General features: G+C 73.6%; 40 protein-coding genes and 1 tRNA gene (2 of these 41 only partly in view). 23 read left to right on the plus strand and 18 right to left on the minus strand.

From position 1 onward, the window contains the following. The 5 genes from WMF43_RS43790 to WMF43_RS43810 form a co-directional block, all read left to right on the plus strand. Window positions 1–892 carry the 3' portion of a hypothetical protein gene (locus WMF43_RS43790; protein ID WP_437674218.1) on the plus strand. 377 nt of this gene lie to the left of the window's left edge, so only the last 892 of its 1,269 coding nucleotides appear in the window; the start codon falls outside the window, past its left edge; its stop codon occupies window positions 890–892. Between the two features lie 325 nt (window positions 893–1,217). Continuing rightward, a complete protein-coding gene (locus tag WMF43_RS43795) occupies window positions 1,218–2,504 on the plus strand; it encodes a hypothetical protein (RefSeq protein WP_437674220.1) in 1,287 nt (428 codons plus the stop codon). Between the two features lie 39 nt (window positions 2,505–2,543). Next, window positions 2,544–2,614, plus strand: a tRNA-Gln gene (locus tag WMF43_RS43800). Window positions 2,615–2,918: 304 nt separating this feature from the next. After that, window positions 2,919–3,617 (plus strand): sigma-70 family RNA polymerase sigma factor, encoded by a 699-nt coding sequence (locus tag WMF43_RS43805; RefSeq protein WP_437674222.1) that lies wholly within the window; start codon window positions 2,919–2,921, stop codon window positions 3,615–3,617. Next, window positions 3,614–4,060: a hypothetical protein gene (locus tag WMF43_RS43810; protein ID WP_437674223.1), complete on the plus strand. Its 447-nt coding sequence runs from the start codon at window positions 3,614–3,616 to the stop codon at window positions 4,058–4,060. Before WMF43_RS43805 ends, WMF43_RS43810 begins: the two co-directional genes overlap by 4 nt. 279 nt (window positions 4,061–4,339) lie before the next feature. Here WMF43_RS43810 and WMF43_RS43815 read toward each other — a convergent pair whose 3' ends face one another. Both WMF43_RS43815 and WMF43_RS43820 read right to left on the minus strand, forming a co-directional pair. After that, complete coding sequence (locus tag WMF43_RS43815; protein WP_437674225.1) at window positions 4,340–5,113, minus strand: Stp1/IreP family PP2C-type Ser/Thr phosphatase; 774 nt, start codon at window positions 5,111–5,113, stop codon at window positions 4,340–4,342. A gap of 181 nt (window positions 5,114–5,294) precedes the next feature. After that, on the minus strand, window positions 5,295–6,539 hold the full coding sequence (locus WMF43_RS43820; protein WP_437674227.1) for a S1C family serine protease: 1,245 nt from the start codon (window positions 6,537–6,539) through the stop codon (window positions 5,295–5,297). Window positions 6,540–6,860: 321 nt separating this feature from the next. Between WMF43_RS43820 and WMF43_RS43825 the strand changes: the two genes are divergently transcribed. The 5 genes from WMF43_RS43825 (at window position 6,861) to WMF43_RS43845 (ending at window position 16,244) form a co-directional block, all read left to right on the plus strand. Further along, window positions 6,861–7,439 (plus strand): RNA polymerase sigma factor, encoded by a 579-nt coding sequence (locus WMF43_RS43825; protein ID WP_437674229.1) that lies wholly within the window; start codon window positions 6,861–6,863, stop codon window positions 7,437–7,439. A gap of 5 nt (window positions 7,440–7,444) precedes the next feature. Next, window positions 7,445–12,061: a FecR domain-containing protein gene (locus WMF43_RS43830; RefSeq protein ID WP_437674231.1), complete on the plus strand. Its 4,617-nt coding sequence runs from the start codon at window positions 7,445–7,447 to the stop codon at window positions 12,059–12,061. Window positions 12,062–12,236: 175 nt separating this feature from the next. After that, on the plus strand, window positions 12,237–14,711 hold the full coding sequence (locus tag WMF43_RS43835) for an AAA family ATPase (RefSeq protein ID WP_437674233.1): 2,475 nt from the start codon (window positions 12,237–12,239) through the stop codon (window positions 14,709–14,711). Window positions 14,712–14,880: 169 nt separating this feature from the next. Next, complete coding sequence (locus tag WMF43_RS43840) at window positions 14,881–15,327, plus strand: hypothetical protein (RefSeq protein ID WP_437674235.1); 447 nt, start codon at window positions 14,881–14,883, stop codon at window positions 15,325–15,327. Next, on the plus strand, window positions 15,324–16,244 hold the full coding sequence (locus WMF43_RS43845; protein WP_437674237.1) for a 3-hydroxyacyl-CoA dehydrogenase family protein: 921 nt from the start codon (window positions 15,324–15,326) through the stop codon (window positions 16,242–16,244). The genes WMF43_RS43840 and WMF43_RS43845 overlap by 4 nt, the downstream gene beginning before the upstream one ends. A 69-nt stretch (window positions 16,245–16,313) precedes the next feature. On the opposite strand, the gene WMF43_RS43850 is transcribed toward WMF43_RS43845, so the two are convergent. The 4 genes from WMF43_RS43850 to WMF43_RS43865 all read right to left on the minus strand — a co-directional run bounded on the left by WMF43_RS43850 (window position 16,314) and on the right by WMF43_RS43865 (window position 21,872). Further along, window positions 16,314–16,796, minus strand: coding sequence for a tetratricopeptide repeat protein (locus WMF43_RS43850; protein ID WP_437674239.1), 483 nt, complete (start codon window positions 16,794–16,796; stop codon window positions 16,314–16,316). A gap of 247 nt (window positions 16,797–17,043) precedes the next feature. Beyond that, window positions 17,044–17,817, minus strand: a complete 774-nt coding sequence (locus WMF43_RS43855; protein WP_437674241.1) for a hypothetical protein — start codon at window positions 17,815–17,817, stop codon at window positions 17,044–17,046. Continuing rightward, window positions 17,814–18,809, minus strand: a complete 996-nt coding sequence (locus WMF43_RS43860; protein ID WP_437674243.1) for an RluA family pseudouridine synthase — start codon at window positions 18,807–18,809, stop codon at window positions 17,814–17,816. The genes WMF43_RS43855 and WMF43_RS43860 overlap by 4 nt, the downstream gene beginning before the upstream one ends. Window positions 18,810–18,812: 3 nt before the next feature. Next, window positions 18,813–21,872: a PEP/pyruvate-binding domain-containing protein gene (locus WMF43_RS43865; RefSeq protein WP_437674244.1), complete on the minus strand. Its 3,060-nt coding sequence runs from the start codon at window positions 21,870–21,872 to the stop codon at window positions 18,813–18,815. A 710-nt stretch (window positions 21,873–22,582) separates the two neighbouring features. On the opposite strand from WMF43_RS43865, the gene WMF43_RS43870 reads away from it, so the two are divergent. Then, window positions 22,583–23,278: a hypothetical protein gene (locus WMF43_RS43870; RefSeq protein ID WP_437674246.1), complete on the plus strand. Its 696-nt coding sequence runs from the start codon at window positions 22,583–22,585 to the stop codon at window positions 23,276–23,278. A gap of 451 nt (window positions 23,279–23,729) precedes the next feature. Continuing rightward, the gene (locus WMF43_RS43875) at window positions 23,730–24,152 is read left to right on the plus strand and encodes a SitI3 family protein (RefSeq protein WP_437674248.1); all 423 of its coding nucleotides are present in this window, start codon (window positions 23,730–23,732) and stop codon (window positions 24,150–24,152) included. 201 nt (window positions 24,153–24,353) lie between these two features. Here WMF43_RS43875 and WMF43_RS43880 read toward each other — a convergent pair whose 3' ends face one another. Continuing rightward, window positions 24,354–25,298 carry an alpha/beta hydrolase gene (locus WMF43_RS43880; protein WP_437674250.1) on the minus strand — a complete coding sequence of 315 codons (945 nt, stop codon included), beginning with the start codon at window positions 25,296–25,298 and terminating at the stop codon, window positions 24,354–24,356. Between the two features lie 517 nt (window positions 25,299–25,815). On the opposite strand from WMF43_RS43880, the gene WMF43_RS43885 reads away from it, so the two are divergent. Continuing rightward, entirely contained in the window at window positions 25,816–27,420 is a 1,605-nt protein-coding gene (locus WMF43_RS43885; protein WP_437674252.1) for an amino acid permease, read from the plus strand. A gap of 28 nt (window positions 27,421–27,448) precedes the next feature. Here the strand turns inward: WMF43_RS43885 and WMF43_RS43890 are convergent, their stop codons facing one another. Both WMF43_RS43890 and WMF43_RS43895 read right to left on the minus strand, forming a co-directional pair. After that, window positions 27,449–29,020: a carotenoid oxygenase family protein gene (locus tag WMF43_RS43890; protein ID WP_437674254.1), complete on the minus strand. Its 1,572-nt coding sequence runs from the start codon at window positions 29,018–29,020 to the stop codon at window positions 27,449–27,451. Between the two features lie 95 nt (window positions 29,021–29,115). Further along, on the minus strand, window positions 29,116–30,708 hold the full coding sequence (locus tag WMF43_RS43895) for an AgmX/PglI C-terminal domain-containing protein (RefSeq protein WP_437674256.1): 1,593 nt from the start codon (window positions 30,706–30,708) through the stop codon (window positions 29,116–29,118). 557 nt (window positions 30,709–31,265) lie between these two features. Here WMF43_RS43895 and WMF43_RS43900 point away from each other — a divergent pair. The 3 genes from WMF43_RS43900 to WMF43_RS43910 all read left to right on the plus strand — a co-directional run bounded on the left by WMF43_RS43900 (window position 31,266) and on the right by WMF43_RS43910 (window position 34,610). After that, a complete protein-coding gene (locus tag WMF43_RS43900; protein ID WP_437674258.1) occupies window positions 31,266–33,284 on the plus strand; it encodes a TonB family protein in 2,019 nt (672 codons plus the stop codon). Between the two features lie 68 nt (window positions 33,285–33,352). Next, a complete protein-coding gene (locus WMF43_RS43905; protein WP_437674260.1) occupies window positions 33,353–33,862 on the plus strand; it encodes a TlpA family protein disulfide reductase in 510 nt (169 codons plus the stop codon). Between the two features lie 112 nt (window positions 33,863–33,974). After that, complete coding sequence (locus tag WMF43_RS43910; protein ID WP_437674262.1) at window positions 33,975–34,610, plus strand: AMIN-like domain-containing (lipo)protein; 636 nt, start codon at window positions 33,975–33,977, stop codon at window positions 34,608–34,610. Window positions 34,611–34,615: 5 nt separating this feature from the next. Here the strand turns inward: WMF43_RS43910 and WMF43_RS43915 are convergent, their stop codons facing one another. Both WMF43_RS43915 and mutM read right to left on the minus strand, forming a co-directional pair. Then, window positions 34,616–35,833 (minus strand): LysM peptidoglycan-binding domain-containing protein, encoded by a 1,218-nt coding sequence (locus WMF43_RS43915; protein WP_437674264.1) that lies wholly within the window; start codon window positions 35,831–35,833, stop codon window positions 34,616–34,618. 95 nt (window positions 35,834–35,928) lie between these two features. Next, entirely contained in the window at window positions 35,929–36,783 is an 855-nt protein-coding gene (gene mutM, locus WMF43_RS43920) for a bifunctional DNA-formamidopyrimidine glycosylase/DNA-(apurinic or apyrimidinic site) lyase (protein WP_437674265.1), read from the minus strand. Between the two features lie 73 nt (window positions 36,784–36,856). On the opposite strand from mutM, the gene recD2 reads away from it, so the two are divergent. Continuing rightward, window positions 36,857–39,328 carry an SF1B family DNA helicase RecD2 gene (gene recD2 / locus WMF43_RS43925; protein WP_437674267.1) on the plus strand — a complete coding sequence of 824 codons (2,472 nt, stop codon included), beginning with the start codon at window positions 36,857–36,859 and terminating at the stop codon, window positions 39,326–39,328. Between the two features lie 382 nt (window positions 39,329–39,710). Then, window positions 39,711–40,844, plus strand: a complete 1,134-nt coding sequence (locus WMF43_RS43930) for a tetratricopeptide repeat protein (protein ID WP_437674269.1) — start codon at window positions 39,711–39,713, stop codon at window positions 40,842–40,844. Window positions 40,845–41,078: 234 nt separating this feature from the next. Here WMF43_RS43930 and WMF43_RS43935 read toward each other — a convergent pair whose 3' ends face one another. The 4 genes from WMF43_RS43935 to WMF43_RS43950 form a co-directional block, all read right to left on the minus strand. Beyond that, window positions 41,079–41,921, minus strand: a complete 843-nt coding sequence (locus tag WMF43_RS43935) for an HAD-IIB family hydrolase (RefSeq protein ID WP_437674270.1) — start codon at window positions 41,919–41,921, stop codon at window positions 41,079–41,081. Window positions 41,922–41,997: 76 nt separating this feature from the next. Next, window positions 41,998–42,255, minus strand: a complete 258-nt coding sequence (gene rpmA / locus WMF43_RS43940) for a 50S ribosomal protein L27 (protein ID WP_104985796.1) — start codon at window positions 42,253–42,255, stop codon at window positions 41,998–42,000. A gap of 14 nt (window positions 42,256–42,269) precedes the next feature. Next, a complete protein-coding gene (gene rplU, locus WMF43_RS43945; protein WP_437674273.1) occupies window positions 42,270–42,578 on the minus strand; it encodes a 50S ribosomal protein L21 in 309 nt (102 codons plus the stop codon). Window positions 42,579–42,902: 324 nt separating this feature from the next. After that, on the minus strand, window positions 42,903–45,515 hold the full coding sequence (locus WMF43_RS43950) for an ATP-dependent Clp protease ATP-binding subunit (RefSeq protein ID WP_437674274.1): 2,613 nt from the start codon (window positions 45,513–45,515) through the stop codon (window positions 42,903–42,905). Between the two features lie 79 nt (window positions 45,516–45,594). Here WMF43_RS43950 and grxC point away from each other — a divergent pair, with 79 nt between their 5' ends. The 5 genes from grxC (at window position 45,595) to WMF43_RS43975 (ending at window position 53,030) form a co-directional block, all read left to right on the plus strand. Further along, window positions 45,595–45,888, plus strand: a complete 294-nt coding sequence (gene grxC / locus WMF43_RS43955; protein WP_437674276.1) for a glutaredoxin 3 — start codon at window positions 45,595–45,597, stop codon at window positions 45,886–45,888. A gap of 186 nt (window positions 45,889–46,074) precedes the next feature. Then, on the plus strand, window positions 46,075–47,751 hold the full coding sequence (locus tag WMF43_RS43960) for a serine/threonine-protein kinase (protein ID WP_437674278.1): 1,677 nt from the start codon (window positions 46,075–46,077) through the stop codon (window positions 47,749–47,751). Window positions 47,752–47,758: 7 nt separating this feature from the next. Continuing rightward, window positions 47,759–49,009 carry a tetratricopeptide repeat protein gene (locus WMF43_RS43965; protein ID WP_437674280.1) on the plus strand — a complete coding sequence of 417 codons (1,251 nt, stop codon included), beginning with the start codon at window positions 47,759–47,761 and terminating at the stop codon, window positions 49,007–49,009. Window positions 49,010–49,250: 241 nt separating this feature from the next. After that, window positions 49,251–51,218, plus strand: a complete 1,968-nt coding sequence (gene acs / locus WMF43_RS43970) for an acetate--CoA ligase (RefSeq protein ID WP_437674282.1) — start codon at window positions 49,251–49,253, stop codon at window positions 51,216–51,218. A gap of 258 nt (window positions 51,219–51,476) precedes the next feature. Continuing rightward, the gene (locus tag WMF43_RS43975; RefSeq protein ID WP_437674284.1) at window positions 51,477–53,030 is read left to right on the plus strand and encodes a protein kinase domain-containing protein; all 1,554 of its coding nucleotides are present in this window, start codon (window positions 51,477–51,479) and stop codon (window positions 53,028–53,030) included. A 56-nt stretch (window positions 53,031–53,086) separates the two neighbouring features. On the opposite strand, the gene WMF43_RS43980 is transcribed toward WMF43_RS43975, so the two are convergent. The 3 genes in view from WMF43_RS43980 to WMF43_RS43990 are tightly spaced (at most 47 nt apart) and all read right to left on the minus strand, a layout consistent with a single transcriptional unit that may run on beyond the window. After that, window positions 53,087–54,784: an ATP-binding protein gene (locus WMF43_RS43980; protein ID WP_437674286.1), complete on the minus strand. Its 1,698-nt coding sequence runs from the start codon at window positions 54,782–54,784 to the stop codon at window positions 53,087–53,089. Next, window positions 54,781–55,893: a (Fe-S)-binding protein gene (locus WMF43_RS43985; protein ID WP_437674288.1), complete on the minus strand. Its 1,113-nt coding sequence runs from the start codon at window positions 55,891–55,893 to the stop codon at window positions 54,781–54,783. The genes WMF43_RS43980 and WMF43_RS43985 overlap by 4 nt, the downstream gene beginning before the upstream one ends. 47 nt (window positions 55,894–55,940) lie before the next feature. Further along, window positions 55,941–57,671: the 3' portion of a GAF domain-containing protein gene (locus WMF43_RS43990; protein WP_437674290.1), read on the minus strand. 357 nt of this gene lie beyond the right edge of the window; 1,731 of the gene's 2,088 nt are visible here — the last part of the coding sequence; its start codon lies off the right edge, out of view; its stop codon occupies window positions 55,941–55,943.

A 57,671-nucleotide genomic window follows, 5' to 3' on the forward strand; every position in this document is an offset into this window, starting at 1 on the left:
CTTCGGCGTGCTCGCCGGGTTCGGCGAGGTGACCGATCCGACCGGCTGGGACGTGAGCGCCGTGATCGAGGCCGAGGTCGCGACCCAGAACGGGCTCGCCACGTTGATCGGCTTCAGCGAGGCCAGCGCGACCGGCGATGCGCCCATCGGCAGCCTGCGTCTGTCCACCTCGTTCGCGCGGCTCGATTTCCACGGCGAGGGCAGCTCGGCGTACCCGCCGCTGATCCTCTACGCCGGCGGCGCGATCGGCCGCACGCAGTTCAACTACCTCGCCCCGGGCCCCGCGCGGCGCGACGAGAGCCTGCCGCCGACGTACGTGCCGCGCGAGCTCATCGCCTTGCCCTGGAGCGTCGGCGCGGCGGCGGTCTACATCGGCGAGGGCGGATCGAAGCTCGCGCCGACCCTCGAGGGGCAGATCGCGTTCGAGTCGCGCTGGACCGCATCGACGGACACGCTCTCGTGGTGCGCGCGCGCGGGCGACGTCGCGACGGGCGTCGATCCGATCAACCAGGCGCCCACCTACACCCCTGCGGAGCGCTGCCGGCAGGAGGTGCTCGGCAGGCCGATCAACAGCCAGGAGCTCACGATCACGGCGCACGCCGGGCTCGTCGACAAGGTGGCGAACGCCACGTTCCGCGCCGCGGCCGGCGCGCGGGTCGCGGTCGCGCTCAACGACGACGCGCCCGCCGACGTCCGCATCGATCTGCGCGCCCCGGTCTACGTCACGCTGGCGCGCGCGCCGGCTGGCACGAACTACCGCGGCCTCATCCGGCTGATGCCGGCGCTCAGCATCACCCGGTTCTCGAACGGCGAGCGGGACATCGGCGGCATGCTCGAGATCAGCTTCCTCGGCCAGCGCGCGATGTTCTCGGACAACTACACCGACCTCTGACCCGCTTCGCCTCCGGCCTCACCCGCACCGGCCTCACCCGCACCGGCCTCACCCGCGGCACAGCTCAGCCCGATCAACGGCGCGGTCTCTGACCGCAACGCGCCGCGACCCCCGCGGCGCGGCCTGCCTTCCCCGCGGCGCGGTTCGCCTCACCAGCGGCGCAGCCCAGCCGCGATCGCCTGCTCGAAGGCGCAGGATCCCGGCGCCCGCACGTCCCGCACTTTCTTGGCCCACCCCGCCGGCATCCGATACCGACGCACGAGAGCAGCGGTGGTGCACCCGGAAGCACATCGGGTGGGCCGGCCGCAAGCGTGACGGAGAAGCGATGGGCCCGAGCGCGGCGTACAGCAGGGTGGAGGGGCTTTGCGACGGCGGCTCGCCGGCGTCGAGCGGCGTGGAGGGGCGCAGGCGAGCGCAGCCGAGCCTGTGCAGCGCCCCGACGATGCCGTTCAGCTCGCAGGCCGGCGGCGTGGCGGAGGAGCTCCCGGAGTCGAGGCCGTGGTGCGTCGACCACGGCGACTGGCTCGAGGCGATGAGCACGGTCGCGCTGTGGCGCGCGCTCGAGACGGGGGCGCTCCCCCACGGCACGCGCGTGTGGCGCGAGGGCCTCGAGTGCTGGACGCCCGCGGGCGAGGTGAAGGCGCTCGGCTGGACCCTCTCGCAGCCGCCCCCGGCCGCGGAGGCCTGCGCGCTCTCCGCCGCGGGCGAGGGGGTCGAGTCCACGGGCCCGCTCAGCTTCGCGCTGACGCCCGACGACCTCAGGACCGTCGCGCCCCGTCCTTCGCTGGGCGCCCCTGCGTCGAGCGACGACGGGCGCGCGGAGGCCTTCACGCTCGGCCGGTTCCCGCCGGCCGAGGCGGCGGCGCAGCACGAGACGCCCTCGCCGCCGATTTCCCTCGAGATTCCAGCGTCTTTCCCGGTCGTCCCCTCGTGCGGACCGGACACGCTCCCGAGCCCCGGGGCCGCGAGGCCGGGCGCGCTCAAGCTGCGGCCCGGGCCGGCGCGCGATGCGCGCGCGGCGGACCGGGCGTCGCGCGGCCGGGTGTCGGGCGTCTGGTCGACGATCACGCGCCGCGCCCGCGCGCACCGGAGCTCGATCTCGCTCGCCGCGGGCAGCGCCGCCCTGGTGCTCGCGCTCGGCCTCTCGGCGCTGAGCGCGCTCGCGCCTCCGGGCCCCCGGACCGCCGGCGCGGCGGCCCTGCCGGCGGCGCACGCCGGCGTCGCCCGGGGCGTCGCCGCCGCCGCCGTCCATGTCGGTCGCCCCGAGGCCTCGGAGCTCGCCAGGCCAGCGGCCGCCGCGGCTCCGGCCCACGACGTCGCGGTCTCGGCCCACGACGCCGCCGCGGCTCCGGCCCACGACGCCGCGGCCCCGGCCCACGACGCCGCCGCGGCCTCGGTCTGGGGCGCCGCCGCGGCCGCGGCGCCGCTGCCGCGCGCCGAGAAAGCCCCGGCACCCGCGCTGAAGCCGGCGCCCGTGGGCCGCCGCGAGCGCGGGCAGTTCCGCCTGCGCCGAGGTCGTTCCGAGGCGGACACCACGCGCGGCATCAGTTATCCCGCCCGCGGTCGCGGCTCCTGGATCGGGACGGGTGCCATCCCGCGCGACTCGCGCTAAGGTGCGCGCCGCGCGGGGTCAGCTCCGGCCCCGCGGCACTCCGGCGTCGTTCAAGGGCAGGACGGGGGACTTTGAATCCCCTAATCGTGGTTCGAATCCACGCGCCGGAACCTGTCGAGCGCCCGCGCCCTCCAAGGGGGATCGTGGCGGGCGATCCGCACCCTCCTCAGCATCGTCCATCCCGCGCGCGGGGCGCCTCCGCTGTCCCCCTCGGCCTCGAGCGCGCCCGGCGCGTCGGCCTGCTCGCTATTGTCTGGCGCGCCCGCGCCGGGGTTGTTTACCGTGGTCTCACCGAAGGCTCCGCCCCTGCCGCGCGGCGGGCGCGAGCCCCTGGATCCTGGAGGACCGGACGGCGTGGCGAGTGATGAAGGAGACCGCGAACGCGGAGCTCCGACCCCTGGTGAAGCGGCCCGCGTGCGCGGCTCTCCGGCCTCTGGTGAAGCGCCGCGCGGCCGCGGCGCGCCGCCCCGGGCCGACGTGGACCCCGCGCGCGACGCCGCCCTGCACCTCGACGCGGCCGAGGCGCAGTTCATCGCGCGGCTCGTCGCGCGTGACGAGGGCGCGTTCAACGAGCTCGTGGTCATGTACGAGCGCCGCGTCTTCGCCCTCGTCTACCGCATGCTCGGCCGGCGTGACGAGGCCGAGGACCTGTCCCAGGAAGTCTTCGTGCAGGTCTTCAAGGCGATCGACCATTTCCGCGGCGAGTCGAAGCTCTCGACCTGGATCTACCGCATCGCCGTGAACCTCTGTAAGAACCGGACGAAGTACCTCTCGCGGCGGCACGCCGGCGCCCAGGACGACATCGACGCGATGGCCGAGCGGGTCCCGCTGTCGGCCGCCAAGGGCGTGAGCGTCGGCGACGTGAGCCGCCCCGACGAGCTCGTGGAGGGCATGCAGCTCGAGGCCGTCGTGAAGCACGCCATCGGGCAGCTCGATCCCGAGTTCCGCGAGGCGCTCATCCTGCGCGACGTCGAGGACATGTCCTACGAGGAGATCGCCTCGATCACGGGGCTGCCGGACGGGACGGTGAAGAGCCGGATCCACCGCGCGCGCGGGCAGCTCCGCGCGCTGGTCGAGAAGGTGATGGGGGAGAAGGTGAGAGGCGGGAAATGAGCGGAGCGGATGACCCCAGGCGCACGGGGCAAGCCGAGGAGCCGGCCGCTTCCGGCGTGGAGAGCGGCAGCCGCCCCACGCCCCCGACGGCGCGCGCGGCGCGAGGGGCTGAAGACGACGCGCCGCCGCCGCCCGCGGCGTCGCCCGACCTGCCCGACGACGGCGATCTCCCCGACGACGGCGACCTGCCGCTCGTCGACGAGGTCGACCTCCGCGAGCTGCTCCGCGGCGCCATGCGCGCGCCCCCGGCCGCCCCGCCGAGCCTGCTCCGCGGCGTGCAGCGCCGGATCCGCACGCGCTCGCGCGGCAAGTTCTACGGCGACGGCTGGAGCACCACGCGCTCGCCGCGCTCCACGTACCTGATGACGAGCCTGTTCATGCTCGCCCTCATCGCCTTCGTCTTCCTGGTGCTCGTCCCCTGGAGCGGCACCACCCTGCCCTGAGCATCGCTCCCCAGGCGCGACCGCCGCCGAGCATCGCTCCCCCTCCGCACGACCGTCACCGAGCGGCGCTCCCCCTCCGCACGGCCGTCACCGAGCGGCGCTCCCCCTCCGCACGGCCGTCACCGAGCGGCGCTCCCCCTCCGCACGGCCGTCACCGAGCGGCGGTCACCCGCACAGGAGACGGGCCCAGATCGGCGTTTTCGGCGCGGAAGCGCACTCCTGTGCGCTGAGCACCGAAAACGTCGAGGTGGGCCCGTATCCGAAGCGGGTGCCCGCCGCTCACTGCGTCCAGCGGACGAGGACGCACGTCACGTTGTCGGGGCCGCCGTTCTCGTTGGCGCGCTCGATCAGCTTCGACGTCGCGACCTGGATGTCCTGGTTCTCCGAGAGGATCTGCGCCATCTCGTTGTCGCTCACCGGGCCGGAGAGGCCGTCGGAGCAGAGGACGTAGAGGTCGTTCAGCTGCGGCACCTCGAAGCGCGTGTCGACCTTCACCGTGTCCTTCATGCCGAGCGCGCGCACGATCACGTTCTTGTGCGGGAAGTTCGCGATCTCCTCGGGCGTGAGCCGCTTCATCTTGATGTAGTCGTTGAGGAGCGAGTGGTCCTCGGTGAGCATCTCCAGCTTGCCGTCGCGGAAGCGGTAGACCCGGCTGTCGCCGACGTGGGCGACGTAGACGCCGTCGTTCGCCGTGAAGATGCCGACGAACGTCGTCCCCATCCCCCGCTTCTTCGCCTCGCGCTGCGCCGTCTCGTAGATACGCAGGTTCGCGAGCTTGATGCCCGTGATCAGCCGGTTTTCCTCATAGCCCTTCGACCTGTCCATCTTGTAGGGCCAGGTGCGCTCCGGGTCGTCCTGCGTCTGGGCGAAGAAGTCCTGCATCGCGTCCACAGCCATCTTCGACGCGACCTCGCCCGAGGCGTGACCCCCCATCCCATCGGCGACCATGAAGAGGCCGTACTCCACCATGATGCCGAAGTTGTCCTCGTTGTGGTTGCGCTTGCGCCCGACGTTCGTCTCGCCGGCCACCTCGATTCGAAACGTTTGGGACACGGATCACCCGATCGAAGGCCCCGCGCGCGGGGCGCGGGGCGGAGGCTGATTGAACACCGCGAGCGCGCCGGGTCGAGCCGCTCAAGCCCGATCCTGGAGGTTCGGTTGACGACGTGTCAACCCGATCGCGCCCGAGCGCCGAGCTTATAAAATCCCCGCGCGGGGCAGCATCATTTTTCGCTTACTTGCGGTACTCTTCGGTCGTCGTGGCGCCCGGCCTCGGCGGCGGGAGCTCGCCCGGGTGGGCGGCGGCCGGCTTCATCGCGCCGGCGGCCCTCGGATCCGGGGCGGCGCGGAGCTGGACCGTGACCTCGCGGTACCTGCCGCCGCTCAGCACGATCAGCGGGACCTTCTCGCCGATCGCGTGCGTGCGGATCGCGTCGGCGAGCGCCTCCGGGGAGGTGACCGGAACGCCGTTCACCGCGAGGATCATGTCGCTGCCCGCGCGATCGCCGCCCTTCAGGCGGGCCTCGTCCGCGGGGCTCTCGGGGTGGACCACCGTGACGCGGACCCCCTTGGCCACCGGCGACGCCTCGCCGACCCCCTGGATCCCGAGCCACGCCGCCGGCTGGACCGCGTCCTTCGGCACGGCGCGGAGGAACGACCGGATGGCGCTGATCGGCGCCCCGAACGCGACCGGCGTGCAGGGCTTGCCCTCGTTCGGGGCGCAGCCGCGGCCGAGCACCGCGACCACGCGGCCGTCCTCGTCGACGATGGGCGCGCCCAGGTCGAGCGGCGAGATGCGCGACCCGAGCTCGATGGCGTCGTCGAGCTGCCGGTCGTCGCCGCCGATCAGCGCGCGGTGCGACCGGAGCACGAGCGGGACGGCCGCGACCTTGCCGCGGGCCGCCGTGAAGGAGCGGATCTGCGCGTCCGGGCGCACGGGATCGCGCGACGAGGCGGTGAGCCCCTCGGTCCACCGGCCGGTCTGCGGCACGAGCAGCGCGAGATCCCACACGCGGTCGTGGTAGCCGAGCTTCACCCGCACGGTGGTCCCGTCGGCGAAGCGCGCGGAGAGGTCGTTGCCCGCGCCGAGCGGCGAGAGCGCCGTGAGGACGCGCCCGTCGCCGGCGAGCACCGCGCCGAGGCCGACGACCTGCCCGCCCCGCTCGATGACCGCCACGCCGCGCGCGGCGCGCTCCTCGGCCGAGGCCTCCGCCTTGTCGGCCGGGCCGCGCTTCGCCTCCGCGGGGCCCGCCTTCCGGTCCTTGCCGCCGGCGTCCGCCCGGGCGGGGACCGCCGCGGCGCCTTTCCTCTTGTTCTTGGGCGCCTTCGGGGCCGGCGGCGGCGGGGCCACGTCCTCGTCCTCGGACTCCTCGGCCTGCTCGTCGTCCGGCGCGCCCTGCCCGAGCGCCGCGGGCGCGAAGAGCGCGCAGGCCGCGAGGGCGGCGAGCGCCGCGGCCAGGGACCGTCTCCATCGCTTCACAGGCGAGGTGTCAACGGGAGCGCTCGGCCCGGCATCGCCGGGCGCGGCGGCCTTCGAGGGAACGGAGAGGCTTGTCTCATTCATAAGCGCGGCTCCTGAGGCGACTGCCGATTCTGCTGCGGCTGGGATCGTATTGCAAAAGGCAAAGGCCGCGCCGGCGTGTACGGTGGGAGCGGCCACAGGATTCCGTCCGGGGGGACGGGGGCGGTGGGCGTGGTCGCGGTGGGCGGGGGCGTGGTCGCGGTGGGCGGGGGCGTGGTCGAAGAGAAATCCGGTCACGAACCGGGGGGACGAGGGCACATGGCTGGCGATGAGGCAGCGATGGCAGCGGGGTTAGCGCTCGTGGGCTCGGAGGGCGACGCGCGGGCCGACGAGGCGCGCGCGATCGAGGGGTTGATCGGGGCGGGCGACTTCCGGGAGGCGCTGTCGCGCTGCGCCAGGGCGTACGCCGTGCCGCTGGGCCGGCTGTGCATGGCGTTCACCGGGTCGCAGGCGGAGAGCGAGGAGCTGGTGCAGGAGACGCTGCTCGCGGCGTTCGACGCGTTCCCCCAGTACCGCGCCGAGGGGAGCGTGCGGGCCTGGCTCTTCGGGATCGCCCGGCGCCTCTGCGGGCGGCACACGGAGCTCAAGGCGCGGCGGGAGGCGCGGCTGCGGCTCGTGCACGACACGCGACCGCGGCCGGACGCGAGCGAGCTCGCGGTGGAGCGCGAGCGGGCCGAGCGCGCCCGCGCCGCGCTGGCGAAGCTGAAGCCGAGCGAACGCGAGGCGGTGGTGCTGCGCTTCGAGGCGGGGCTCTCCTTCAAGGAGGTGTCCATCGCGTGCGGGATCGACGAGGCGGCGGCGCGCAAGCGGGTGAGCCGCGCGCTGGTCCGGCTCAGGGCCGAGCTGGGCGAGGAGTGAGGGCGATGAGCGCGACAGGAACGGGTACGGCTGGGCTCTGCGGCGAGGTCGAGGAGCAGATCGCGGAGGTGCTCGACGGGACGGCGAGGGCGTCGCTGTACGAGCACATCGCCGGCTGCGACGCGTGCCGCGATCTGCGGCACGAGGCGGCGAGGGCCGCGGAGGTCGCGGCGGCCGCGGGCGCGGACTTCCGGCCGGCAGGCGACTTCGCCGACGCGCTGCTCCGGCGGCTCGAGGCGGCGCGCCCGCTGGAGGGCGCGACGAGCGGCGCTGTCCTGAAGGTGGTGGAGGGGCGGTCCGAGGCGGCCGCGGGGCGGTCCGACATCGCCGAAGGGCGCTCCGACATCGCCGAAGGGCGCTCCGACATCGCCGAAGGGCGCTCCGACATCGCCGAAGGGCGCTCCGACATCGCCGAAGGGCGCTCCGACATCGCCGAAGGGCGCTCCGACATCGCCGAAAGGCGGTCCTACACGACCGAGCCGCAACCCGCCGCGGCCGACGCGCGCACCGGCGGGCCGCGCTCCACGATCGCAGAGCGCACCGCGCCCGCGCCGGCGCCTCGCCGCGCGCGCGGCCCGGCCTTCACGCGGCGCTCCGTCTTCGCCGCGGCCGCCCTCGCGGCGGCGGCGGCGGCGGCCGGCGTCGTCCTGCTGCGCGGCGGCCAGGAGACGCCGACCGTCGCGACGGCGACCGGATCGCCCTGGGCCGGCACGGTCGCGTCGGTGGCCCGCGCCTCGTCCGACAAGTCGGGCGGCCTCGAGGCGTGCGACGCCGCGGGGGCCTGCGCGCCGCTCGCCTCGGGCGCCGCGCTCCCCGAGCGCGCCACCCTGCGCACTGACGCGCGCACGCGCGCGCACGTGACGCTCAAGGACGGCTCCGCCCTCGCGCTCGACCGCGGCTCCCGCGTGTGGATCGGCGCCGGCGCGGCCCGCGAGGCGCGCGTCGAGGCGGGCGCCGTCGTGCTCGAGGTCACCCCCGCCCCCGGCGCCCCGCCCGCGCGGGTCGACGTGCCGCACGGCACGATCGAGGTGCTCGGGACCAAGCTCGCGATCACGGCGAGCCCGGAGCGCGCCTCGGTCGAGGTCGCGCGCGGCGCCGTGCGCGTCGCCGGCGACCAGGGCGAGCCCGTCGAGGTGCGCGCCGGCGAGGAGGCGACGATCGCGAAGGGCGCCGCGCCGAAGGTCGCGAGCGCCGCGCGCTTCGCCGACACGCTCGCGTGGAGCGAGGAGTCCGCCGAGGAGACGGGCGCCCCGGCGCTCCGCGGCCTCGGCGAGCTCAGGGCGCGCAAGCCGGGCAGCACCCAGGAGAAGGAGCGGGCCGTGCGGCTCGCGAAGCACGCGGTCAAGGTGCGCATCGTCGACGTCGTCGCCCGGACGGAGATCGACGAGACCTTCGCCAACGACACCGACGAGGAGCTCGAGGGCATCTTCCGCTTCCCGCTGCCGCCCGGCGCGCAGGTCGAGCGGCTCGCGCTCGAGGTGGACGGCGAGCTCATGGAGGGCGCGTTCGTCGATCGCGACCGCGGGGCCGCGATCTGGCGCGGCGTCATCCAGAACGCCGCCCCCAAGGCGCCGAAGCCGCGCGAGGAGATCATCTGGGTGCCCGGCCCGTGGCGCGATCCCGCGCTGCTCGAGTGGCAGCGCGGCGGCCGGTTCGAGCTCCGCATCTTCCCCATCCCGAAGCGCGGCTCGCGCCGCGTCGTGCTCACCTACACGCAGCTCGTCGAGCAGGCCGGAGGCGTCCGGCGCTTCACCTACCCGCTCGCGCACGACGAGAGCGGCACGACCGCGATCGGCGACTTCTCGCTCGACCTCCAGGTGCTCGGCCACGACCGCGCGTTCGGCGTGCAGACGCGCGGCTACGAGCTCGCGCCGGCGCCCGCGGACGGCGCGGCCGACCGGCGCGCGATGCAGGCGCAGGGCTTCACGCCTGCCGGCGATCTCACCGTCGAGTACGCGCTCCCCGATCGCGATCGGCCGGTCACCGCGTGGGCCTACAAGATGACCCCCGCCGCGGCGAACGAGCCGCCGGAGCCCGCCGCGGCGAACGAGCCGCCGAAGCGCGCCGCGAAGCCGGCCGCGCGCGGCGCGCAGGCGAGCGCCGGCGCGGCGCAGGACGCGGAGCTCGCCGCGGCGCGCGCCGTCGCGAGCGACCCGTCGCCGTACGTCGCCATCGCGATCCGGCCCAGGCTCCCTCGCTGGGAGGAGGCGAGGTCGCGCCTGCACGCGATCGTCGTCGACTCGAGCCGGTCCATGGTCGGCGAGCGCTTCGCCCGCGCGACGCGGCTCGCCGCGTCGATCGTCCGCGAGATGGACCGGCGCGACGAGGTCGTCGTCCTCGCGTGCGACACCCTCTGCCGCGCTCTGGGCGGCGGCGGCGGCGGCAGCGCCGACGGCGGCGGCGCCGCGCGGCCCATGGCGCCCGGCGCCGCGTCGGCCGACGAGGTCGAGCGCTTCCTCGGCCGCATCGAGCCCGACGGCGGCAGCGACCTCGCCGCCTCGATGATCGCCGCGCGCGCGGCCGCGGGCCCGCTCGGCGGCAAGGAGCTGCGGATCCTCTACCTCGGCGACGGCACGCCCTCGGTCGGGCCGACGCGCCCCGCGCACCTCGAGGCCGCGGTGCGCGGCGCCGTCCCCGCGGACGACGCCGCCGTGGTCGCGGTGGCGCTCGGGAGCGACGCGGACACGACGTCGCTCCGGGCGCTCGCGCGGGGCGGCGGCGGGGTGATGGTCCCCTACGTGCCAGGCCAGACGCTCGCGAGCGCGGCGCAGTCCGCCCTCGGCGCGGCCTACGGCCTCGTGCTGCGCGATCCGGAGATCGAGCTGCCGCCCGGCCTCACCCAGGTCACGCCCGCGCGGCTCGACCCGATCCGGGCGGGCGGCGAGGCGTTCGTGGTGGCGCGGATGAGCTCCGGCGCCGACGTGACCGGCGCGATCCGCCTCCGCGGCCGCGTCTCGGGCGAGCGCTTCGAGCAGACGTACCCGGTCAGCATCGTCGCCCGGACGGGCGCGGGCAACGCCTTCGTCCCGCGCCTCTACGCGGCCGCCAGGATCGCGGAGCTCGAGGACGCCGGCGGCGACGCGCAGCGGCCCGCGATCGTCGAGCTGTCGCGGCGCTTCTCCGTGGCGAGCCGGTTCACGTCGCTGCTCGTCCTGGAGAGCGAGGCGATGTTCAAGGCGTTCGGCCTCGAGCGAGGCGGCGTCGCCCCGGCCTTCACGGGCGAAGAGCGCGCCGAGAGCGTGAGCGCGGACGCCGAGGGGGAGCAGCCCGACGACGTCGCCGCCGACGGCGCGGCCGCCGAGGCCGACGCGCTCTTCGAGGAGAAGGCCGCGTCGGCGGGCGCCGTGGCGAGGGGCCTTAAGAAGAAGCACGACGACGAGGGGCTCGGGATCACCGGCAGCGGGCTCGGCGGCGGCGGCCGCGGCTGGCAAGCGCCCGCCGCGCCGCCCAGGCCGGCCGCGCCGGCGGCAGCGCCTCGGTCGGCGCCGCTCGACATGGACCTCTCCCCTCCCGCGAAGGGCGACCTGGACGCGCCGCGCCCCGCGCCGACGACCGCCGCCCCGGCGTCGCCGCAGCTCGCGACGCCGCCGCTCGAGCCTCCGTCGCCAGACCCTTCCGACACGTGGTCGCGCCGCCCGGCGCGGCGCATGGTGCCGATGCGCCGGGTGTTCGATCGCAACGTGAGCTTCGAGGCGACGAGCACGCTCGCCGTCGAGAGCGCCGCGAAGACGCCGGACGCCGAGGCGGCGCTCGCGGCGGCGCCGGACAGCCGCGACCGGACGGCGCGCCTCTACGCGCTCTACGCCACGACCGGCCGGCTCGGCGAGGCCCAGGAGCTGACCGCGCGCTGGAGCGGTCGCGACGCGCTCGACCCCGACGCGCTGATCGCGCGCGCCGATCTCGCCGCCCGCCAGGGCGACCGCGACCGCGCGGCGCGCATCCTCGGGGGCCTCGCCGACGTGCGCCCCGGCGACAAGGGGATCCAGGGGCGCCTCGTCGAGCTCTGGGACGCCGCGGGCCGGCCCGCCTTCGCCTGCCAGCACCGGGTGACGCTCGCCGACCTCGCGCCCGCCGACGCGAAGCTCGTCGCCGCGGCGATCCGCTGCGCCGGCGAGGGCGGCCTGAGCGAGCTCGCCGGCCAGCTCCGCCGCGACGTCGCAGGCTCCATCCAGACGGAGGTCGACCGGCAGCTCGCGCGGCAGGACCCGGCGCCGGCCGTGGACCTGTCCGGCGACGTGCAGCTCAGCGCCACGTGGGCGGGCGGCGCCGACCTCGACCTCGCGCTCATCGACGAGCAGGGTCGGCGCATCTCCTGGATGGGCTCCACCGTCCGGTCGCTGACCGTGCGCTCGCGGGACGCGACGAGCACGCGCGCCGAGACCCTCGCCCTGCGGAACCTCCCCAAGGGGCGCTACACGGTCGAGATCGCGCGCGCGTCCGCCGGGGAAGGGTCCTCGCCGTCCGCCCCTGCCGGCGCGCTCGACGCCCCGCGCGGCGAGCTGACCCTCCGCCTCGCCGGCGAGACGCGCCGGGTGCCGTTCACGCTCGCGGGCCCGCGCCTCGAGCTCGGCACGGTGCGCGTGTTCTTCACCTCCCGCCTCGTCCCCGCGTCCTCCTGGTGATGTCCAGGGTGGCGGTTTCCTGTGGAGCCGTCGTCCGGAGATCGACCCCTTCCCACCACGCTTCACTCCCTCCGGAGCAACCTCCCCGGCGGCTCCTCGGGCGCGTCCGCCGGGGGGCCGTCATCCGCCGCCCGCCGCGCTCGTGTCGGGGAGCGATCCTCGATACAGTTTGGACATGAATCCGCTCGTCCCGGACTTCATCCTCGAACAGGATGCCGAAGGGCAGTACGCGGGCGCGCTCGACGCGGCCGTGTTGCATGTCTCGCTCCCGGCCGTCGTGGAGCTCGCCGAGCAGACGGTCGCCCGTCAGTCGGTCGATCCGGACGCGCTGCGCCCGCTCTTCGATCCGCTCTTCGAGGCCGTGCACCAATCGGGCGGGTTCGTCGCGGCGTTCTCGCCGGCCGGCGGGTTCACCGCGCTCTTCCCGGACCGGCCGGGGCGCAACGTCACCCGGCACGCCCGCAGCGCGGCCCTCGCGATGCGGCGCAGCCTGCTCGAGTTCGCCGCGCGGCGCGCGCTCGGCGCGGTGGGGGCGCAGCAGATGCCGTTCAGGATCGGGCTCGCGTGGGGCACGGTCCACTGGACCATCGTGCGCATCGCCCAGGATCGGGCGTACTACCTGCTCTACGGCCCCGCGATCGAGGCGTGCCAGGCCAGCGAGCGCGGGGCGGACGACAGCGAGCTCCACCTCGATCGCAGCTTCCGCGAGCGCCTCCCCGCCGCGAGCGCGCGGGAGAGCGTGGCGGATCTCGACGAGCCCGATCTCGCCGGCCCCCTCTCGCTGACGGTCACGTCGACCCCGGCGGGCGCGGACGTCGCGGCGTTCCTGCCGCCGGGCGCGGGCGATCTCGCGCCGGAGGGCGAGATCCGGGAGGTGACGACGGTCTCGCTCTCGCTCGATCGGATCGCGAGCCCGACGGAGCTCATCCAGCAGCTGCACGAGATCGCGGCCATGTACGGCGCCACGTTCGCCGGCATGAACGTGACCGACCGCGGCTTCGGCGCGATGTTCTACTTCGGCGCGCCCGTCGCGCACGAGAGCGACCACGACCGCGCCCTCGACTTCGCGCTCGAGCTGAAGAGCAACGGCCTCGGCGTGCCGCGGATCGCGGTGGGCATCACCCGCGCGCGCTGCCTCGTCGGCTTCTTCGGCGGCGAGGGCCGCCGCGAGTTCGCCTGCCTCGGCCGCTCCGTCCACCTCGCGGCGCAGATCGCGCGCAAGGCCGCGCCGTCGTCGATCTGGGCGGACGAGCGGGCCTTCCTCGCGGGCGAGGCGAGCCACCAGTGGTCGACCGAGAACATCTTCCGGTTCGACGGGTTCGACCTGCCGATCCTCGTCTACTCGCTCGAGCGGCGGCGCATCGCCGTGCAGGAGGAGTTCTACGACCTCGGCCCCATCGGCCGCGAGTCCGAGCTCGAGCGGCTCACGCGCGCGCTCGAGCCCCTGTTCGAGGGGCGCTCCGCCGGCGTCGTGTACATCGTCGGCGAGGCGGGCATCGGCAAGAGCTACCTCGTACACAGCTACCGCCACCAGCGCGCGCAGCTCATGGACATGCGCCCGCTGCTCTGGATGGAGGCGCGCTGCGACCAGACGCTCAAGAGCCCGCTCTACGCGTTCGAGTTCGCGCTCAAGGAGTACCTCGGGATCTCGTCGGAGATCGGCCAGTCCGCCAAGCAGGCCGGGCTCGACCTCGCGCTCCAGCTCCTCCTCGAGCGGCTGCCCAAGGGCTGGAGCGAGGTGCGGGACGGGATCGAGCGCTCGCGCGGGGCGCTCGCGCGGCTGCTCAAGCTGCGCAAGGACGATCCGGCGGCGCCGGGCGGCGAGGCCGAGCGGCGCGGGGACGCCGTGGCGGCGCTCGCCGCGCTGCTCGTCGCGGAGAGCTCGCTCCAGCCGGTGGTGGTGCACCTCGACGACGCGCAGTGGGCCGATCCGACGTCGCTCGAGGCGGTCCGCGCGATCACGGCCGCGTGCCGGGATCTGCCGCTCGCGGTGATCTGCTCGGCGCGGCCGGGGGCCTCCGGCGAGGCCGAGGTGCACATCCCGCTCGAGCCCGGCATCGCGTCGCAGCGCATCGACGTCCCGCCGCTCCCGCCGGAGCGGCTCCTGTCGCTCGCGGAGCCGTTCTTCGGCGGTCCGCTCCCGACGATGCTCGAGTCGCTGATCGGCCAGACCGCGGCCGGCAACCCGTTCTTCGCGCAGGAGATCCTCGCGTACTGGCTGGAGGACGGCCGGTACGGGTCCGCCCACGACACCGCCCGCTCGAGCCGGTTCATGCCGCCGCGCACGATGAACAGCCTGCTCGTCGCCCGGCTGGAGCGCCTCGAGCCCCGGACGAAGCAGACGGTCATCGCCGCGGCGGTGCTCGGGCGGGAGTTCGACACGCGCGTGCTCGCCCGGATGATCCCGGACGCCTCGGCGCTCGTGGACCACCTGCGCTTCGGCGAGGCGCAGCGGATCTGGTCGCGGATGGGCGAGCACCGGTTCGAGTTCTGCACGGTGCTGATCCGCGACGCCGCGTACGGGATGTTGCCGAAGCTCCTGGCGGAGCGGCAGCACCGCCTCGCGGCCGAGGCGATCGAGGCCGTCTACGGCGAGGATCTCGAGGATCAGCGCGCGGCGCTCGAGAGCCACCGGAAGCTCGCGAGCTGAGCGCGCTCGGGCGGCGCGCTCGGAGCACGCTCGGGCGGCGCCGGGCGCGACTGCTCGGCGGCGCCGGGCGGGCCCGGCGCCGCCGAGCGGGCCAGGCGCCGCCGAGCGCGCCGCGCCGGGCGTGGTACCCCCTCGACACCGCCGGCGAAGTGCGGCAACTCTCCCGCGCATGAGCACGGCCCATCACGACCCCCGCGCGGCCGCGGCGCACGACGCTGACGACCACCACGCCTTCGACGGGGAGCCCGCCCACGCGCTGCCCGCCGACGAGCCGCCCACCCCGAGCTGGGTCCCAGCCCTGGGGCTCGCGCTCTTCGTGGTGGCGGGCGTCGCGTTCCTCGCGACGAGCAGCGACGGCGCCCCGGAGGGGCGGACCGCGCCCGCGGCAGCGCGCCCGGCAGCCGCCGCCGACGCGCAGCCGGCCACGCCCAGGCCGGCCGCCGCGGAGGCCCAGCGCGGGGCGCCCGGCGGGGCGGCGGCGGCTCCGGCGGCCTCGGGCTCGGCGAACCTGCGCAAGCTGACGCCCGAGGAGGTGGACCGGATGCGCAAGCGCATGATGGAAGCGCGGCAGAAGGAAGGCGTCGCGAAGCCGTCCGCCCCCGCGCCGCCGAAGTGAGCGAGGCGGCCGTGGACCCGGCGGCGGCGCGGATGCGCGCGGTGCTCGTGCTCGGCGCGGGCACGATGGGCCAGGGGATCGCGCAGGTCACGGCGGTCGCCGGCTACGTGACGCACCTCCACGACGTGGACGCGGCCCGCATCGGCGCGGCGATCGAGGACATCAAGCGCTCGACCGATCGCCTCGTGCAGAAGGGCAAGATGCTCAACGAGGCGCGCAGCGAGATGATCGGCATGCTGGTCGCCGCGCCGGATCTCGCGCGCGCGGCGGCGGGCGTCGACCTCGTGATCGAGGCGGTGCCCGAGCGGATGGACCTCAAGGTGGAGGTGCTCGGCCGGGCGAAGGAGGCCGCGCCGGAGCGGGCGCTGCTCGGGTCGAACACGTCGAGCCTGAGCATCACCGAGCTCGGCCGGCGGCTCGGGGCGGGCGCGCGCACGATCGGCCTGCACTTCTTCAACCCGCCGCCGGTGATGGAGCTGCTCGAGGTCGTGCGCGGCCTGGAGACCGACGAGGCGACGGTGACGGCGGCGCTCTCGGTGGCGCGGCGCCTGGGCAAGACGCCGATCGTGGTGAGCGACACGCCCGGCTTCGCGACGAGCCGGCTGGGCGTGGCGCTCGGCGCGGAGGCGATGCGGATGCTGGAGGCCGGGGTGGCGTCGGTGGAGGACATCGACCGCGCGATGGAGCTCGGGTACCGGCACCCGATGGGGCCGCTCAAGCTGACGGACCTCGTGGGGCTGGACGTGCGGCTCGCGATCCTGGAGCACCTCCACCGCGAGATCGGGGAGCAGTTCCGGCCGCCGGTGATCCTGCGGCAGATGGTGCGGGCGGGGCGGCTCGGGAAGAAGACGGGCGAGGGGTTTTACCGGTGGACCGAGGCGGGGCCTCAGGCGGGCGACGGCTGGCGTAGGGGGTAGAGGGCGCCCCGGGCGCGCGCGGGGGCGCCGTCAAAGAACGCTGCGCGGCGAGCGCCGCGCCGCCGAACACTACCGGTTCAGCTTGTCCTTCTTCGCGTTCTCCTCGGCCTCTTTCTGGCGCTCGGCCTCGCGCTGCACGATGCGCTCCTTCACCGCGGCGTAGTCCTTCTCGTCCTTGATGCGACGATCGACCTGCTTCTGCCGCTCGGCCGCGGTCGCGGGGTAACCGCCCGCCTTGGGGTTGCTGGTCAGGAACGTGGCGTAGGCTCCCCACGCGTCCTTCGTCCCCTGCCAGTTCTTCTGGCGCTCGCGCAGGTCCGCCAGGCAGAAGAGCACCTTCGCCTGGAGCTCGTCCGTGCCCTTCTTGCCGAGCGCCGTCGTCCAGGCCGTCTCGGCCTCGGTGAGGTTGCCGGACTCGAGCATCGCCTCGCCGAGGCGGTAGAAGCCGAGCATCCGCGCGGGATCGAGCTTGATCGCCTCCTGGAACGCCGCGATCGCGCCGGGGATGTCGCGCGCCACGAACGACGCCTGCCCCTTCAGGACCTGCTCCATGTACGGGCTGATGCCGCTCCGCCCCTCGGGATCCGTGCGCGCCGGAGAGGCAGCAGCGGGCGCCTTCGCGGGCGCCGCAGGCGACTCAGACGGCTGCTGGGCCGTGGCCGGCGCCACGGACAAGAGAGCAGCAAGAGCAAACGAGGCCATCACAGCAAGCGGGCGGTCCTGCATGCGCGACAAGGTACCGCACCGGCGGCTCGGAAGGGAAACCTTGCCGCAGTCGCCGCCGACGGTTCTTGCGCGGCTACCTGCCCCGCGGCCTCCCGCCGTCCGCCGGCGGCGAGCCCGCGTCCACCGGCAGCTCCCCGGCGTCCACCGGCAGCTGCCCCGCGTCCGGCGACCAGCCCGCATCCACCGGCAATCGCCCCGCGTCGGGCGACCAGCCCGCGTCCACCGGCAACCGCCCCGCGTCCGCCACCCACCCCGCGTCCACGGGCAGCCGGGGCAGCTGCCCCGCGTCCGCCGGCGCACCCCCGTCGAGCGCCGCCGCGCGCTGCGCATCCAGCGGCACGAGACGGCCGTCCGGCTCCGGCGGCCACACGAAGCGCTCCTCCACGCCCGTCTTCCGATCCACCAGCTTGGCCCAGCTCGCGCGCGGGTTGTCCGCCATCTGCACGCGCAGCCGCGCCGTCACCCCCTCGTCGAACGTCGGCCGGCGGGACAGGACCCCGGACGGCTTCTCAGGCGCGTCGCCGGTGAGCGGCACGTTGAAGCGGATCCGGTCGAGCAGCTCCTGGCCGACATAGAGCTCGATCGCGAAGCGGCCCATCACGCGCGCCGTCGCCACCGGCTTGCCCAGCGAGACCGGCCGCACGCGCACGATCGAGCTCCTCCCCTTCGCGTGCAGCACCTCGAACACCCACTGCTTCGAGCTCGGCGGCGCGGCAGGATCCGGCGCGTATCCCGCGCGGGACGGGGGGTCGGAAGGCTCGGCCACCGCGACCACGCCGGCAGCGGCGAGCGCGAGGCCGGCGAGGGCCGCCATGGCAGCGCGGGTGAAGGTGCGGGGCAAACTCATCGGGGGCCGGGGCGCGCCTCCGGCGGCAGAGCCGCCTCGGGCGCCGTGGAGAGCACCTCTTCCCACGCGGAGCCGTCGCCGTCGAGGGACTCCCAGAGCGCGCGCAGCTCGTCCGGCACCGGCGAAAGCGCGGCGCGCTGCTCGCCGCGCTCGTCCGGCACCGCGACCGACAGCGCGTGCAGGGCGACGCGATCGAGCGGCACCACGCGGCCGCTCGCCGCGGTCACGGCGCGGGCGCCGCCGCGGTCGCGGTCGCCGAGCAGCGGCGCGCCCGCGTGCGCGGCGTGCACCCGGAGCTGATGCATGCGGCCCGTCACCGGCTCGAGGCGGAGCAGCGTGGCGGCGCGCGCCCCGCCGCCGGCCACCGCGATCACCCGGTACCGCGTCGCCGCCTCCTTCGCGCCGACGCCGCCCACCACCGGCAGGCTGCGGCCGCCCCGCGCCCGCGCCGCGCCGATGGGCGCGTCCCAGGTGCCCGCGCCCTCGAGGCGCCCCCCGGCGATGCCCACGTAGACCCGCGCGACGCGGCCCGCCTCGCGCATCGCCGCGAGGTGCCGCTGGCCCCGCGGGCCCGTCGCGCACAGCACCGCGCCGCTCACGCCGACGTCGAGCCGCGAGGCCGCGTGCGGCGGCGCGGGCAGGCCGAGCAGCTCCGCCAGCTCCGTGACGAGCGACCGCGTGCCCCGGCGCTCCGGCGCCGTCGGCAACGCCGCCGGCTTCGACGCGACCAGGATCTCACCCCAGCGCGCGAGCACCTCGACCTGCGGCGGAGGCGCCCCGCGCCGCGCCGGCCACACCGCGAGCTCGTCGCCCGGCGAGACCACGTCGGCCGGGCGCGCGCGCCGCGCGTTCAGGAACGCCCGGCCCTCGGCCGCCGCGCCCGACAGCGCCGCCGCGGCCGCCGGATCACGCAGCGAGGCGCCCGCGCGCGCGAGCGCGTCCGCCACGGTGGGGCCGTCGCCCGGCCCGACGCGCCACCGCGCCGCGACCACCGGTTACCTGACCGGCACCGGCGCCGGCGACGCGAGCGGCGCCGCGCCGTCGGCCGGAGCGCCCGCGGCCCCGGCGAGCGCGCCGGCCCGGGGCGGCGCCGGCGCGGCGCGCTCGTCGCGCTCGATCAGCCGCTCGACCACGCCGCGATCGCCGTCGATCCGCAGCCGGTCGCCCGTCTTGATCGCCAGCGTGACGCCCGGCACGTTCACCACCGCGGGGATGCCGTACTCCCGCGCGACGATCGAGGCGTGCGACATCGGACCGCCGAGCTCGGTCACCACCGCGGCCGCGACCAGGAACAGCGGCGAGAGGCCGACGTCGGTCGTGCGCGCGACCAGCACCTCGCCCGGCTCCACCGCGTCGAGCGCCGTCGCGCCCGGCTCGAGCACGCGGGCGCGGCCCTCCACGACGCCGGCGCTCGCGGGCAGCCCGAGGAGGCGCTCGCCCGACGCCGGCGGCAGCACGACCGGCGGCGGCCGGCCGATGAACGTCGGCGGCGGGTCGGGGCGCGCGGCGTCGCGCAGGTGCTCGGCCCGGCGCAGCCGCACCACGTGGGCCACGTCGGCGCGGCCGCTGGAGAGCGCGGACACGAGCTCCTCGTAGGTGCAGAAGAAGACGCTCCCCGGCGCGAGCGAGGGCTCGAGCCGCCGCAGGCGCCGGTCGATGTCGAGCGCGACCTTGCGCAGCATACCGAGCACGCGCGTCACCCACGTGCGCATGCGCTCGCGCAGGCGCACGTAGCGCTGCGCCCGGCCGACGAGCGCGCGCACGAGCGCGAGCTCCGCCCACGGCAGGCGCGTCTCGAGCATCGCCATCTCCCGGTCGGCGAGCGCGCGCGCCCGCGCCAGCGCGCGCTCCGGATCGCCGGGCGCGCCGCGCAGCGACGCGGTGAGCATCGCGATGACCGGGGCCGGGTCCTCCCGCCAGCGCGGCGTCGCGAGCTCCGCCTCGCGCACCGCGCGGTCGCCGTGCACCTCGAGGAACCGCGCGAGCGCGTCGCGCGCCGGCCCCTCCGGCAGGTCGCGCGGCCCCCTCACCTCGCCCGCGAAGAGCCGCTCGCGCGCCGCCCGATCCGCCATCACGAGCTCGGCCACGCGGGCGAGCTCGATGCCCGGCCCCGCGCTGTCGAGCTCGCGCACGCCGCCCGCGAGCACCTGCGCGAGGTGCTCGATGTTGGTCTCCGCGCGGCCGGCGGGGTCCTCGAGCGGCTCCTCCCCGGCGGCCGAGCGCGCCGACGCGCGCCGGCGCGCGACCCGCTCCAGCGTCTTGCACAGCGCGAGGTGGCTCGCGAGCGACGCCGACGCGCAGTGCAGCATCAGCGTGCCGGTCCGCTCGAGCAGCAGGTACACGCTGCGCAGCGTGGTGCCGATCGCGTCGTCCGGCAGGAGCGTCATGTCGAGCTCGGAGAGGGCGCGCTGGGCCCAGAGCGCCTCGCCCTCGAAGGCGGCGACCTCCCGCTCGAGCCGCGCCTGCCGGAGCAAGAGCCGCGGGCCCGTGAGCGGCAGCCGCGCGTAGAAGCGGCGCCGCGACGCGCCCTCGCTCTGCTCGGCGAGCCGCGCGATGAGCTCCGCGCTCGCGCCGCCGCTCATGCCGAGCAGCGCCCGCGGCGACAGGCCCGGCACCTGCGCCGCGATCTGCATGAAGGCGGTGAGGTTCAGGTAGAAGCGCCCGTGCACGTTGGCGACGAGGCGCGCGCCGCGCGGCACCCGGCACCCGAGCGCGGAGAACGCCTCGCGGAAGCCCCGGTCGGAGAACGCGCGGGCCACCGACCAGGTGAGCGGCGTCGCGGCCCCGGGGAGCGCCTCGCTCACGTTAGCGCGCGACCAGATCGTCTCCGCGTTGCCCCCCTCGGGGAAGCCGCCGCCGCTCACCGGGCGCACCTGGAGCAGCCACACCCGCGGTGAGGGTTCGCCGTCCTCGTGCGCCCGCGGCGAGGTTTCGCCGTCCTCGTGCGCCCGCGGCGAGGTTTCGCCGTCCTCGCGACCCGGCGGCGAGGCTTCGCCGTCCTCGCGACCCGGCGGCGAGGCTTCGCCATGCTCGCGCCCTGCGGCGCCGTCCGCCGGGCGGCCGGCGCCGTCGTCCGCCGCCGCCTCGACCGCGAACTCCACGTCGAACGGGCCCTTGCCGCCCTGCTCGAGCCGCTCGGCGAGCTCGGCGAGCTGCTGCAGGGCGGCCGCGCCGAGGGCCGGCTGCTCGGCGCGCGCCTCGGGCACCGCGACCTCCTCGAGCCCCGCCGCGCCCACGACGAGCGCGCGCCGCTTCTGCGCCACCGCCGAGGCGACGACTGCGCCGCTGGCCCGCGCGATCCGGATCGTGTCGGCCGCGGCGGCGCCGTCGACGACCGGCGCGCCGAGCCCGAGCGTCGCGTTCACGAGCCGCTCGCCGGCGCGCCAGTGCTCGCCCTCGAGCCCGGGCGGGGGCGCGGTGAAGAGCACGCCCGCGGCCTCGGCGCGCACGACGACCTGCAGCACGACCCCCATCGCGACGTCGCGAACGCCGGCGTGCGCGAGGTACGCGAGCGCGCGGGGCAGGAACGCGCTCGCCCAGACCTGCCGGATCGCCGCCTCGATCTCGCGCTCGCCGCGCGCGCCGAGCACCGACGTCGCGAGCCCCGCCATCGACGTCTCGTCGGCGTCCTCGCACGTCGCGCTCGACCGCACCGCGAGCCCCCAGGGCGCCTCCGGCTCGACCGCCTGCCAGAGCGACCGCAGCGCGGCCGAGAGCGCCTCCGGCAACCGCGCGTTCAGGATGCGGTCGCGCGCCCGCGCCGCCCGGTCGACGCCCGCCTTGGTGCCCGACAGCCGGATCAGGGTCGCGAGGTCGTGCCCCTTCGGCAGCTGCTGATCGACGAGCTCCGTGAAGAACCGCGCCTCCAGCACCCAGCCCCGCGGCACCGGGAAGCCGTCGCGCAGCAGGCGCCCGAGCGCGGCCGCCTTGCCGCCGACGCGCTTCGGGCTGGTGTGCCGGCGCTGGCCGGCGCTCTCGAGCGGCTTCAGCCACTCGCGCACGGAGGGCGGGTCGATCGCGCTGTCGGCGCGGGCGATGCGGGTCGGGTCGGCCACGTCGTTAGCCGAGGGAGTAACACGGTTCGGCGGCGTGGGTCAGGGGCATGTGCGCCGCGCCCGCCGCGCGCGCGGCGGGCGCGACACCGCCGAGCGCGCCCGTGCCGGAGCACCATTTCGACGCCCCCAGGGCGGCGGCTTCAGGTCGCCTCCCGCAACGCCTGGCAGCCGTCCTCGACGCGGGCGAGTCAGGAGCTGCTCCGCGAGACAGGAGCCGCTCGATGACGAGCGGCCTATAGCCTATGGCGCCCTCCGCGGAGCGATCGCGGAGCGCGAGCCGATCACGCACCCCGACACGTCTGCATGGATTCACGACGACCTGATACCGTGATTGAGAAAACCTGCTCCGCGCGGACATTGAGGTCGCGGGCGGCAATCATGGCGGAGGTGTTGAGCAGGGGGGACCGCCCAGCTCATCCTGCGAGCGCCGTCTAGATCTCAGGCCGAGCACGCGTGCCTGTGAACCTCACCGCACCATCCGGCGAGCGGCGGAGCTCGATGATTCCCGTCGTCGCCGTGCGCTCGAGCAGTACCCGCTGCGGAGCTGGCACGTACGGCAGCGGCCGTGGTCGTTCAACCATCAGACAACTGCGAGGTTCGGACCCCGCGCTTCTCCCGCGGCAGCGCCCGCGCGGCCGCGCGGGCGCTGCCGCGACGACGAGGGCCCGGACGACCAGGGGGACCTGGAGCGCTGGAGCCTTCCCCTGGGCGTGCTCGGCGCTGTCGAGGGCCTGTACGAGACGGCGCGCAGCACCGCGGAGGACATGCTCACCAACACGCTGTACATGATGCCCATCGGCATCCCGCTGGCCGCCAACAACATCGGCCAGGCGGTCGTCGAGATCAAGCGCGAGACGGAAGAGAAGGGCGGCGGCGTCCTCGACCTCCTCGAAACCCTCAACGAGAGGTACAATCCCCTGGTTAGCCTCACCAGGAACGCCGTCGAGGCCGTCGAGGCCTACGAGGACCAGGATGCGCGCAAGCTCGGCAACAGGACGCTCAAGCTGGGGATCCAGCTCCTCGGCGTGGCCGCCATCCTCCGGGGATCATGCGACCTGATCCACGAAGTCAAGGAGTATGGGGCAGGCTCAAGCTGGGCTACTGGCGAATGCAAGACGAGCTTGGCCGATTTCTCGATGAGAACGGCAACGTGGTACCGGAAACCGATCCTGACTTTCAGTTCAAAACCCACATCCCCTACACAGGCCAATAATGCTAGCACTTCATCGAGAACCGGAGAAATACCTCGAGAAGTTCGACCTTCACGAAAGTCTAGTCTTGCGCTTCGTGTGCGCTTACGAGCGCAGGAAGGTCGACCTCGTCTTCGACTACGCAGGGGATGCAGTGGAATTGATCGGAGCTGGAAGATGGAAGAAGGGCGACCCATCTCCACCGAGGGATATTAGGCGCATCATCTTTTGCAGCGTCGATTCTGTCACACACGAAGGCGTGCGAACGCCGGTGAATGTTACAGAATCAGAGTACGCCCTCGCTCGCGGGACTGGCCCAATCGTACTGGAAGCCGTTTCGCTGAAGAAAGATCGCAGCCGATATCGCATCAAGCTAGGAATGGGGCGCTCGGGTTCGCACAGCTTCTCTTTTGAATCGATCCTGATAGACCAACGGCTGGGGCGCGCTACAAAAGTAGGCTCGCAACAATGGATCTACCACGATGTGGCCACTGGCGAAGAGTTTGACTTTCACCAGCCGTTTGATCACTCGTTGGACATGACGGAGCCGACCTAAAACAGTCCAAGGCATCATCGAGAACAAGACCATCGCAGGTCTCAAAGAAGGTCTAGTCATCGAGAGAGGAAGCGCTACACGCGTCTTCCCTCCCACAGAAAGAGATCTTTGATGGCCATCAACCACTTCCTGACCATTCGCAACAGAAATCGCGCACTCGACCCCGACCTTGTACGCAAAGCGATCACGTCAGAATCTCGCTCGACCATCGATCCAATATCAAAATTCATCCTCATCGACGGGGCCACCATCAGCATTGGCTACGACGACCAGGGGCAACCGGAGGGCACCGGGATCACGCTCCCTGGCATTTGTGTGATGTTTCAGATCAAAAAGTTCAACGAGTACGAGTCTGGCATCACCCGAATGCTCCAGGTTACCGAGCGCGTTCTTCGCGAGTTCGAAGGAGAAGCGACGTTGTCATTGGACTATGAAGAGACGGTCTTGAGCAGGGTGGACGGCCAGCTGAAGAATCTCGATGTCCCTGGGTTCTGGACCCCTGCGCGACAAGCCATTTTCGCGAACATGCGGTAGTGTTCAGGCAGCGACACGAGCTCGCCAGTGCACGCTGGACCAAGATCGAAAGCAGAGCAGGGCCTCCATCGGTCAACGCGCTACGTGGGCAGGCTCACGAGCTATCACGGCAGGGCCACAGCCACGCCCAGCTTCGTCGCGGCGGCGCTCCCGAGACCCCCTCCGCCTGGTCAGGAGCATGGCGCACCGGGCCCGCCGCGCTCACGGCGGGCTCAACCCTCGCTGCACGCGCTCGTGCCAGAGCACCATCTCGATGCCGCCCGGGCCGCGGTTCCAGGCGTAGTCGTGGGGTCCGGGCACGACGAGCAACTCGTGGGCGACGCCGTCCTGCCGCAGCCGGTCGCTGATCGCCCGGATCGCGGGCAGGAACGGGTCGGCCTCGCTCGACACGAGCCGCAGCGCGACCGGGCGGCGCTCCATGGCCCGGCGCGCGAGCGCGGAGAACATCTCCGCCTCGCTCGCGCGCACCGCCGGCTGCAGCGCGCCCACCGCGCCGAAGACGTCCGGGTGCGACAGGCCGACGAGCAGCGCGAGGCGGCCTCCGAGGCTCACGCCGTCGATCCCGGTCGCCTCCCGCGCCGCCTGGCAGCCGCTCTCGGCGCGCGCTCGCGGCAGGAGCCGCTCGACGACGAACCGCCCGAAGCCCGCGGCGCCTTCCGCGGAGCGGTCGCGCAGGTCGGGCGTGAACGGCGTGGCGATGCACAGCCCGCGGTAGGGGTGCTGCGCCAGCGAGGCGTTGAGCTGCGCGAGCCGCTCGCGCGTCGCCATCTGGCCGAGATCCTCCGGCGTGAGCGGCGGCGAGGCGAGCCGCCGGAGCGCCGCGTCCAGGCGGTAGTCGTCTCGCCACCCGCGCGCGCCCACCTCCGGGCCGCGCACCGCCTCCCCGCGCCCGTGCAGCGCGACCAGCAGCGGCAGCGCCGCCGCGCCGTCGGGCGCGAGCAGCAGCGCGCGCTGCGGGCCCTCGCCCTCGCCGGCGGCCGGCTCGAACGCGAGCTCTTTCCATCCGGCGGTCGCGGCCGATCCAGTTCCTGCGGCCGATCCAGCCTCCGCGGCCGGCGGCGGCGGGTTGCTGCACCGGCACGAGGGCACGGCGAGCGCGGTGAGGCCGAGCAGCGCGCGCCGGCGCGAGAGCGGGGAAACCTTCATGGCGGCCATCGGGCGGCGAGAGCGTAGCAGCCGGCCGCGCTGCAGCCGCACGCCGCGCTGCCTGGGCCGCGCTCGCGCCGCGCTCGCCGCGCCGCCGCGCTGCCTGGCCGCGCTCGTCGCGCCGCCGCGCCGCCGCGCTGCCTGGCCGCGCTCGCCGCGCCGCCGCGCTGCCTGGCCGCGCTCGCCGCGCCATCGCGTATCGGGATCACGACAGGCAGGTTTCGCGCATCGTCAGCCCACCGGCCGCGAGATACCCGCAACGCTCCGCGCAGCGCGCTGGTCAGCCGCACGCACCCCCATGTAGGCTCAGCCTCACCGGGCGAGGGTAGGGGTCGTGTTTGCCCAGAGAGAGCTCACATGAAGGCGAGGAAGACGGGAAGATCCTTGTTCTTTTCTTCCCGCCCCCCGCCTTCATGGGCCAACCCGACCGCCACCGAGCGGCGCCGATCCTGGACGAGGGCCCGCCGGGCTCATCGGCGGACCCGGGCTCTGGACCCGTTGAAGAAAGGGACAGCTCATGAGCGGTGAGACGAAGGGGGACGCCGGCCGGCGCGACGGCGAGGGGCCGCGCGGCGTGGAGGGCGTGATCGCCGACGACGTGAAGACCCTCCACAACATGGGCTACGCCCAGGAGCTCCTGCGCCGGATGGGCGGGTTCTCCAATTTCGCGATCTCGTTCTCGATCATCTGCATCATCGCCGGCGGCATCACCTCGTTCCAGATGGGCCTTTGCAGCGTCGGCGGCGCCGGCGTCGGCATCGGCTGGCCGGTCTGCAGCGCGCTCGCGCTCTGCATCGCGCTCACGATGGGCCAGGTCGCGTCCGCGTTCCCGACCGCGGGCGGCCTGTACCACTGGGCCTCGATCCTGGGCGGCCGGGGCTTCGGCTGGGCGACCGCGTGGTTCAACCTGATCGGCCTCGTCACCGTGCTCGCGGCCATCAACGTCGGCGCCTACCTGTTCATGATGGACTCGCTCGGCCCGCTGTTCGGCGTGAACCGCGCCGAGATGGCCCCGGATCAGGCGCTGCAGATGCAGATCGTCGGGGTCACGCTGATCACCGGCACCCAGGCCCTGTTCAACCACCTCGGCATCCGCGTCACCACCCTGCTCACCGACTTCAGCGGATACCTCATCCTCGTCGTGTCGGTGATCCTCACGATCGCGATGCTCGCCTACGCGCCGCAGATCGACCTCGCGCGGCTCGTCACGTTCACGAACTACAGCGGCCCCAAGGGGGGCGACGTCTGGCCGGAGACGGACAGCATGACCCTCTTGTTCCTGCTGAGCTTCCTCCTGCCCGCATACACGATCACCGGATACGACGCGTCGGCGCACACGTCGGAGGAGACGATCGGCGCGGCGCAGACCGTCCCGCGGGGCATCGTCAGGGCGGTGCTCGTCTCCGGCATCTTCGGCTGGCTCATGCTGAGCGCCATCGTGCTCGCCATCCCGAACATGGATGAGGCCGCGCAGAAGGGCGGCGGCGTCTTCTTCTGGATCATGGAGAACGTCATCCCGGAGAAGCTCCGGATCGCGCTCTACGCCGGGATCTGCGTGGCCCAGTACCTCTGCGGGCTCGCCACCGTCACGTCGGCCTCGCGCATGACGTTCGCGTTCGCCCGCGACGGTGGGCTGCCCCTGTCGGACAAGCTGCGCCGGGTGAGCCCGAAGTTCCGCACGCCGGCGACCGCGATCTGGGTCGTCAGCGCGCTGACGGTCGGCTTCACCGTCTACACGCCGGTCTACTCGACGATCACGGCCGTCTGCGTGATCTTCCTCTACATCTCCTACGTCATGCCCACGATCATGGGCGTGCGCGCCTATGGCCGCACCTGGGTGACCATGGGGCCATGGGACCTCGGCCCCCTGTACCGGCCGCTCGCGATCATCAGCGTGCTCGCTTGCCTCATGCTGATCGTGGTCAGCGTGCAGCCGCCGAACGACAAGGCCCTTGTGATCATGCTCATCGTGTTCGCGGTGACGGCCGCCGTCTGGTTCGGGCTGGAGCGCCGCCGCTTCCAGGGGCCGCCGCAAGGGGTGATGATCCAGCAGCGGGCACGGGAGATCGAGCAGGCCGAGCGGGCGGTCGGCCAGCGCGCCGCCGCGGGCGGCGAGCGGTAGCGCCGTCCGGGCGGAAGGAGCGCGGCGCTCAGCCGCGCTCCACCCACGAGCCGTGAAACCCGTAGGGGATCCGGTGCGGGCAGCGCAGCACCGCGACCGGATCTCGCTCGATCGCCAGCGCGTCGAGGACGAGCAGATCGCTCTGATCCGTCTCGGCGTGGTACACCACCGCGAGCAGCCACCCCTCCCCCTCCGGCGTGTCCTTCCCGCGCGCAACGAAGATCGGCTCGGACGTGAAGCTCGACCGCCCGAGCTCGCGGTAGCGGCCGCGGCGCTCGAGGTGATCGTAGAGCGCGATGGCGTTGTGATGCCCTCGGCCGTCGCTGTCTCCACGCCTGCACACCATCCATCCGTACCGGTAGGGCCGCCCCGCAAACCGGGGATCGATGACCGGGAACTCCACCGGCGCCTCGTCCAGCAGGGTGTCGCTGACGACGCCTGTCTCGAGGTCGATGCGCAGCCGGGTGAGCCGCCCGTCGGGGTTCTCCGAGATCGGCGGGTTCGGGTTCTCCCCGCCGAGGTCGAAGAGCGGGAGACGCGGATACCGCACCACGTCGAGCACGACGGAGCCGCCGTCGTCGAAGGCGTTCATCGTGTGGTAGATGAAGCAGGCAGGGAGATCGACGACGCGCACCGGCGCGGCCGGATCGTCCCGCGGGACCACCACGATGCGCGCGCCTTCCGAGGGCTCCCACCGGACCGGGTTGTCGGACCTGATGTTCTCCTCCCGCATCGTCGCGGGCAGGTGATAGAAGAGCGCCCGGGTCGCGGTCACGGCGAAGTCGTGCATCATGGCCGGGAACGGCACGTCGATCTCGCGCGAGGAGCGCAAGGCGCCGTCCGGGGAGAAGACATCGTAGGTCACGTACGGCCGACGCACCGAGTAGCCGAAGGAATAGATATCGCCGCTCTCCGGATCGACCTTGGGGTGGGCGACCATGGGGCGCGCCTCCAGCGCCCCGCCGAAGGTGAAGCGCCCGCGCGTGGCGAGCGTCTCGGGGTCGAGCTCGTGCGCGGCCGCGCTCTCGATCAGCGTCAGCAGCCTTCCGGCGAGCTTGAGCACGTTGGTGTTGCTCCGGTCGTGCGCCCGCATGATCCGCCGCAGCTGGTCCTCGCGCGGCGGCAGGCCGATCAACGTGCGCAGGCGCAGCTCGACGAGCTCGGCGGGCGTGAAGCCGAGCGCCTTCCAGCCCTCGAGCGGGATCCGCCGGCCGAACGCGCGCATGCCGTCGAAGAGGGCCCGCCCCGCCTGCTCCTCCCAGCGGAGCTTGTCGGTGCGGACCCAGCGGCGGCGATGCGCGACACGCCCGTCGCCGAAGCGGAAGGCGTCCACCATGCCGTCGCCCTCGAACCAGTGATGGAGGACGGGATCGGGCGGATCGAACCGCGGCGCAGGCCCGATCCGGTAGAGCGTGCCCGCGAGCGCCGCCGGCACCGCTCCGGCCACGAGCTCGAGCGCGTCGCGCTCGGTCTCGCGCCGGAGAGGGGCGTAGTTGCCTTCGAGGAAGGGGTTTCGAAGCGCCTTGTCGGGCTCGCGCGGCGCGAGCCCGAGCGTGCTCAGGAGACGGGAGAGGGCGATCACGCCGAGACGATAGAACACGCCGCGCGCAGAGGCGACGCCGTCGCGCCCCGTCGGCGACGCCTTCGCGTCCCGTCGGGGGGCGGTCGGAGCCGCCCGCCGCCGGAAGGACGGAATCAGCTGCCGGAAGGGCTGAAGAGGATCGGGTAGGTCACCGTCACGATGCCTCCGTCCGGCGGCGGGAACGACAGGCCATAGAACGCCCGCACCACGCAGGAGGTGACGCCGGCGTCCGGCAGGTCGGAGCTGCCGCTCTGGACGCTCGACACCGCGCCGTCGCGGCCGATCACGAACGCGACCGACACGCGTCCGGCGAGGTTCGGACTGTTGCGCAGCCCGTTCTCGTAGCAGAGCCGGAAGCGGCCGAAGTTCTGCCGCACGATGCGCTGGATGACCTCGGGCGGGATCCGGCCCGAGACCACCGTCGACCCGATCGTCATGCGCGGCGAGCGCACCTTGTGGCCGGGGCCGCTGAGGAAGCGCGATCCGCCGCTGCCAGGGCCGAAGCCCTGCCCGTCGCCCAGGCCGACGCCGCGACCGATGGTGCCGATGGCCCCCATCCCGACGCCCAGATAACGACCGCCGCCGCTCTCGCCGATGCCGGTCAGCCCGAGCCCGCCCGCGCCGCCCGCCTCGTCGATCGTCTCGCCCCACATGTTGCCGAGCGCGCTCTTCGGGCCGTTGCCGAGCGCGTCCACGCCGCCCCAGGGCGCCGTGAGCGCGTTCGGATCGCCGGCCAACCCGGCCTGGAGCATGCCGCTCAGGCCGAAGTTCCCCGCGTCCTCGAGCGCCCGCGCCCGCGAGATGTGCACGTCGGGGTTGTCCTTCGGCCCCGCGATCTCCCAGCGTCCGCCCACCTTCTTGCTCGTCTCGCTCCCCGCCTTCCCCGACTCGCCGATCGCGGCCGCGCCCGTGCCGCCTTCGCGCTCGTTCGGGCGGCTGGCCTCCGCGTCCTGCTTCGCCTCGGCGAGCTCCCGCTCGGCGGTTGCATCGAGCGCCCGCGCCATCAGGTACGCCTGCTCCGCGGTCACGCCGCCCTCGTCCGCCATGGCGAGCGGCGGCATGAACGCGGCCGCGGTCGCGAGCAGGCCGACGTGGAGCAGCATCGACAGCCCGGTGAAGGGCAGGCTGCGCCGGTCGAAGCCCGCCTTGCCGGCCACGCGCCGGCCCGCCCTGCCCACCGCCACCTCGAACGTGAAGCCGCCGAGATCGAGCCTCGCGCGCGCGCCGAGCGGGAGCGCGATCTGCCGCGCCCCGTCGAGCGCCGCGCACGGCCCGGCGTGCCCCGAGGCGATCGCCTGGGCGACCGTCATCCTGGCGCTGCCGATCTCGAGGGTGCCCGACGCCCCGGCCGGTATCACGGCGCTCACCTCGCCGTCGCCGCCGACGAGCACGAGCGGCGCCCTCGCCGCGCCCAGCCGCTCCGCCGGCACGAAGAAGTCGCACGCGCCCGCCGCGCCGTCCTCCGCGCCCACATGGAAGGCGCGCGGCGGCGTCAGGTGCGCCACGTGAAGCAGGTTGTCGCCCCACCGGATCATCACCTCGACCGCCAGCGCCTCGGTCTCGCACTCCTCCGCGGGCAGCGCGGGCGCGCTCTTCACCAGCGTGTAGGTATAAGACCCCTCCGGTGCGTCTTCGGGCACATCCGCGTCGCTGGCCGGACACGGGCTGAAGGGCAGGTTGCTGAGAAACGGATTCGAGGATGCCATGGTCGGAGCCATCTTGAACGTGTCCATCTGAAACCAGCCCTTTCCCTGCTCGCGCGCGAGCGCAGCCCGGCGGCGAGCGGCATGAATCCGGCGAGCCCGGAAGAGCCCGCCGTCACCGTGCTCCGCGGCGCACGCGCGGCGCGCGGCGCGCGGCGCGCGTACGCCGCGTGTGCCGCGGAGCACCGCGTCCACGCCCAGGATCGACAGCGGCCCCCGCCCCAAGTTCCGGACCGAACGCGCTATTTCCGCGGCGATACCCCGCCCCTGGGGTGTCCGCCTCGGGGCCGCCGGCCTGCGCCACCATGCCGGCAGTCCCGCGCGCGGGACGGCGCCTCGCCCCGGCGCGAAACCCGATCGCAATATGTCGGCGCTCTCTCCTTAACCGCCCCGATCCAGGGTTCAACCAAGCTTGAATCGAGGAGATGCAGAGGGTCACGGAATGGCCGCCAGCGCAGCACGAGCCCGACGCGGGCCGGGAGGACGGAACCGAGCTTCGGGCGCCGGAACGTCAGAGTCGGAGTAGCGGTGCGCCCGTCGTCGTGCGTATAGTGAGATCCATGGGTGCGGCCAGGGGCGGCGGTCATGACCCGCTTATCAACGCGACGATCGCAGGCCGATATCGGATCGTGTCGCTGATCGCGCGCGGGGGTATGGGCAGGGTCTACCGGGCAGAGCAGTCTGCGCTGGGGCGGCTCTGCGCCCTCAAGCTCCTCTGCCCCGATGAGCGCCGCGAGCAGGATCCGGAGTTCTTCCGCCGCTTCTCGCGCGAGGCCGCCACCGCGGCGAGGCTCACCCACCCGAACTCCGTCACCGTGTTCGATTACGGCAGGGACGATCAACGCGGGATCTACTTCATCGCGATGGAGTACATCGCCGGGCGCACGCTCCACCGTGTGCTCCACGACGAGGCGCCGCTCCCGGAGGCGCGCGCGAGCCGGATCGCGCGGCAGATCTGCCGCGCGCTCGCCGAGGCGCACGGCCTCGGGCTCGTGCACCGGGATCTCAAGCCGAGCAATGTGCTGCTCGTCGATCAGGGCGACGAGAAGGACTTCGTGAAGGTGCTCGACTTCGGCCTCGTCAAGGACGTCTCCGGGCTGGAGGAGGAGCTGACCCAGAAGGGCCTGTTCATCGGGTCTCCCAAGTACACCGCGCCAGAGCAGGCGATGTGCAACGAGCTCTCGCCGCGCGCAGACATCTACTCGCTGGGCGTCCTGCTCTACGAGATGCTCTGCGGCAAGGTGCCGTTCGACAAGAAGGTGCCCACGGCGACCCTGATGGCCCACGTCAGCGAGCCGCCGCCCCCGCTCGCGGCGCGCGCGCAAGGCGCGCTCGTGTCGCCGGCGATGGAGGCCATCGTCATGCGGTGTCTCGAGAAGAGCCCGGACCGGCGCTTCCAGTCGATGAAGGAGTGCCTGCTCGCGCTGAAGAGCGCGGCGGGCGAGCCGGTCGATCTGATGTCGCGGGCGTCCGCGCCCGACCGCCTGCCCGCGTCGCAGCCCGGGGCCACGCTGCCGCCGGCGCCGTCGGTCTCGGGGCCGCGCATCTCCGCCGTCTCGCCGCCGCCGCTCGATCTCGGCGTGCGGGCCATCTCGAGGCCGCCGCTCGACTCGCTCTCTCCGCCCCAGGCTCCCCCGACGTTCAGCGGCCCTGTCGTCCCTGCTCGTCACCGGTCGCTGTCCCTCTCCCTCGTGGCGATCGTCGCGGCGGCCGTCGGCGGGGCGCTCGTGCTCGCGTTCGGCGGGCGTGCGCCGGACGCCGCGAGCGCTCCCGCGGCGCTCCAGCCCGCGGTCGTGCCGATCGCCGTCCCGGCCGAGACGTCGGCCGGCAGGGAGCCCGGCCCGGCGGCGGAGTTCAGGATCGTGCGGATCGAGAGCGCGCCGCCCGGCGCCCGCGTCTCCGACCGCGGGACGGAGGTCTGCCTGGCGACGCCGTGCCGGCTCGTGCTGCAAGGCGCCGGGAGCACGGCGGAGTACCAGCTCCAGCTGACCAAATCCGGCTACAGGCCGGCCACGCTGGTCGTGCGCCCCGGCGACGAGACCGCCTCCGTGGAGCTCCAGGCGGCCTTCGCGGGCGCGCCGGCGCTCCCGTCTCCGAGGGAGCCGGGTCCCGCCGGCGCGCCCGCCCCGGATCACGCGCCGCCGGCCGAGGCGCCGCCGCCCGCGGGGCCAGTCGCCGCGGGGCCAGTCGCCGCGGAGCCGGTCGCCGCCGGACCGCCGGAGCCTCCCCCGGGCGCGCCCGCGCCGCTTCCGGCTGCGCCGGCCGCGGCGGCGCCGGCGGCGACCGCGCCCGAGATCCTGCCGTTCCAGAGCGGGATGACGCGCCCCGTGCCGATCTCGGCGCCCACGGTGACCTACACCCGGGAGGCGCGGCAGGCCCGCGTCGAGGGGACGGCCATCGCGAAGTGTGTGGTGACCACGGCCGGCCGCCTCAAGGGGTGCCGGATCATCAAGGGTCTCCCGCACTTGGACGAGGCGGTCCTCTCGGCGCTCGCGGCGAGCCGCTACCGGCCGATCACGTTCCAGGGCCGGCCCGTCAACGTCGACTACGTCTTCTCGATCAAGCTCGTGCTGCCCTGAGGCGCTCCGCAGGGTACGTCCATGAGCGCCGCGGCCCGGGAAGCGCGCCGCGGGGAGGAGACGACGACGTGAGCGGTCATGGCCGGCGCTGGGGTGTGGGGAAAATCGCGGTGGTCCTTTTCCTTTCGGCGCTCTCGGGCTGCTCGAGGGGCGACGCCTCCCGGTCGGGGTCGTCGCGGGCCGAGATCGAGCTCGCCCCGGAGGGCGCGGCGGAGGTCCCGGCCCTGGTGCAGGAGGCGCGGGAGCGCGCCCGGCGGGAGGGCCGCGAGCTCGTCGTCTACGTGGGCGCGTCGTGGTGCGAGCCGTGCACGAGGTTCCACGACGCCGTGAAGGCGGGCCGGCTCGACGCGACCTTCCCGGCGCTGCGCCTGCTCGAGTTCGACCTCGATCGCGACCGGGATCGGCTCGCCGCGGCCGGCTACGCGTCGAAGATGATCCCGCTCTTCGTCGTGCCCGGCGAGGACGGCCGCGGCACGCCGCTGCGGATCGAGGGCTCGGTGAAGGGCGCGCGGGCGGTGGACGAGATCGTGCCCCGGCTCGAGGAGATCCTGGCCCAGGCGCGGGCGGCGGCGCGCTGACCCGCGCGGCCGCGCGCCGCCCGGCCGGGGGCGCCGCCGCTCACCGACGCTCGCCGGAACCGGCGCTCGCCGGAGTGGACGAGCGACCTCCGTGGCGCCATGAAGGGCCCTCATGAGGACCGCGACCCTGCTGCTCGCAGCCGCGACCGCGTCGCTCGCCGCGGGGTGCCGCGGCGGCGCCGGCAGCGAGCCTGCTCAGCCTGTCCCGCACGTCACGCCGATCGACACACGCGCCTCCGCCGAGCCGGCGGTCGACGACGAGCCGCCCACGCCGCGGCCCCCCAAGCGGGGCGATCCCGCGGACGAGGACGCGTTCGAGGGCACCGCGGGCGACACCGACAAGCCGCGCCCCGGCGCGCAGGTGGCGGTCCTGCGCGACGTGCGCGCGGCCCGGCACGAGCGCTACGACCGGGTCGTCTTCGAGTTCGAGGGGGACGCCGTCCCTGGCTATCACATCGAGTACATCGACAAGCCGGTGCGGCAGTGCGGCTCGGGCGACGTGGTGGAGCTCGCCGGCGACGGCTGGCTCAGCGTGCGCATCACCCCCGCCGCCGCGCACACGGACGCGGGCAAGCCGACGATCCCGTTCCGCGAGCGGAAGCTCTCGCTCGGCGTGATCCAGGAGCTCGAGCGCACGTGCGACTTCGAGGCCGACGTGACCTGGGTGCTCGGGGTCTCGTCGCCGAACCGCTACCGCGTCCTCGAGCTGAGCAAGCCCGCGAGGCTCGTCGTCGACGTGAAGCACTGAGCGGCTCAGCCGCCCAGCGCCGGACCGACGTCGTCGCGGCGCTCGGGCAGCGGCGGTTCCGCCGCCCTGGGGGGCGGCAGCCGCCGCGGCGGCACCGTGACGTGCTTGGGCGGCGGCGCGGCGGGGCCGCCCCCCGCCCGGGGGATGTTGTAGACGCGCTTCGCCTGGATGGCCGTCGAACGCAGCCCGTTGGCCCGCTTGATCGCCTCCACGGTGGTGCCGTACTGCCGCGCCAGCGAGCCGAGGGTCTGCCCCTTCTTCGCCGTGTGGCGCACGTAGTACGTCGTCGGCTTGATCGCCCCGCGCTTCACGAGCAGCGGGTACGCGCGCACGGCCGACTCCTGCGCGACCGGGCTGTAGAACCGGATGTGGATGTGGTTCGCGTGCCCCCGGGCGTGGCGGATGAGCGGGCGCGGCTTCCTCGACCCGAACTGGAACACCTCGTCCAGCCAGTCCTTGTCCTCGCCGATCTTGAGCGCGTGCTCCTTGAGCAGCCGCTGCACGCTGGAGTCGATGAGGATGAGCTCCACGTCGGTCTCGGTGATGAGCGCGCGGACGAAGGCCCAGGTGCGCTCCCGATCGAGGTTGGCGGCCGTGGCGCGCTGGTACCAGCGGTGCCGCGCGTCGAGGAAGTAGCTGATGTCGACGTCGCGCCCGGCCTGGTGGCTCTTGTGCGGGGAGAGCCGGCCGCCGCTCCGGGCGCTGATGTGCCCGATGTAGAGCTTCGGGCTCCCCGGGTGCTGCCGGTGCACCTCCGCGATCGCGCGCTCGAGCGACTCGACCGTCTCGCGCGTGCCCCAGGCGTGGTTCGGGTCGACGAGCTCCCACCGGGGGTCCTCGGGCATCCGGACCCCGTTGAGCAGCGCGCCCGCGTTGGTCGGGCCGAGCGACATCGGCCCGAGCGCCGCCGGGTCCTTCGCGAGAAGCTCCTCGATCTGGGCCTCCGTCATCGACGCGAGCGGCGAGTGCACCACCGCGCCGACGCCCGGCTCCGCCGGCGGCTCGAAGTCGTCGTCGACCTCCCCGCCGTCGTCGTGCGCCTCGGCCTCCTCCGCGGCCGCGGCCTCCTCCGCGGCGGCCCCGGGGGCGGCGGCCGGCGCGCCATGGCCCGGCTCCGCCGACACCGCGGCGGCCACGCGCAGCAGGCTCTCTCGGGACCGCGCCGCCTCCGGCGCCCTCCCGGCGCAGCCCGCGATGCCGAGGGCGCAGAGGACGGAAACCAAGGTGCTGCGCCCCATCGCGGCGCCACTATAGCGACACGCCGAAGTCGCGCCAACCGCGGCTCCGCCTCGCACCGCGCCCTCCACGCGACGTGTGTTCAGCGCTGCGGCGCCCTGCGCGGCCGCGCGCGGCGGCGCTCCGGCTGGCAGCGCGGGCAGAAGACGCTGGTCCTCCCGCCGATGGTGCGCCGCTCCAGCGCAACGCGGCAACGCGGGCACGCCTCGCCCGCGCGTGCGTAGACCTGGAACGGGTTCGGCGTCGCGCTCGACTCGGACAGGTAGGCGATCTCCCCCGCGCCGAGCGCCGCGATCGTGTGCGCGATCGACGCCTCGATGCCCGCCGCGATCGCGGCCACCTCCGCGCGCGAGAGGGAGCAGCCCGGCCGCGATGGGTGCACGCCCGCTCGGAAGAGCGCCTCGGTCACCTGGATGTTGCCGAGGCCGGCGATCACCGCCTGGTCCATGAGGATCACCTTCACGGGGCGCGCGCTCGCCCGCGCGCGTTGCGTCAAGGCGGGGACGTCGATGCCGTCGCGCAGCGGATCGGGGCCGAGCGCGGCGATCTCGGGGATGTCGCGCGGCAGGACCCCGCGCAGCACCGCGAGGCGCCCGAGGAGCCGCGGATCGCTGTAGTGGAGGACGCTGCCCGAGGCGAGCCGCAGGCGCGCGCGGCTGTGCCCCGGCGCGGGCTCTCCCGGCGCGCGGCGCACCCACTTGCCGGACATGCCGAGGTGGCTGAGCAGCACCACGCCGGCGTCGAGCTCCAGCACGAGGTACTTGCCGAAGCGCGCGAGGCGCTCGAGCGTGCGGCCCGGGAGCTCGCGCGCGAAGACGTCGGGGCTCGATCCGCGGAACACGCGCGTCCGGTCGCCCTCGGCGGACGTGATCGCGTCGCCCGTGAGGAAGCGGCGCAGGGACGCGGCGGCGTGCTCGACCTCCGGGAGCTCCGGCACCGCCGAGGACTATCACGACCCGCCGCGCACGAGGGCGTTGCCGCCGGCGCGCCTACGGCTACATGCTCCCCTCGTGCAACGGTCCCAGCGGAGCGGCGGCCCCGAGCGGGCACCCTCGGGAGGCGTCGGGGCCCCGGGCGCAGCCGCGCTGGCGCCGAACGGCGCGCCGCAGCCGCACGACCGCGGCGAGCGGCCTGCGCCGCCTGGCGAGCGGCCTGCGCCGTCCGGCGAGCGGCACGCCGCGGCCGGCGCGGGCCAGCAGAAGCTCTTCTCGGCGAGGGAGGTGGCCGGCGACGGATCCGTGACCGTGGAGGGAGAGGTCGTCCGGGTCACCTACGAGAACGAGGCGAGCGGCTTCCGGGTGCTGCGGGTGGAGGTCGCGGCCGGCGCCGCGCCCGAGGTCTGGGTCGGGGTGTTCCCGCAGGTCGGCCCTGGCACCCGCGTGCGCGCGACGGGGCGCTACGGGCGCGATCCGAAGCACGGCGAGCAGCTCAAGGTCGAGACGCTGCTGCCGATCGCCCCCTCCACGCTCGAGGGGCTCGAGCGTTACCTCGGGTCCGGCATGGTGCAGGGGATCGGCCCCGCGTACGCGAAGCGGATCGTGGAGGCGTTCGGCGCCGAGACGCTGGACATCCTCGACCGCTCGCCGGAGCGGCTCGCCGAGGTCCCGGGGCTCGGCCACCGGCGGGCGCAGGCGGTCGCGAAGGCGTGGGCGTCGCAGCGGGCGATCGGCGCCATCATGATCTTCCTCCAGGCGCACGGCGCGTCCCCGGCGCTGGCGAGCCGCATCTACAAGCGGTTCGGCCCCAACGCGATCGACATCGTCTCCCGCTCGCCTTACCGGCTCGCGCTCGACGTGTGGGGCATCGGGTTCAAGACGGCCGACCGGATCGCGCGCTCGATCGGCGTCCGGGCCGACTCGCCGGAGCGGGCGCAGGCGGGCGTGCTGCAGACGCTCGTCGATCTGTCCACGCGCGGGCACACGCTCGCGGAGCGGCCGGAGCTCGCCGAGCTCGCCGCGACGATGCTCGAGCGCGACGCCGCCGAGGTCGACAGCGCCATCGACGCGCTCGCGGCGAGCGGCCACGTGCGGCTCGAGCAGCTGTCGACCGGCGGGGTCGCCGTCTACCCGAAGGACCTCTACGAGGCCGAGGTGCGGCTCGCGCGCCGGATGCGCGCGCTGCTCGGGGGCGGCGAGGACGCGGGCGCGGGCGACGCGCGCCTCGCGGAGGGCGTCGGCGCGGCGATCGAGGCGTTCGAGGCGAAGACGAAGGTCTCGCTGGCGCCCGCGCAGCGGGCCGCCGTGGAGCAGGCGGCGCGGAACAAGGTGTTGGTCATCACCGGCGGCCCGGGCGTGGGCAAGACGACCATCGTCCGCGCCATCCTCGCGCTCTTCGACCGCGCGCGGCTGCCCGTGCGGCTCGCGGCGCCGACCGGCCGCGCCGCCAAGCGGATGAGCGAGGCGACGGGGCGCGAGGCCGTCACCCTCCACCGGCTGCTCGAGTTCGACCCGAAGCAGCGCAAGTTCGGGCGCCAGCGGGGCCGGCCGATCGAGGCGAGCGCGATCGTGGTCGACGAGGCGTCGATGCTCGACCTCGCGCTCGCCGACGCGCTCCTCCAGGCCACGGCCGACGCGGCGCGGCTCGTCCTGGTGGGCGACGTGGATCAGCTCCCGTCGGTCGGCCCGGGCGCGGTGCTGCGGGACGTGATCGCCTCGGGCGAGGTGCCCACGGTGCGCCTCACGCAGATCTTCCGGCAGGCCGAGGGCAGCCTCATCGTCCGGAACGCGCACCGCATCCACGACGGCGAGCCGCCGGAGGGCGCGCGCGGGCCCGGCGGCGAGTTTTACGTGATCGAGCGGACCGAGGCCGAGGCGGCCGCGGATCTGATCCTCCACCTCGTCACCGAGCGCGTCGCCAAGGGGTTCGGGCTGGATCCGCGGCGCGACGTCCAGGTGCTGACGCCGATGCACAAGGGCGAGGCGGGGGCGATCGCGCTGAACGCGCGCCTCCAGGCGGCGCTGAACCCCGAGGGCCCGAGCGTGACGCGCGGCGCGCGCACGCTGCGGCTCGGCGACAAGGTGATGCAGCTCCGCAACGACTACGATCGCGAGGTCTACAACGGCGACGTCGGCTTCGTCATCGACGTGAACGCCGAGGAGCGGAAGCTCATGGTGCGCTTCGACGATCGCGAGGTCGGCTACGAGGAAGCGGAGCTCGACGAGCTGACGCTCGCGTACGCGACGAGCATCCACAAGAGCCAGGGCAGCGAGTATCCGGCCGTGATCGTGCCGATCCTCACCCAGCATTTCGTCATGCTCTCGCGGAACCTCATCTACACGGCGGTCACGCGCGGCAAGCGGCTCGTGGTGCTCGTCGCGGATCCGCGGGCGGTGTCGCTGGCGCTGGCGGAGACCCGCAGGGAGGAGCGCCGCACCCACCTCGCGGAGCGGTTGCGCGCCGCGGCGGGCGCCAGAGCGACGCCCGCCGTCGGGCCGCTGCGCGAGCCCACGCCGGCACTCGCCGCCGGGCCGCGACTCGACTAGGACGGCGCCGGAGAGGGCGAGCGACATGGGCGTCCGTGACGGCAAGAGCGACGAGGACGACGAGCACAAGGGCAACGGCGGCGATCCCACGAGCGAGGGCGCGCCAAGCGCCGCGGCCGCGGGGACGGCCGCGCGGGGAACGGCTACGCGGGCAGGAGAAGCGGCGCGGCTCTCGTGGAGCGCGTCCGGCGCCGGCGCAGCCGGGCTGACCAGGGCGCGCGCGCTGAGAGCTCCCCCGTTGCCCGGGTGGACGCCCCCTGCTAGCGTTCGCGCCCCCTCTACTCGAACGACGGCCCCCATTCAGGCGCGCAGGGTACCGGGGCGAGGCTGGGCGATTCCTGCCCCTCGGCGCGCGTGGGGGCGAGATCTCGGAGCATCGACGATGACGACCAACGGACAGCAGCAGGCGGCTGGGCTCAATATCAGCGGAGGGGCGGCGATCGTCGCGCCCGTGAGCGCGTTTCCGAACGGGGTTCCGGGGAACGCGCTCATCGTCATCCCGATGAACAAGCCGACGGACGAGCTGAAGGGCCTGCTCGAGAAGGGCCCCACGGCGGTGACCGTCGATCAGATGTGGCAGCTGCTCGGCTTCAATGGGCCTGCCGTGCAGGTGCAGGACGACCAGGGGCGCCCGATCGCGATCGGCCTGGAGGACCTGCTCGCCGGCCTCGAGAAGCACTGGACCGAGCAGCCTGACGACCTGAACCGCGGGCGCATCTACGCGCAGGAGCTCCTCAAGCACAACCGGCTGCAGCGCGCGGAGCAGGTGCTCTCGAAGGTGGTGGCGAAGGGCGGCACGGGCGACGACTGGCTCGCGCTCGGCATCGCGCAGCTCTCGCAGGACAAACACGACAAGGCCGAGGGGACGCTGAAGGGGGCGCAGAACCTCCTCAAGGACAACCCCTACCCCTCGCTGCACCTCGCGAAGCTCTACCAGGCGCGCAAGGACGACGCGAAGGAGCGCGAGTTCATCGAGAAGGCGATCGCGATCGACGCGGGGTGTATCGACGCGTGGGCCTACCTCTTCCAGTACCTGAAGCAGCGCGGCGACGAGGCGAGCGCGGTCGCCGAGATCGAGAAGTTCTCGGCCGACAAGAAGACGGCGGCGCCGTACATCGCGATCCAGGGCTTCTACGCGGCCAACGAGGAGACGCGCGACAAGGCCGTCGAGTACGCGAAGAAGGCCGTCGACCACAACCCGGACGACCCGCTGGCGCTGCTCTGCCTGTCGGCGCTGTACGGGCAGAAGAACGACCTCGAGGCGGTGGTCCGCCTGCTCCAGCCGCACGAGGCGAAGATGAGCCGCGACGTGCGCCTGGCCAACAACTACTTCGAGGCGCTCTTCCAGTCGCGCCAGCTCGAGAAGGTGACGAAGCTCTTGAACGCGCTCGCTGGCTCTCCGAACAAGGAGGTCAAGCAGTTCGCCATCGAGCGTTCGCGCGCCGTCGCGCAGTACCTGCAGCAGCAGCAGCAGCAGCTCGCCGCCGCGGCCCAGCCCGCGCAGCGCAAGGCCTGATCGAGACGCGCACCGGGAGCGCTCTCCGCAGCGCTCCCGCATGCCCGCCGGCGCCATCGCCGGCGATCGTACGTTCCCCCTCCCTACGTTCCCCTCCCTAGCTGGTCCGTGAAACGCGCCCGGCGCTGAGCGAGCAGCCGCGCTGCCCCGCACGACGCGTCCAGGCGCTCAGCAACCCGAGCACGTTCAGCGCGCGCGTTCGGCGACAGCGGCGCGTTCGGCGACCGGAGGCGCTCAGCGGCCGAAGGCGCGGTAGATCGCCTCGGCGATCCCGCCGCCCCGCAGGCCGTCGGCCTCGAGGCGGTCTGTCGCGGCCTGCTTCACGTTCTCGGGCGCCTGGCCCATGACGAAGGAGCGACCTGCGACCTCGAACATCGGCACGTCGTTGAGCCAGTCGCCCACGACGACCACGTCGGACGGCGTGCAGCCGTAGTGCTCCGCGAGCCACGTGATCGCCGTCCCCTTCGTCGACCCCGCGGCGCGGACCATCATCGCGAAGACGTTCGTGCGGCCGTCGTTCATGAAGGGAAACGACACGACCGAGGCGGCCTGGCCGAGCTCGGACCGGATCTCCTCGACCGCGGCCGCGATCTGCGGCTCGGTCCCGACCGCCACCAGCGCGAGCAGGCCGTGATCGTGCTCCCAGTACGGGTGCGACGAGACGCGCTCGACCTCGGCGATGGCGTGCGACCAGCCCCGGACGTAGTGGACATGCGGCGTGCCGGACGCGTCGTGGACGATGCTGTCCTGCGCGAAGAGGAAACACGCCGTCGCGTGCCGCTCGGTGATCGAGCGCAGGAGGGCAGCCTCGTTGCCGGAGATCGTGCGCGAGTAGAGGTGCGCGTCCCCATCGGTGTGCACGATGTGGCTGCCGTCGACGCACGCGATGGGACCGATCACACCGACCCGCCGCGCGACGTCGCGCGTCCCCGAGTACAGGCGGCCGGTCGCGATGGAGACCGGAACGCCGGCGGCCTGCAGCCGAGCGATGGCGAGGAGGTCTTCGTCGTGGATCGAGCCATCTCGACGGACCAGGGTCCCGTCGACGTCGATGGCGAAGAGCTTGTACGTGGTCACCGCGCTTGGATAGGTCGGGAGCGCGACTTGGTCCAGCGGGTGGCCCTGATCGAGGGCTCACCCGCGTGAACAGGGCTCAGGAAGCCGGGTAGACCGACACCTGCTTCTTGGTGTTGCTCTTCCACTCGTACTTCACGACGCCGTCGATGAGGGCGAAGAGCGTGAAGTCGCGGCCGGTGCCGACGTTGTGGCCGGCGTGGAGCGAGGAGCCGACCTGGCGGACCAGGATGTTGCCTGCGCGCACGGGCGCCCCGGCGTAGACCTTCACCCCGCGCCGCTGCGCGTTCGAGTCGCGGCCGTTCCTGGAGGAGCCGCCGCCTTTTTTGTGAGCCATCTCTACTTCTCCTGCTAGGCGGTGATGCCGGTGATCTTGAGCTCGGTGTACGGCTGGCGGTGGCCGTTCTTGCGACGGTAGTTCTTCCGGCGCTTGAACTTGAAGACCACGATCTTCTTGCCGCGGTCCTGCCCGGTGATCTCGGCGGCGACGGAGGCGCCGCTCACGAGGGGCCTGCCAATCTTGGGGGAGTCTCCGCCGACGAGGAGGACCTCGCTGAAGGTGACCTTGTCACCCGCGTTGCCGGTGAGCTTCTCGACCCGGAGCTTCTGACCTTCGGCGACCCGATACTGCTTGCCGCCCGTCCTGATGACCGCGTACATGGTGCGTCTTCCTCAACTGGGGACCGCGATTCCCTCGAGATCTCTCACCGCACGCCGCGCAACGGCTCTCGATCCGAGTGCCCGGTGAGCGAGGGAGCGGCAGTATACGGACCTCGCGCTCCTTGGCAAGTGGTTCGCTGCCCCCGGGGCCCAGGATCTTCGCCCGCGGGCCGAGCCGCCGGAGGCCTCCCCTGCCCGCTCGCCGGGCTCAGGTCGACGGGCTCAGCCAGAGCGCGTTCCCACGTCCCGGGCCCGACCCACGTGCCGGGCCCAGGCGCCGGAGCAGCCGGAAGCGGCGCTGAGAACCGGCCGATCCGCCGCGCGTCACGCCTTGGTGAAGACGAACTTCTCCTCGGACACGTCGACCTGCATCGTCTGCCCGGCCTTGTAACCGCCGGCCAGGATCGTCTCGGCGAGCGGGTTCTGGAGCTCGCGCAGGATGGCCCGCTTCAGCGGGCGCGCGCCGAGGCTCGGCTCGTAGCCGAGCTCGACGAGCCGCGCCTTCGCGGCGTCCGTGAGCGTGAGGCGGATCTCCTTGTCCGTGAGCAGCCGCTCGAGGCGCCGGAGCTGGATGTCGACGATGCCCCGGAGATCCTCCTTGCTGAGCGCCTTGAACACGACGACGTCGTCGACGCGGTTCAGGAACTCGGGGCGGAAGAACCCGCGCAGCTCTTCCAGCAGCACGTCGCGGATCGCCTCGCGGCCGTCCTCCGTGGCCCAGAGCTTGGCGTCGGTCTCGAGCACGCGCTTCGACCCGATGTTCGACGTCATGATCACGACCGTGTTCGAGAAGTCGGCCGTGCGCCCGCGGCCGTCGGTCAGCCGGCCGTCGTCGAGGATCTGGAGCAGCAGGTTGAACACGTCCGCGTGGGCCTTCTCGACCTCGTCGAACAGGAGCACGCTGTACGGCCTGCGCCGCGCCGCCTCCGTGAGGAAGCCGCCCTGCTCGCTGTCGGCGTACCCGGGCGGCGCGCCGATCAGGCGCTGGGCCATGTGGCGCTCCATGAACTCGCTCATGTCCATGCGGGTGAGCGCCTGCTCGTCGTCGAACAGGAACTCCGCGAGCGCCTTCGCGAGCTCCGTCTTGCCGACGCCGCTCGGGCCGAGGAACAGGAACGAGCCGATCGGCTTGCCCGGATCGCGCAGGCCGACGCGCCCGCGGCGCACCGCCTTCGCGATCGCGCGCACCGCCTCATCCTGCCCGACCACGCGCTGCGCGAGCCGCTCCTCCATCTTGAGGAGCTTCTCGGCCTCGCCCTCGAGCATCTTGGCCACCGGGATGCCGGTCCACTCGTTGAGCGTGGCGGCCACGTCCGACTCGCTGACCACGTTCGAGGTGGGCGCGACCCCCTCGCGCTGCGCGGCCTCCTCGGCCGCCTGGAGACGCCGCTTGATCTCGGGGATCGTCACGTGCTCGAGCTCGCCGATCTTGGCGAACGCCTTGTCCCGCTGGGCGGCCTTCAGGGCGTCCGTCGCGGCGACGAGCTCCCGCCGGATCGCCTGGCACGCGGCGATGACGCCCCGGCGCGACGCGTTGCGGGTGCGCATCGCCTGCGCCTTCGGATCGATCTCCGCGAGCTCCGCCTCCAGGCGCGCGCGGGTCTGGACGCTCAGCTTGTCGTCGTCGTCCGCGAGCGCGGCGATCTGGGCGCGGAGCGCCTCGACGCGCCGGGTCAGCGTGTCGAGCTCCGCCGGCACCCCGTCGACCTCCACCCGCTTGCGCGCCGACGTCTCGTCGAGCAGGTCCACGGCCGTGTCGGGGAGCGCGCGATCCGAGATGTACCGCTTGGCCAGCGCGACCGCCGAGGCGATCGCGCTCTCGCCCACCCGCACGCGGTGGTGGGCCTCGTACTTCGTCGCGATCCCGCGCAGGATCTCGGTCGCCTGATCGATGCTCGGCGCGTCGAGCGTGATGGTCGAGAAGCGGCGGATGATCCCGGGGTCGCGATCGTTGATCTTCCGCACGCCCTCCGGCGTCGTGGTGGCGATGATCCGGATCTCCCCGCGCGACAGGAGCGGCTTCAGGAGCTCTCCCACCCCCGACCCCTGCACCCCCTGGCCGAAGAGCGCGTCGAGGTCTTCCACGACAAGGATGCTCTCGGCGTCCTGCGCGCCGCGCAGGCGATCGACGAGCACCTTGAGGCGCTGCTCGATCTCGCCGCGGAGCTTGGCCCCGGCGACGAGCGCTCCGGTGTCGAGCTCGTAGAGGTGGGCACCCGCCAGGTTCGAGGGCACGTCGCCGTGGGCGATCCGGTCGGCGAGGCCCCGGATGAGCGCGGTCTTGCCCACCCCTGGCTCGCCGACGATGAGCGGGTGGTTCTTGAACCGCCGCTCGAGGATCTGCAGCAGGCGCCGCGCCTCGAGGTCGCGCCCGATGACGGGGTCGAACCGCCCCTCCCGGGCGTCGGCGACGAGATCCCGCGTGTAGGGCGCGGGCTGGCCGGGCTCCGACGCCCCGGCCGGCGCGGGCGACGGCTCCCGCGAGGCCGCCTCCAGCGCCCCGAGGTGCGGCCGGAACGCGCCGGGGCCGATCCCGAACGAGGACAGGATCTCCCCCGCGGGCCCCCGGATCTCCTGGGCGAGGGCGTGGAGCAGGTGCTCGATGCCCACGTTCGCCGACTTGTCCCGCGTGGCCTCCCGCTCGGCGCGCCCCAGCAAATCGAGCAGGCGCGGGCTCACGTACGCCACCCCGCTGCCCGCCTTCGGCAGCTTCTTCAGCGCGTTCTCCGCGAGCTGGAGCACCTCGTTCGGCTCGGCGCCCGCCCGACGAAACACCTCGGACACGCCCCGGTCTCGCTCGAGCAACCTCATCAGCAGGTGCAGCGGCGCGACCTCGGCGTGCTGGCGCTCGTCCGCGATCTGCTGAGCGCCGGCGACGACCTGCTTCGCGTCGCTGGTGTAGCGATCGAGGTGAATCGTCCCCTCTTTTTCAGGCATGCGCGCAGCCTACCTCACGCGGCGCGGTGCGCACTTGCATCTTCGGCCATCCCGAGAAAGGAAAGAGGACGAGAACCTCATGCAAGCAGCCGAAGTCACCATCTACGTCACCGAGTACTGCGGGTATTGCGCCATGGCGAAGCGCCTCCTGACCCAGAAGCAGGTGCGCTTCACCGAGATCAACGTGGAGGGGCGGGACGACCTCCGCACCTGGATGGTCAAGGCGTCCGGGCAGCGCACCGTCCCTCAGATCTTCATCAACGGCGACAGCATCGGCGGGTTCAGCGAGCTGTCGGCCCTCGACAAGAAGGGCCAGCTCGACGCGCGCCTGAACGAGCCGCCGCGCGCGGACGCGCCGACCCTGCCCCGCTGAGGGGGGCAGGCGGTCGATGTGTGATGGGAGAAATGTCAGGCACGCCCTGAACGTTCCGCCCACGAAGGTGCCCCCTGCGGCGGCCAGGTGATAAGCTGCCGCGCGGGGACGGGGCGTAGCTTTCTTTGATACGGTTCGTCCAAAGGGCCTCCTGGGCTTCGTCCGCCTCCCCGAGCCGCAACCGCCATGCCTAGCAGCCCCGACACCACTGCCGCAGCGCTTCAGCCGGTCGAGGGGCCACTCGTCGGAAAGCGGGTGCAGAAGTACGAGATCGTGCGGGCGATCGGCCGCGGCGGGATGGGGATGGTGTACGAGGCGGTCAACACCACCATCGGCAAGCGCGTCGCGATGAAGTTCGTCGACGCCGAGCTGGCCCGGAACAAGGACGCGGTGGCCCGGTTCCACCGCGAGGCGCAGGCGGCGAGCGCGGTCGAGAGCGCCCACATCGTCGAGATCTTCGACTCCGGCTTCGCCGACGACGTCCCGTTCCTCGTGATGGAGCTGCTCCGCGGCGAGGACCTGGGCCACCGCATCCGGCGCTGCGGCCGGCTCGATCTCGGCGAGGCGCTCCACGTGACCGCGCAGCTCCTCCGCGGCCTCCACCGCGCCCACGAGGCGGGCATCGTCCACCGCGACCTCAAGCCGGACAACATCTTCCTGGTCGACCGCGACGACGACCCTAACTTCGCGAAGATCCTCGACTTTGGCATCTCCAAGGTGCGCCGCGAGAGCGGCGTGCAGCCGCACACTTTGACGCGGCAGGGCACGGTGCTCGGGACGCCTTTTTACATGTCGCCGGAGCAGGCGCAGGCGCTGCCGGACGTGGACGGCAGGACCGATCTCTGGGCGGTCGGCGCGATCCTCTACGAGTGCCTCACCGGGCACCCGCCGCACAGCGGCAACTCGTACGAGCAGGTGATCGTGAACATCTGCATGAAGGACGTGCCGGACGTGCGGATGAGCAACCCGGCCGTCCCGGAGCCGATCGCGCGTGTCATCGCGAAGGCGCTCGCGCGGGATCGGGACGCGAGGTTCGCGTCGGCGCGGGAGTTCCTGGACGCGCTGGTCGCGTCGGCCGGAGGGCTGCTCACGTCGCGGCGGAGCTCGAGCGACGAGCTCGGGGCGCTCACGGCGAACGCGCCTGGCGCGAACGGGCAGACGCCGGTGCAGCGGACCCCGGGCACCTCGGACATCGCGCTGGATCCCACGCTCGAGGCGCACGGCAGCGGCTCGAAGGTGGGCTGGTCGAGCAACGGCCGCGTCGGCGCGCGGGGGCCACGGCGGCGCGCGCTGGTCGCGGTCGCGCTGGTCGCGCTCGCCGGCGGGTTCGCGGGCGCAGCCCTCTACGCGCTTCGCCCGGCGCCGGCGGTCGAGGCGGCGGCCGCCGCGCCCGCGCTCCCCGCCCAGGTCGCGGTGGAGCTCCTGACGAACGCGGCCGGCGCTCGCTTCAGCGTCGACGGGGTAGACCTCGCCGACCGCACGCTGCGCGGCCGCACCGGCGAGACGAAGCGGGTGAGGATCGAGGCCGCCGGCTACACGCCGGTCGACAAGGAAGTGACGCTCCAGGCCGGCAAGGAGCAGATCGAGGTTCAGCTCACGCCGCTGCCGGTGGTGACGCCGGCGCCCCCTGCGGTCGAGGCGGCGGCGGCGCCGCCCGCTGCGTCGGCGCCCGCGCTGGGGCCGTCGGCGCCCGCGGCGCCCCCCACCGCCGCGCCGAGCGCCCGGAAAGCGAAGGCGCTCCCGTTCGCAGCGCGCCCGAGGAGCGCCGGCGCGAAGCCCGCCGCGCCGACCCAGGCCCCCCCCGTGGTCGCGACGGAAAAGCCGGTGGGCGTCGCGGCTGGGCTCCAGCTCAAGGTCGACTGAGGCGGCGTTGGCCAGATCGCACGGACGACTCCGGATCGCGCTCTGCGCGGCGATGCTCGGCGTGGCCGCGCACCTCTCGCCCGCGCACGCGCAGGTCGAGCCGTACCGGCAGCACATGGAGAACGGCATCAAGCTGTTCCAGGACCGGAACTACCGGGCGGCGATCGTCGAGTTCGAGGCGGCCTACAAGGAGAAGCCCAAGGCCAGCCCGCTCTTCAACATCGCGCTCGCCGAGAAGGCCCTCTTCAACTACCCGAAGGCCATCGCGGCGCTCGAGCGCGCGCTCGCGCACCACCGCGACACGATGGACGAGGCGGACGAGAAGACGGCGCGCAGCGCGATCGAGGAGATGCGCGCGCTGCTCGCCCACGTCACGGTCGAGCTCAGCCCGCCGACGGCGGCGCTGCTCATCGACGGTGAGGAGCAGCCGCCCTCGTCCTCGGCGACGCGGGTGGTGGAGCTCGGGCCCGGGGTGCACCGCATCGGCGCGCGCGCCGACGGCTACAAGAGCGCGGACCAGAACGTGACCGTGGCGAGCGGCGACCGCGACAAGAAGGTGAAGCTCGCGCTGACCCCGGACAGGGTCGCCGTCTCCCCGCCGGCGTCGCAGACGGTCACGCCGCCGCCTCCGCCGCCGCCGCCTCCGAAGCTGGCGCCGATCCCGGTGTCGCGGCAGGGCTACTACGTGATCGGCGCGGCCTCGCTGCTCTGGCCGCTCAGCCACCCCAAGGCGTTCCCGAAGCCGGCGGTGAACAGCGGCGGCGCTGGCTCGATCCGGGTGGGTTACCGGGTGAACACCCCCGCGGCGTTCGACGCGATGCTCCAGTACGCGAACATCGCGACCGGGTCGGCCGATCGGGCCTACCCGAACGCCAGCTACACGCTCGGCTCGACGCGCCTCGGGCTGAACGTCCGCCTGATGACCCCCGGGCAGACCTGGCGTTTCGTGGGCTCGATCGGCGGCGGCCTCACCTACGACGCGGTGCGCTTCGACAGCATCAAGGGGCCCGACGGGTCCGACGTCTGCGATGGCGAGGGCATGTGCGAGCGCGCCTCGGGGATCAACGCGTTCGTCTTCTCCGAGGTGGGGGTCGAGCTCGACCTCGGCGGCGTGCTCCTCGGGTTCTCGCTGGACAGCTACTTCCAGTCGTCGCGCGGCATCAGCTACACGGACAAGGTGTACGGCGACATCACGCTCTACTCGTCCGTGCTGCTTCAGCTCGGAGGCAGCCTGCACGCCGGGTACGCGTTCTGGTGACCGAGCCGCGCCCCTGCAGTCCGGTCCGGGACGCTCGCCCCCTTCCCTCCTTGTTCTGCGGCTCGACGGAGGTATTCTCGCACCCCCTCACGGGGAGCCGGGATTCGACTCCGCCGTGTCGTTCAACATAGGCCGGGGCTCGGGTTCGCCGTCCCCTCTCAACATGGGTCGGGGATCGGCTCCGCCGTCCCCTCTCAACATGGGTCGGGGATCGGCTCCGCCGTCCCCTCAAGGGGTGACCATGTCGCAGGATGCCATCACGTCGTTGCTGAAGGAGACGCGCCGGTTCGAGCCGTCGGCCGAATTCTCGCGTCGTGCGCGCGTCGGATCGCGGGAAGCCTACGAGGCGCTCTACCGCGAGAGCCTCGAGAATCCGGACGAGTTCTGGCGCCGCGAGGCGCGCGACCTCGTGTTCCGCACGCCGTGGACCAAGACCAGCGACTGGTCCCTGCCGCACGCGAAGTGGTTCCTCGGCGCGACGCTCAACGTCACCGAGAGCTGCCTCGATCGCCACCTGACCACGGCCACGAAGAACAAGGCCGCGATCATCTGGGAGGGCGAGCACGGCGCCACGCGCACGCTGACGTACGCCCAGCTCCACCGCGAGACGGTGCTGCTCGCGAACGCGCTGAGGCGCCTCGGCGTCGAGAAGGGGGACCGGGTCGCGATCTACATGGGCATGGTGCCCGAGGTGGTCGTCGCGATGCTCGCGTGCGCGCGGCTCGGCGCCGTGCACACCGTGGTCTTCGGCGGCTTCGCCGCGGACGCGCTGCGCGACCGCATCCACGACAGCCAGGCCAAGGTCGTCATCACCCAGGACGGCGCGTACCGGCGCGGGCAGGTCGTGCAGCTGAAGGCCACGGTCGACAAGGCCCTCGCGCAGCCGGAGGCGAGGAGCGCGGCGCACGTGATCGTGTACCAGCACCTCGGCAGCGAGCGCTGCGAGGTGCAGATGACGCAGGGCCGCGACGTGTTCTGGCACGAGCTGCTCGCCGGGGCCTCGCCGTCGTGCGAGCCGACCGCCGTCGACGCCGAGCACCCGCTGTTCATCCTCTACACGAGCGGCTCGACCGGCAAACCCAAGGGGGTGCTCCACACGACCGCCGGCTACCTGGTCGGCGCGCACGTCACGACGAAGTACGTCTTCGATCTGCGCGACGACGACGTCTACTGGTGCACCGCAGACGTCGGCTGGGTGACCGGGCACAGCTACATCGTGTACGGGCCGCTCTCCAACGGCGCGACGTGCCTCATGTACGAAGGCGCGCCGAACTTCCCGGACTGGGGCCGCTTCTGGAGGCTGATCGAGAAGCACGGCGTCACGATCCTCTACACCGCCCCCACGGCGATCCGCGCCTTCATGCGCCAGGGCGACGAGTGGCCCGCGAAGAGCGACCTCACGAGCCTCAGGCTGCTCGGCTCGGTCGGCGAGCCGATCAACCCCGAGGCGTGGATCTGGTACCACCGCACCATCGGCGGCGGCCGCTGCCCGATCGTGGACACCTGGTGGCAGACCGAGACGGGCGCGATCATGATGACCACGCTGCCCGGCGCGTCGCCCTCGAAGCCCGGTTCGACGGGGCTGCCGATGTTCGGCGTCGTGCCCGACGTCGTGACGAAGGACGGCAAGACGGTCGCCCCGGGAGAGGGCGGGCTGCTCGTGCTCAAGCAGCCGTGGCCCTCGATGCTGCGCACGGTGTGGGGCGACGACGAGCGCTTCCGCAAGCAGTACTTCAGCGACGTCGAGGGCTGTTACTTCACCGGCGACGGCGCGCGCCGCGACGAGGACGGCTACTTCTGGGTCGTCGGCCGGATCGACGACGTGCTGAACGTGGCGGGCCACCGCATCGGGACCGCCGAGATCGAGAGCGCGCTCGTCTCTCACCCCGCCGTCGCCGAGGCGGCCGCGGTCGGCCGCCCGGACGAGCTCAAGGGCCAGGCGCTCGTGGTGTTCGTCTCGATCCGGCCCGGGTTCACGCCCGGACCGGAGCTCCAGGCGAAGCTCGGCGAGCACGTCGCCAAGGAGATCGGCAAGTTCGCGCGCCCCGACGCCATCCGCTTCACGGACGCCCTGCCGAAGACCCGCAGCGGCAAGATCATGCGCCGGCTGCTGAAGGACGTGGCCGCCGGCCGCGAGCTGACCGGCGACACCTCGACGCTGGAGGACCTCGGCGTCGTGGCGAAGCTCCGCCAGCAAGAAGAGGAGTAGCCCGCCCGCGGCGGCGCCAGCCGCAGGGGCGCGCTGCCGCCCCTGCGACCGGCGCCGTGGCCCCGCATGGCCGAGGCGCCCGTCGCCCGCGCCCGCGAGGCAGACTCTGCGGAAGAGCTCGATCCGGCGCTTCGGTCGTCGTCCGGGGGATGGGCCGAGGCGGCGGAGGCCGGAGGGCTTATGGCCGGGTCGCCTCGTTCGCGCCGGAGAATTTGATCCCCCGCATCTGCGCGGGGGATAATCTCGGGCGAGGCGCTTTTGGAGATCGAAGCTGGAACCGTCGTTGCGCACCGCTATCGCATCATCCGCCAGCTCGGACGCGGCGGAATGGGTGAGGTGTACGCGGCGGAGAACATCCGCACGGGCCGCCAGGTGGCCATCAAGCTCCTGCGCGCCGACTCGAAGGCCAAGTCGTCGGCCGCCGAGCGGTTCCGGCGCGAGGCGCGCGCCGCGGGCTCCATCAACAGCGACCACGTAACCCAGGTCCTCGACGTCGAGGAGGACCCCGAGCACGGCATCGTGCTCGTGTTCGAGCTGCTCGAAGGCGAGTCGCTGATCGACCGCCTGAAGCGGACGGGGCCGATCGCGTTCGACGAGCTGCACCCGATCATCGAGCAGGTCTGGATGGGCCTCGCCGACGCGCACCGCGCCGGGATCATCCACCGCGATCTGAAGCCGTCGAACGTGTTCCTCGAGGCGCGCCCCGACGGGTCCACGCGGGTCAAGATCCTCGACTTCGGCATCTCCAAGCTGCCGAAGGAGATGGGCGGGGAGACCCTGACCGAGATGGGCCAGAGCCTCGGCACGTTCTCGTTCATGCCGCCCGAGCAGATCGGGAAGGCGAAGACCGTCGACCACCGCGCGGACATCTACGCCTGCACCACGATGATCTACCAGTCGATGAGCGGCCAGCTGCCCTACCAGGCGCGCAACCTCCTCATCATGGTCGAGATGAAGCAGAAGACCGACGCGCGGACGCTCGCCGAGGTGATGGACGGGCCGGTCGATCCGCGGCTCGAGGCCTTCCTCGCGAAGGGGCTGGCGCGCGAGCCCGGGGATCGCTTCCAGAGCGCGGTCGAGGGGCTGAGCGCGTGGCGGGAGCTGCGGCCGCGGGGCGCCTCGAGCCAGCCGTCCAGCGCCATGTCGTCGCAGCCGCACCCGTCGTCGATCCCCGGCAGCATGCCCCCGGTGACGCCGCCGGGCGCGTCGCGCAGGCCCATGCCCTCCATGAAGGGTGCGTTCCCGCCGGTGGACCCCATCCTGATCCGCACGGCGACCGACCCGGCGGCGCTCGTCGAGACCGTGGTGCGCGCGCCGAGCGAGGCGGACCTGGGGTCCGCCTTTGCGGCCAGGGAGCCGCCGCCGCTCCACGCCGAGGGCCAGCATCACGCGGTCGGCGGCTACCCGGCGGAGCCGCCGAGGCAGTGGACGGGCCCCAACGGGACCATGGTGCTGAACAACGCTGGCGCCGAGCTCTCGCTGCCGCTCGCCCCGCCCGCGAGGGCGCCGGACGAGCTCCCGAACTTCGCCGACGACAGCTCCGCCGGGTCATCCACCCAGGATCCGACGCTCGTCTACAGGCCGGCGCGGCCGAGCATGGGCACGATACCGAGCATCGGCACGGCCAACGTCGGGGCGACGGTCTCGGAAGAGCCGGCGCCGCTCGAGCCGCAGCCGCCCGCGCAGCCGCCCGCGCGGACGTTTCGAACGCTGGTCTACGTGCTGGCGGCGATCCTGTTCGCCGTCGTGGGCTTCCTCCTCATGGGGCTCGCGCTCCAGTACCTGGAGCAGCGGACGCTTCCACCGCGCTGAAGAGCGGCGCGCCGGCCCGGTCCGCGCCCCGCCGCGCCGGTGGCGGCCGGCGAGGCTCACGGCGGCGCGCTCGCCTCCGCGGCGCGGCCCTGGGCCGGCGCGCCTCCGGCGGGGAGCGTGATCCGGAACCGCGTGCCCCCTGCCTCGCGCGCCTCGCACGCGATCGTGCCGCCGTGCGCCTCGATGATGTCCCGCGTCACCGCGAGGCCGAGCCCCGTGCCGCGCTGCTTCGTGGTGAAGAAGGGGTCGAAGATCGACGCCCGCAGCTCCTCCGGCACGCCGGCCCCGGTGTCGTCGACCGTGAGGGTCGCGGCGCCGCTCGAGAAGCTCACGCTCACCACGATCTCGCCGCCCTTGGGCATCGCCTCGCGCGCGTTGCGGATCAGGTTCAGGAGCGCCTGCCGGATCTGCGACTCGTCGAGGAGGATCTCGGGGCCCTCCTCGTCCACCTCGACCCGGACCGCGACGCCGGCACGATCGAGCTCGGGACGCACGAACGAAAGGAGCTCCTGCACCAGATCGTCCACCCGCTCCGGCTCCAGCCGCGGGCGGGGCCGGCGCGCCACGCTGAGGTACTGCTCGGCGATGCGCGACAGGCGGTCCACCTCGGCCCGGATCGCGGTGACGAGCTGCGCCGACTCCTTCATCACGGGCCTGAGCTCCTCGTCCGGGGTGCCCTCGGCGGTGGCGCGGGCCACCTCCTCCTCGAGCAGCTCGAGGTTCAGCCCGATCGACGACAGCGGGTTCCTGATCTCGTGCGTGACGTGCGCCGCCATCTTCCCGATCGCCGCGAGCCGCTCGGCGTTCACGAGCTCGGCGCGCGCGCGGCGGATGGCGGCGACCATGCCCTCGAACGTGGTCGCGAGCTCGCCGATCTCGTCGTTCGTGGCAAGCACCTGCTTCGGGGTGAGATCCCCGCGCGCGACCGCGTTGGCGCGCTCGGTCACGGCGGTGAGCGGGGCGAGCACGCGCCGCGCGTAGAGCGACATCACGACGCCGACGAGCAGCGTCAGCACGCCCAGCCCCACGAGCAGCTGCATGGAGCGCTCCTCCCGCCGCCGCGCCTCGGCGGTGAGGCTCTCCATCTGCTCCTCGACGCGGGTCTTGATCGCCCGCAGCCGCTGCGCGCCCTCGGCCTCGCGCTTGACCAGCTCGTCGCGCGTCCGCTCCGCGAGCTCGCGGTTGCCGACGGCGAGCGCCTGGAAGAGCTGGGAGAACCGCTCGGGGCTGGCGCCCACGAGCCGCTCGATGGCCGTCACCTCGGCCGCGACCTCCTCGCCGAAGCGGCGCACGCCGGACGACGCGGCCGCCTGCCCGGCGGCGCTCGCGTCCCCGCTCGCGGCCCGCTCGTCGGCCACGGCGAGCGCCCGGGCGGCGTCCTTGACGAGCGAGAAGGTGAGCGGCCGGGTCCGCCGGGCGGTCTCGATCCACTCGCGCACGTCGCCGGGGTTCTTCGCGGCGGTGATGTGGTTGAGCTGCGCGTTGAAGACGTTCTGCTCGGCCAGGACCTCGCCGATGCGCAGGAGCAGCGGCACGTACCCGGCGCGCAGCAGCTGGGCGTCGCGCGAGGCGGCCCGCAGCGCCTGCACGCTCCAGCCGACGGTCAGCGCGAAGGCGGCGAGCACCACGAGGTAGCTCGCGAGGAGCCTGCCGGCGACGGTGCGCCGCTTGTGCGGCGCGCGCCCCGCCGGGCCGGCGGCGCCGCCCTGCGCGTCGTCCACGGCGGCCAGCGCCGTCTGGGGGCGCGCGCTCATCGCGGCGCGACGGCCCGGGCGACGAGGCTCGCGAGATCTTCCGCCGGCTCCCCCCGGGTCCTGAACCGCCGGAGGCTCTGCGCGCAGTGGGTCACGAGCAGCCCGCCGCCGAGCGCTCGGTGCTCCGCGATCCTGCCGTCGGCGATGGCGGCGGACGACGCGGGGCGCGTGGCGGGCACGAGGCCGCCGCCGCCGCTGCAGTCGGCGTGCTCGCGGCGGTGGATGAACTCCTCGGGCGGCCGCCCCGTGATGCGGGCGAGGATCTCCCGCGGCGCGTCGTAGCGATCGAGCCCGCGGCCGAGCTGGCAGGGATCGTGGTACCGCACGCGCCGCTCCGACGACGACCGCTGCAGCCGATCCAGCGAGGCCCGCGCGAGATCGACGAACAGCTCCGGCGCCCTGGCGCTCACGCCCGCGCGCGCGTACTCGACGCGCACGGCGCGCGCGCAGCCGGGGTCGACCGCGACGAAGCGCTCCCCCTGCGCGACCTCCTCGGCGAGCCGCCGCGCCGCGGCCAGGAAGCCCGCCCGGTCGCCCGCGTAGAGGAGCGGCAACCCGCAGCAGGCGCGCACCGGGCGGACGGGGGCGCCGGTGAGCGCCTCGGTCGCCTCGAGCGCGTCGCGAGCGACGTCCGGCGCGTGGCGGACGTACCCGCAGCCGAGCAGCACCTGGACCGCGGCCGGCCCTGCCTGGACCGCGGCCGGCCCGGCCGCCGCGCGCGCGAGCGCGTCGAGCTCCCCGCCGCGCGCGTCCTCGCGGGCCTCGAACCGCGCGGCGGCGCGCCGTGCGCCCTCCGGCGCGAGCCCGCGGGCGAAGAACTCCGCGCGCGCGTCGGTCAGCACCGTGGCCACCTCGTTCTTGTGGTCGCAGCGCTCGCGGCACGCGTAGCACCCGGAGCAGGCCCAGGCCGGATCCGCGTGGCCCGCGTCGAGCGGCACGTCGCCGCGCCCGGCGAAGTACGCCATCGACATCTTCCCCCAGGGCGTGACCGTCTCGTTCGCCTCGACGTTGGACACGGGGCACGCGGCGCGGGAGAGCTTGGGGCAGTAGACGCACTTCTCGAGCGACGTCCGGTGCGGCTCGAGGAGCTTCAGGCGGAGCTGGGGCACCGTCCGAGTCTCTTCGTCGAACGCGCCTCGCGCAAGCGCCGGGGCCGCTAGGCGCCCGATCCGCTGCTCGAGCGTCTGCCTCGCTCGCTCGCCGGGGGGGCCGAGCTCGCCGGCCGGCGGCGGGCGCCGCCCTCCTGGGCGGCCGACGCGGCGCTCGCGCCCGGCCGGCTCGCCGCGTCGCCGCCCGTCGCGGCGGGCCGGGCCTCGGGCTCGTCGAGGGGCGGCGCCGGCCGCGTGGACGCGCTCTCCTGCGGCAGGCGGATCGTGAACTTCGCGCCCTTGTCGGACGACTCGACCACGATCGTGCCGGCGTGCTCGTCGACGATCTTCTTCACGATCGCGAGGCCAAGCCCGGTGCCGCCGCGCTTGCCCGACGTGACGAACGACTGGAACAGCCGGCCCTGGACCTCCTTCGGGATCCCCTTGCCGGTGTCGGCGACGCTGATCGCCAGCGCGCTCCCGTCGCGGTAGGCGCGGATGGTCACGGTCCCCCCGCCCGGCCGCATCGCCTCGACGGCGTTGCGGACCAGGTTGTGCAGGAGCCGCGTCATCTTCGCCTCGTCGAAGCGCGCCGTCCCCCGGTCCTCGAGCTCGAGCGCGAGCGTCACGCCGGTCCCGGCGAGCTCGTGCTCGAGCTGCTTCTCCATGTCGCCGAAGAACTTGGTCAGGTAGACCTTGCGCACGAGGATGCTCCGCTCGCCGCGCGCGAACTCCAGCACCTCGCGCTGCATCGCGCTGATCACGTCGAACTGCTTGAGCACGAGGCGCGCGTGCTCCTCCCGCGTCGCCGCGTCCTCGGCGGCGGCCATGAGCTGGACGTAGCCGCTGATCACGGTGAGCGGCGTGCGCATGTCGTGCATCACGCCCGAGAGCAGGCGCCCGATCGTGGTGAGGCGCTCGCTCTGCTCCCGCTCGAGGCGCGACCGGAACAGCCGCAGCGCCGTCGACGCGTTGGCCGACACGAGCCGCAGGAGCGCGCGGTCGTCCTTCGAAAAACCTTGTGGTTTCCTGGAGTTGTAGAGCGCCATGGCGCCGATCGGCACCGCGTCCTCGCCCTCGAGCGGCACGGCGATCGCCGTCGTGAGCTCCACGCCGAGCATCTGGGCGAGCCGGGGCGACACCGGCCTGTCCCACTCCCCGCCGGCGCCGTCCGCGCTGTCGTTGAGCGAGAAGACCACCGCCTCGTTGTGCGCCATGGCGCGCCCGATCACCCCCTCGCCGCGGCTCATGGCGATGCGCGTGGCCTCCAGCTTCGGAGGGCCCGCGTCCACGACGCCCTCCGGCTCCTCGCTCGACGCGGACCTGCGGGACATCGGGCTGCCCTCCTCGAGCCCGGCGAGGTCGAACAAGTAGAGGACCAGCCCGCCCTCGATCTCGTCGACGAGCATCCCCCCCGCGCGCGCCTCGCACGCCCTGCCGGCCTCCGTGATGACCGCGCGCGCGAGGTCCTCCATCGTGGTCGCGCGGCCCATCGCGCTCTCGAGCTCGAAGAGGAGCTTCAGGTCGCTCACGCGGTGCTCGAGCTGCTCCTTCGTCTCGACGAGCTGCGTGTTCTTCTGGATGACCGAGAGGAACAGCCGCGAGTTGTCGATCGAGACGGCGGCCTGCGTCGCCAGGGCGCTGAGGAGCTCCTCGTCGTGGACCGAGAACTCCCTCTCCTCGTGCTTGTTCAGCACCTGGATGACGCCGATGGTGCGGCCGACGTGGTTCTTCATCGGCGCGGCGAGGATCGAGCGGGTGCGGTACCCGGTCACCTCGTCCCACTCCCGCTGGAACCG

It is taken from the genome of Sorangium sp. So ce131, from assembly GCF_051519095.1.
In the GTDB taxonomy this organism is placed as follows: domain Bacteria; phylum Myxococcota_A; class Polyangia; order Polyangiales; family Polyangiaceae; genus Sorangium.

What these genes read in the sequence shown, in the direction of transcription:
- WMF43_RS43795 (WP_437674220.1), top strand. Translation starts at nt 1,218, where the DNA reads ATGGGCCCGAGCGCGGCGTACAGCAGGGTGGAGGGGCTTTGCGACGGC.
- WMF43_RS43810 (WP_437674223.1), top strand. Translation starts at nt 3,614, where the DNA reads ATGAGCGGAGCGGATGACCCCAGGCGCACGGGGCAAGCCGAGGAGCCG.
- WMF43_RS43825 (WP_437674229.1), top strand. Translation starts at nt 6,861, where the DNA reads ATGGCAGCGGGGTTAGCGCTCGTGGGCTCGGAGGGCGACGCGCGGGCC.
- WMF43_RS43830 (WP_437674231.1), top strand. Translation starts at nt 7,445, where the DNA reads ATGAGCGCGACAGGAACGGGTACGGCTGGGCTCTGCGGCGAGGTCGAG.
- WMF43_RS43835 (WP_437674233.1), top strand. Translation starts at nt 12,237, where the DNA reads ATGAATCCGCTCGTCCCGGACTTCATCCTCGAACAGGATGCCGAAGGG.
- WMF43_RS43840 (WP_437674235.1), top strand. Translation starts at nt 14,881, where the DNA reads ATGAGCACGGCCCATCACGACCCCCGCGCGGCCGCGGCGCACGACGCT.
- WMF43_RS43850 (WP_437674239.1), bottom strand. Translation starts at nt 16,796, where the DNA reads ATGGAGCAGGTCCTGAAGGGGCAGGCGTCGTTCGTGGCGCGCGACATC.
- WMF43_RS43855 (WP_437674241.1), bottom strand. Translation starts at nt 17,817, where the DNA reads ATGAGTTTGCCCCGCACCTTCACCCGCGCTGCCATGGCGGCCCTCGCC.
- WMF43_RS43875 (WP_437674248.1), top strand. Translation starts at nt 23,730, where the DNA reads ATGGCCATCAACCACTTCCTGACCATTCGCAACAGAAATCGCGCACTC.
- WMF43_RS43880 (WP_437674250.1), bottom strand. Translation starts at nt 25,298, where the DNA reads ATGAAGGTTTCCCCGCTCTCGCGCCGGCGCGCGCTGCTCGGCCTCACC.
- WMF43_RS43885 (WP_437674252.1), top strand. Translation starts at nt 25,816, where the DNA reads ATGAGCGGTGAGACGAAGGGGGACGCCGGCCGGCGCGACGGCGAGGGG.
- WMF43_RS43895 (WP_437674256.1), bottom strand. Translation starts at nt 30,708, where the DNA reads ATGGCATCCTCGAATCCGTTTCTCAGCAACCTGCCCTTCAGCCCGTGT.
- WMF43_RS43900 (WP_437674258.1), top strand. Translation starts at nt 31,266, where the DNA reads ATGGGTGCGGCCAGGGGCGGCGGTCATGACCCGCTTATCAACGCGACG.
- WMF43_RS43910 (WP_437674262.1), top strand. Translation starts at nt 33,975, where the DNA reads ATGAGGACCGCGACCCTGCTGCTCGCAGCCGCGACCGCGTCGCTCGCC.
- WMF43_RS43930 (WP_437674269.1), top strand. Translation starts at nt 39,711, where the DNA reads ATGACGACCAACGGACAGCAGCAGGCGGCTGGGCTCAATATCAGCGGA.
- rpmA (WP_104985796.1), bottom strand. Translation starts at nt 42,255, where the DNA reads ATGGCTCACAAAAAAGGCGGCGGCTCCTCCAGGAACGGCCGCGACTCG.
- rplU (WP_437674273.1), bottom strand. Translation starts at nt 42,578, where the DNA reads ATGTACGCGGTCATCAGGACGGGCGGCAAGCAGTATCGGGTCGCCGAA.
- WMF43_RS43950 (WP_437674274.1), bottom strand. Translation starts at nt 45,515, where the DNA reads ATGCCTGAAAAAGAGGGGACGATTCACCTCGATCGCTACACCAGCGAC.
- grxC (WP_437674276.1), top strand. Translation starts at nt 45,595, where the DNA reads ATGCAAGCAGCCGAAGTCACCATCTACGTCACCGAGTACTGCGGGTAT.
- WMF43_RS43960 (WP_437674278.1), top strand. Translation starts at nt 46,075, where the DNA reads ATGCCTAGCAGCCCCGACACCACTGCCGCAGCGCTTCAGCCGGTCGAG.
- acs (WP_437674282.1), top strand. Translation starts at nt 49,251, where the DNA reads ATGTCGCAGGATGCCATCACGTCGTTGCTGAAGGAGACGCGCCGGTTC.
- WMF43_RS43980 (WP_437674286.1), bottom strand. Translation starts at nt 54,784, where the DNA reads ATGAGCGCGCGCCCCCAGACGGCGCTGGCCGCCGTGGACGACGCGCAG.